The 57,223-nt window shown below is 72.8% G+C and carries 52 protein-coding genes (1 of these 52 cut by a window edge); 32 read left to right on the top strand and 20 right to left on the bottom strand.

What is annotated here, in order from left to right; genetic code table 11:
* From ABZX11_RS31155 to ABZX11_RS31165, 3 genes are all read right to left on the bottom strand, one after another.
* Positions 1–271, bottom strand: a 271-nt coding sequence (locus ABZX11_RS31155; protein WP_354919602.1) for a YdeI/OmpD-associated family protein, incomplete at its 3' end; no start/stop codon positions are given.
* Positions 268–549 carry an Lrp/AsnC ligand binding domain-containing protein gene (locus ABZX11_RS31160; protein WP_354919605.1) on the bottom strand — a complete coding sequence of 94 codons (282 nt, stop codon included), beginning with the start codon at positions 547–549 and terminating at the stop codon, positions 268–270. The genes ABZX11_RS31160 and ABZX11_RS31155, both read right to left, overlap by 4 nt.
* Before the next feature lie 426 nt (positions 550–975).
* Positions 976–2,679 carry a DEDD exonuclease domain-containing protein gene (locus ABZX11_RS31165; RefSeq protein ID WP_354919608.1) on the bottom strand — a complete coding sequence of 568 codons (1,704 nt, stop codon included), beginning with the start codon at positions 2,677–2,679 and terminating at the stop codon, positions 976–978.
* Between the two features lie 97 nt (positions 2,680–2,776).
* On the opposite strand from ABZX11_RS31165, the gene ABZX11_RS31170 reads away from it, so the two are divergent.
* The 4 genes from ABZX11_RS31170 (at position 2,777) to ABZX11_RS31185 (ending at position 7,223) form a co-directional block, all read left to right on the top strand.
* Entirely contained in the window at positions 2,777–4,174 is a 1,398-nt protein-coding gene (locus ABZX11_RS31170; RefSeq protein WP_176175752.1) for an NYN domain-containing protein, read from the top strand.
* Between the two features lie 66 nt (positions 4,175–4,240).
* Positions 4,241–4,501: a hypothetical protein gene (locus tag ABZX11_RS31175; protein WP_176175753.1), complete on the top strand. Its 261-nt coding sequence runs from the start codon at positions 4,241–4,243 to the stop codon at positions 4,499–4,501.
* A gap of 444 nt (positions 4,502–4,945) precedes the next feature.
* Positions 4,946–6,001: a C40 family peptidase gene (locus ABZX11_RS31180; RefSeq protein WP_176175754.1), complete on the top strand. Its 1,056-nt coding sequence runs from the start codon at positions 4,946–4,948 to the stop codon at positions 5,999–6,001.
* Between the two features lie 64 nt (positions 6,002–6,065).
* Positions 6,066–7,223: a glycosyltransferase family 4 protein gene (locus ABZX11_RS31185; protein WP_354919613.1), complete on the top strand. Its 1,158-nt coding sequence runs from the start codon at positions 6,066–6,068 to the stop codon at positions 7,221–7,223.
* A gap of 86 nt (positions 7,224–7,309) precedes the next feature.
* Here ABZX11_RS31185 and ABZX11_RS31190 read toward each other — a convergent pair whose 3' ends face one another.
* Positions 7,310–7,924 carry a uridine kinase gene (locus ABZX11_RS31190; protein WP_354919616.1) on the bottom strand — a complete coding sequence of 205 codons (615 nt, stop codon included), beginning with the start codon at positions 7,922–7,924 and terminating at the stop codon, positions 7,310–7,312.
* 64 nt (positions 7,925–7,988) lie between these two features.
* Here ABZX11_RS31190 and ABZX11_RS31195 point away from each other — a divergent pair, with 64 nt between their 5' ends.
* From ABZX11_RS31195 to ABZX11_RS31240, 10 genes are all read left to right on the top strand, one after another.
* On the top strand, positions 7,989–8,402 hold the full coding sequence (locus ABZX11_RS31195) for an SRPBCC domain-containing protein (RefSeq protein ID WP_176175756.1): 414 nt from the start codon (positions 7,989–7,991) through the stop codon (positions 8,400–8,402).
* Positions 8,403–8,426: 24 nt separating this feature from the next.
* Positions 8,427–9,638, top strand: coding sequence for a cytochrome P450 (locus ABZX11_RS31200; RefSeq protein ID WP_176175757.1), 1,212 nt, complete (start codon positions 8,427–8,429; stop codon positions 9,636–9,638).
* Between the two features lie 117 nt (positions 9,639–9,755).
* On the top strand, positions 9,756–11,036 hold the full coding sequence (locus tag ABZX11_RS31205) for an adenosylmethionine--8-amino-7-oxononanoate transaminase (RefSeq protein ID WP_354919619.1): 1,281 nt from the start codon (positions 9,756–9,758) through the stop codon (positions 11,034–11,036).
* Positions 11,037–11,244: 208 nt separating this feature from the next.
* Positions 11,245–13,476: a SulP family inorganic anion transporter gene (locus tag ABZX11_RS31210; protein WP_354919622.1), complete on the top strand. Its 2,232-nt coding sequence runs from the start codon at positions 11,245–11,247 to the stop codon at positions 13,474–13,476.
* Positions 13,477–13,695: 219 nt separating this feature from the next.
* Positions 13,696–15,879: a bifunctional SulP family inorganic anion transporter/carbonic anhydrase gene (locus ABZX11_RS31215; protein ID WP_176175760.1), complete on the top strand. Its 2,184-nt coding sequence runs from the start codon at positions 13,696–13,698 to the stop codon at positions 15,877–15,879.
* 102 nt (positions 15,880–15,981) lie between these two features.
* Entirely contained in the window at positions 15,982–16,707 is a 726-nt protein-coding gene (gene bioD / locus ABZX11_RS31220; protein ID WP_254897219.1) for a dethiobiotin synthase, read from the top strand.
* A gap of 79 nt (positions 16,708–16,786) precedes the next feature.
* Positions 16,787–17,863, top strand: a complete 1,077-nt coding sequence (gene bioB, locus ABZX11_RS31225) for a biotin synthase BioB (RefSeq protein WP_354919627.1) — start codon at positions 16,787–16,789, stop codon at positions 17,861–17,863.
* Entirely contained in the window at positions 17,850–18,053 is a 204-nt protein-coding gene (locus ABZX11_RS31230; protein ID WP_354919630.1) for a hypothetical protein, read from the top strand. The genes bioB and ABZX11_RS31230 overlap by 14 nt, the downstream gene beginning before the upstream one ends.
* A gap of 284 nt (positions 18,054–18,337) precedes the next feature.
* Complete coding sequence (locus ABZX11_RS31235) at positions 18,338–18,934, top strand: DUF2567 domain-containing protein (protein ID WP_176175762.1); 597 nt, start codon at positions 18,338–18,340, stop codon at positions 18,932–18,934.
* A gap of 48 nt (positions 18,935–18,982) precedes the next feature.
* Complete coding sequence (locus ABZX11_RS31240) at positions 18,983–20,005, top strand: M48 family metallopeptidase (protein WP_176175763.1); 1,023 nt, start codon at positions 18,983–18,985, stop codon at positions 20,003–20,005.
* A gap of 370 nt (positions 20,006–20,375) precedes the next feature.
* Here the strand turns inward: ABZX11_RS31240 and ABZX11_RS31245 are convergent, their stop codons facing one another.
* Positions 20,376–21,092 (bottom strand): LON peptidase substrate-binding domain-containing protein, encoded by a 717-nt coding sequence (locus ABZX11_RS31245; RefSeq protein WP_354919633.1) that lies wholly within the window; start codon positions 21,090–21,092, stop codon positions 20,376–20,378.
* 40 nt (positions 21,093–21,132) lie between these two features.
* A complete protein-coding gene (locus ABZX11_RS31250; protein WP_354919636.1) occupies positions 21,133–21,765 on the bottom strand; it encodes an NUDIX domain-containing protein in 633 nt (210 codons plus the stop codon).
* Between the two features lie 113 nt (positions 21,766–21,878).
* On the opposite strand from ABZX11_RS31250, the gene nadA reads away from it, so the two are divergent.
* From nadA to ABZX11_RS31270, 4 genes are all read left to right on the top strand, one after another.
* Positions 21,879–22,889: a quinolinate synthase NadA gene (gene nadA / locus ABZX11_RS31255; RefSeq protein WP_176175766.1), complete on the top strand. Its 1,011-nt coding sequence runs from the start codon at positions 21,879–21,881 to the stop codon at positions 22,887–22,889.
* Positions 22,886–24,529, top strand: coding sequence for an L-aspartate oxidase (locus ABZX11_RS31260; RefSeq protein WP_354919639.1), 1,644 nt, complete (start codon positions 22,886–22,888; stop codon positions 24,527–24,529). Before nadA ends, ABZX11_RS31260 begins: the two co-directional genes overlap by 4 nt.
* Complete coding sequence (gene nadC / locus ABZX11_RS31265) at positions 24,526–25,419, top strand: carboxylating nicotinate-nucleotide diphosphorylase (RefSeq protein WP_354919642.1); 894 nt, start codon at positions 24,526–24,528, stop codon at positions 25,417–25,419. Before ABZX11_RS31260 ends, nadC begins: the two co-directional genes overlap by 4 nt.
* An 88-nt stretch (positions 25,420–25,507) precedes the next feature.
* Positions 25,508–26,644: a S8 family serine peptidase gene (locus tag ABZX11_RS31270; protein ID WP_354919645.1), complete on the top strand. Its 1,137-nt coding sequence runs from the start codon at positions 25,508–25,510 to the stop codon at positions 26,642–26,644.
* A 220-nt stretch (positions 26,645–26,864) separates the two neighbouring features.
* On the opposite strand, the gene ABZX11_RS31275 is transcribed toward ABZX11_RS31270, so the two are convergent.
* The 6 genes from ABZX11_RS31275 to ABZX11_RS31300 all read right to left on the bottom strand — a co-directional run bounded on the left by ABZX11_RS31275 (position 26,865) and on the right by ABZX11_RS31300 (position 30,950).
* Positions 26,865–27,218: a hypothetical protein gene (locus ABZX11_RS31275; RefSeq protein WP_354919648.1), complete on the bottom strand. Its 354-nt coding sequence runs from the start codon at positions 27,216–27,218 to the stop codon at positions 26,865–26,867.
* The gene (locus ABZX11_RS31280) at positions 27,215–28,483 is read right to left on the bottom strand and encodes an alpha/beta hydrolase (protein WP_354919651.1); all 1,269 of its coding nucleotides are present in this window, start codon (positions 28,481–28,483) and stop codon (positions 27,215–27,217) included. The genes ABZX11_RS31275 and ABZX11_RS31280 overlap by 4 nt, the downstream gene beginning before the upstream one ends.
* Before the next feature lie 16 nt (positions 28,484–28,499).
* Positions 28,500–29,798 (bottom strand): WXG100 family type VII secretion target, encoded by a 1,299-nt coding sequence (locus ABZX11_RS31285; RefSeq protein WP_354919654.1) that lies wholly within the window; start codon positions 29,796–29,798, stop codon positions 28,500–28,502.
* Positions 29,795–30,181, bottom strand: a complete 387-nt coding sequence (locus tag ABZX11_RS31290) for a hypothetical protein (protein ID WP_176175773.1) — start codon at positions 30,179–30,181, stop codon at positions 29,795–29,797. Before ABZX11_RS31290 ends, ABZX11_RS31285 begins: the two co-directional genes overlap by 4 nt.
* A 103-nt stretch (positions 30,182–30,284) precedes the next feature.
* Entirely contained in the window at positions 30,285–30,587 is a 303-nt protein-coding gene (locus ABZX11_RS31295) for a hypothetical protein (RefSeq protein WP_003057455.1), read from the bottom strand.
* An 18-nt stretch (positions 30,588–30,605) separates the two neighbouring features.
* Complete coding sequence (locus ABZX11_RS31300; protein ID WP_152603733.1) at positions 30,606–30,950, bottom strand: WXG100 family type VII secretion target; 345 nt, start codon at positions 30,948–30,950, stop codon at positions 30,606–30,608.
* Positions 30,951–31,167: 217 nt separating this feature from the next.
* Here ABZX11_RS31300 and ABZX11_RS31305 point away from each other — a divergent pair, with 217 nt between their 5' ends.
* Positions 31,168–32,157 carry a hypothetical protein gene (locus ABZX11_RS31305; protein ID WP_354919658.1) on the top strand — a complete coding sequence of 330 codons (990 nt, stop codon included), beginning with the start codon at positions 31,168–31,170 and terminating at the stop codon, positions 32,155–32,157.
* Between the two features lie 31 nt (positions 32,158–32,188).
* The gene (locus ABZX11_RS31310) at positions 32,189–33,604 is read left to right on the top strand and encodes a long-chain fatty acid--CoA ligase (RefSeq protein WP_354919661.1); all 1,416 of its coding nucleotides are present in this window, start codon (positions 32,189–32,191) and stop codon (positions 33,602–33,604) included.
* A 28-nt stretch (positions 33,605–33,632) separates the two neighbouring features.
* On the opposite strand, the gene ABZX11_RS31315 is transcribed toward ABZX11_RS31310, so the two are convergent.
* From ABZX11_RS31315 to ABZX11_RS31335, 5 genes are all read right to left on the bottom strand, one after another.
* Positions 33,633–34,076 (bottom strand): YdeI/OmpD-associated family protein, encoded by a 444-nt coding sequence (locus tag ABZX11_RS31315; protein ID WP_176175776.1) that lies wholly within the window; start codon positions 34,074–34,076, stop codon positions 33,633–33,635.
* Positions 34,077–34,132: 56 nt separating this feature from the next.
* Entirely contained in the window at positions 34,133–34,831 is a 699-nt protein-coding gene (locus tag ABZX11_RS31320) for a trypsin-like serine protease (RefSeq protein ID WP_176175777.1), read from the bottom strand.
* A 146-nt stretch (positions 34,832–34,977) separates the two neighbouring features.
* The gene (locus tag ABZX11_RS31325; protein WP_354919665.1) at positions 34,978–36,852 is read right to left on the bottom strand and encodes an FG-GAP-like repeat-containing protein; all 1,875 of its coding nucleotides are present in this window, start codon (positions 36,850–36,852) and stop codon (positions 34,978–34,980) included.
* 17 nt (positions 36,853–36,869) lie between these two features.
* Entirely contained in the window at positions 36,870–38,420 is a 1,551-nt protein-coding gene (locus ABZX11_RS31330; RefSeq protein WP_354919668.1) for a tachylectin-related carbohydrate-binding protein, read from the bottom strand.
* A gap of 58 nt (positions 38,421–38,478) precedes the next feature.
* Positions 38,479–40,488, bottom strand: coding sequence for an FG-GAP-like repeat-containing protein (locus ABZX11_RS31335; RefSeq protein ID WP_354919671.1), 2,010 nt, complete (start codon positions 40,486–40,488; stop codon positions 38,479–38,481).
* Between the two features lie 607 nt (positions 40,489–41,095).
* Between ABZX11_RS31335 and ABZX11_RS31340 the strand changes: the two genes are divergently transcribed.
* Complete coding sequence (locus ABZX11_RS31340) at positions 41,096–41,362, top strand: hypothetical protein (protein WP_354919674.1); 267 nt, start codon at positions 41,096–41,098, stop codon at positions 41,360–41,362.
* Here ABZX11_RS31340 and eccCa read toward each other — a convergent pair.
* Positions 41,359–45,285: a type VII secretion protein EccCa gene (eccCa, locus tag ABZX11_RS31345; RefSeq protein WP_354919677.1), complete on the bottom strand. Its 3,927-nt coding sequence runs from the start codon at positions 45,283–45,285 to the stop codon at positions 41,359–41,361. The two genes, ABZX11_RS31340 and eccCa, sit on opposite strands and share 4 nt — an antisense overlap.
* A gap of 145 nt (positions 45,286–45,430) precedes the next feature.
* Between eccCa and ABZX11_RS31350 the strand changes: the two genes are divergently transcribed.
* From ABZX11_RS31350 to ABZX11_RS31380, 7 genes are all read left to right on the top strand, one after another.
* A complete protein-coding gene (locus tag ABZX11_RS31350; RefSeq protein ID WP_354919680.1) occupies positions 45,431–46,201 on the top strand; it encodes a WXG100 family type VII secretion target in 771 nt (256 codons plus the stop codon).
* 31 nt (positions 46,202–46,232) lie between these two features.
* On the top strand, positions 46,233–47,261 hold the full coding sequence (locus ABZX11_RS31355) for a hypothetical protein (protein ID WP_354919683.1): 1,029 nt from the start codon (positions 46,233–46,235) through the stop codon (positions 47,259–47,261).
* Positions 47,262–47,264: 3 nt separating this feature from the next.
* Positions 47,265–48,626 carry a WXG100 family type VII secretion target gene (locus ABZX11_RS31360; protein ID WP_354919685.1) on the top strand — a complete coding sequence of 454 codons (1,362 nt, stop codon included), beginning with the start codon at positions 47,265–47,267 and terminating at the stop codon, positions 48,624–48,626.
* Entirely contained in the window at positions 48,626–49,096 is a 471-nt protein-coding gene (locus ABZX11_RS31365; protein ID WP_354919688.1) for a hypothetical protein, read from the top strand. The genes ABZX11_RS31360 and ABZX11_RS31365 overlap by 1 nt, the downstream gene beginning before the upstream one ends.
* Entirely contained in the window at positions 49,093–49,413 is a 321-nt protein-coding gene (locus ABZX11_RS31370; protein ID WP_013224119.1) for a YbaB/EbfC family nucleoid-associated protein, read from the top strand. The genes ABZX11_RS31365 and ABZX11_RS31370 overlap by 4 nt, the downstream gene beginning before the upstream one ends.
* Positions 49,413–50,783: a type VII secretion integral membrane protein EccD gene (gene eccD, locus ABZX11_RS31375; RefSeq protein ID WP_354919691.1), complete on the top strand. Its 1,371-nt coding sequence runs from the start codon at positions 49,413–49,415 to the stop codon at positions 50,781–50,783. Before ABZX11_RS31370 ends, eccD begins: the two co-directional genes overlap by 1 nt.
* A 90-nt stretch (positions 50,784–50,873) precedes the next feature.
* A complete protein-coding gene (locus ABZX11_RS31380; protein WP_354919694.1) occupies positions 50,874–52,133 on the top strand; it encodes a glucuronoxylanase in 1,260 nt (419 codons plus the stop codon).
* Between the two features lie 2 nt (positions 52,134–52,135).
* On the opposite strand, the gene ABZX11_RS31385 is transcribed toward ABZX11_RS31380, so the two are convergent.
* Positions 52,136–53,176 (bottom strand): type VII secretion protein EccE, encoded by a 1,041-nt coding sequence (locus tag ABZX11_RS31385; RefSeq protein ID WP_354919697.1) that lies wholly within the window; start codon positions 53,174–53,176, stop codon positions 52,136–52,138.
* 140 nt (positions 53,177–53,316) lie between these two features.
* Here ABZX11_RS31385 and eccB point away from each other — a divergent pair, with 140 nt between their 5' ends.
* The 3 genes from eccB to ABZX11_RS31400 are packed head-to-tail and all read left to right on the top strand — an operon-like array spanning position 53,317 to position 56,089.
* On the top strand, positions 53,317–54,738 hold the full coding sequence (gene eccB, locus ABZX11_RS31390) for a type VII secretion protein EccB (protein WP_176175789.1): 1,422 nt from the start codon (positions 53,317–53,319) through the stop codon (positions 54,736–54,738).
* A gap of 11 nt (positions 54,739–54,749) precedes the next feature.
* A complete protein-coding gene (locus ABZX11_RS31395; RefSeq protein ID WP_354919700.1) occupies positions 54,750–55,445 on the top strand; it encodes a response regulator transcription factor in 696 nt (231 codons plus the stop codon).
* The gene (locus tag ABZX11_RS31400) at positions 55,442–56,089 is read left to right on the top strand and encodes a response regulator transcription factor (RefSeq protein WP_176175791.1); all 648 of its coding nucleotides are present in this window, start codon (positions 55,442–55,444) and stop codon (positions 56,087–56,089) included. Before ABZX11_RS31395 ends, ABZX11_RS31400 begins: the two co-directional genes overlap by 4 nt.
* On the opposite strand, the gene ABZX11_RS31405 is transcribed toward ABZX11_RS31400, so the two are convergent.
* Positions 56,086–56,880, bottom strand: coding sequence for a carbon-nitrogen hydrolase family protein (locus ABZX11_RS31405; RefSeq protein WP_354919703.1), 795 nt, complete (start codon positions 56,878–56,880; stop codon positions 56,086–56,088). The two genes, ABZX11_RS31400 and ABZX11_RS31405, sit on opposite strands and share 4 nt — an antisense overlap.
* Before the next feature lie 84 nt (positions 56,881–56,964).
* Here ABZX11_RS31405 and hisD point away from each other — a divergent pair, with 84 nt between their 5' ends.
* Positions 56,965–57,223: the 5' portion of a histidinol dehydrogenase gene (hisD, locus tag ABZX11_RS31410; RefSeq protein ID WP_354919706.1), read on the top strand. The gene runs 1,067 nt beyond the window's last position; the window shows 259 of its 1,326 coding nt (coding positions 1–259); its start codon is at positions 56,965–56,967; its stop codon lies off the right edge, out of view.

The following is a 57,223-nucleotide window of genomic DNA, read 5'->3' on the forward strand; positions in this document are numbered from 1 at the left end:
CCGCTACCGGCCCGACGGGCCGCACGACACGTCCTTCGGCGTGCTCGAACTGCGTCGCGACGACGGCACGCCGGCCGCGCTGCTTGCCGGCGCTATCGCGGAGCCGGGTGATGGCCTTCCCGGCCCTGGAGACGCGGGTCTCGGGCTTCTTGGCCTCCGCGACCCACTGGGCGTACTCACGCCGGTGGGAGGGCGGCAGGGCCTCGAACAGGACCGCCGCGTCCGGGGCGGCCGCGAGGGCGTCGGCCAGCTCCGCGGGGAGCTCGCTCAATCCTCGACGCCGATCGAGAAGGCCGATTCGGTGTCGGCGCGGCTGTAGGACCGGAACGCGATGTGCGTGACGGTGTTCAGCACGCCGGGCACCTTCCCGATCTTGCCGGGGATCAGGTCGGCCAGCCCCTCGTGCGTGGACACCTTGACGGTGGCGATGAGGTCGACGTCCCCGGCGCACGAGTAGACCTCGCCGACACCGTCGATGTCGGCGATCGCCTGCGCCGCGTCCGGGATGGCATCCGCCTCTGCCTGGATCAACACGATCGCGGTGATCACCTGGGTCCTCCAAGACTCGTCTGCGGGGTCGCCCGCGATCCTAGCTACGCCACGTGGTGGCCCGCCCGGAGCGCGGCTCACGCACCCAGAGGGTCGGCCCGCGTACCCGGGTGGTCGGTCGGCGTACCCCAACGGTCGGTCGGCGTACCCGGAGGGTCGGCTGGGGTGGCAGGAACGGCCGGCCTCGACCCGACCCTCCGGGTACGCGCTCCGACCTTCCAGGTACGACGGCCGACTCTCCCGGCACGCGGGCCGACCTTCCAGGTACGCGGGCCGACTCTCCGGGTACGCGGGCCGACTCTCCGGGTACGCGGGCCGACTCTCCGGGTACGCGGGCCGACTCTCCGGGTACGCGGGCCGACCTTCCGGGTACGCGGGCCGACTCTCCGGGTACCCGGGCCGACTGTTCCGGGGCTGGGGCTGGGGTCAGTGGATGTGTTCGAGGGAGTGGGCGTCGGCGACCAGGTCGAGCCAGCTCCGCCAGCCCGCGACCGCCGCGGGCTCGGCCCACGGGCGGGTGGTGCGGACCAGCCGCACCCCCGGGCGGGCCAGCCAGCGCAGCAGGACCCCCACCTCCTCCGGCGGGGCTCCGTGCAACGGCCCCGGCTCCGGCAGCACCGTCTCCGCCGACGCCACCAGTGCCTCCACCACCGGCATCGGCGGCACCCCCCGCCGGGCCACGCCCGCCGAAGCCAGGCGGCCGTACCGGATCACCGACAGCTCCCAGCCGCCCGCGCCGTCCGGGGCGGCCGCGATCAGCTCGCCGATCGACGCCAGCGATGACTGCCGGTGCGCCCGGCCCAACGCCCGGATCAGCCCGGCCAGTTCGTCGCGGTGGCGGGCCGCCTGCTCGTAGTGCCTGCCCTCCGCCAGGCGCTCCAGGTGCGCCGCCGCCGTGTGGAGCGGGGTGCCGTCCCGGCCCGCGATCAGGCCCGACACCGACTCGACCGCCGGGCCGTACGCCTCCACGCTCTGGCGCCCCGCACACGGTGCTCCGCATCGCCCCAGCTCCGCCAGCACGCACGGGGTGCCGTTTGCCGACCTCGGCGAGATCCGCTGGGTGCACGTCCGCAGCCCCGACGCCCCGGCCAGGGTGTCGGCCGTCGTGCGGGCGTCCGCCTGGTTGCGGAACGGGCCCAGCACCCCCGGCCGCGGCAGCCGGACGACCGACAGCCGGGGGAACGCCTCGTCCGTCAGGCCGATCCACCAGCCCTGGTGCCGGTTCTTCGACCGCCGGTTGTACGCCGGCCGGTGCGCCGCGATCAGCCGCAGCTCGCGCACCTCCGCCTCCAGCGCGTGCGCGCACACCACGTGGTCGACGCGCTCGGCCAGCGCGACCATCTCCCGGATCCGGCTGCGGTTCTCCGAACCCGTGAAGTACGTGCGCACCCGCCGCCGCAGGTCCTTCGCCGTGCCGACGTACAGGACCTCGTCCTTCGGCCCCTTGAACAGGTAGACGCCCGGTGCCGACGGCAGGTCCGCCGCCAGGTGCCGCTTCGCCCGCTGGGCGACGGTCACCTCTGGCAGGTACCCCATCAGCTCCTCGAGCGAGTGCACGCCCAGGTTGCCGACCCGCTCCAGCAGGCCGTGCAGGACGTCGACCGTCGCCCGCGCGTCGTCCAGCGCCCGGTGGGTCGGGCGCGTGCGCGCGCCGAACAGCAGCGCCAGCGCCGTCAGGTTGTACCGCCCGACCTCGTCGCGCGGCACCACCCGCCGGGCCAGCCGGACCGTGCACACCACCGTCAGCTTCGGCCAGACGTACCCGTGGCCCTCGCACGCCGCCCGCATGTGCGAGGTGTCGAACCCGGAGTTGTGCGCCACCAGCACCGCACCCCCGACGAACTCGAGGAACGCCGGCAGCACCTCCTCGATCGGCGGCGCGTCGTAGACCATGGCCTGCGTGATCCCGGTCAGTGAGACGATCTGGGGCGGGATCGGCGTGCCCGGGTTCACCAGCGTCGCGAACTCGCCGAGCACCTCGCCCCCGCGCACCTTCACCGCGCCGATCTCGGTGATCCCGGACGGCCCCGGCGGGGCCCCGGTCGTTTCGAGGTCGAAGACGACGAAAGTGGTGTCCCGCAAGGGAGTTCCGAGCTCGTCGAACGCGAGCTGAGCCTGGACCGAACGCATGTGCGGGACTTTAGGGGCGACCACCGACAGTTTCCGCGCGTGGCCGGTCCGTGTGGTGCGCGGGGCGGGATGCGGGGGCGGGGCCTACCCTGGACCAATGCACCCGCAGCCGCTCGTGCCGGAGCCGCCGGAGGACCCCGTGGGTCCCTCGGGCGTCGTGTCGCGCCCCGAGCCGGCCGAGGAGCCCGCTGACCAGGCCGGACACCCCGACCCCGCCACCTGGCCCGCCCTGCCCGAACCGGTCCGCGACCGCATCGCCGAGCTCGCCGCGGCCGCCGTCGCCAAGCTGCCGGCCACCGACGTGCCCCGCCAGCTGCGGCCGGTCGCCAAGTTCGCCCCGGCCAAGCGCGCCAAGCTCGGCGGCGCCGCCCTGCTCGCGGCCCTGGGCGACTCGTCGCAGTTCCGGACCGCGGTCATCGAGTGGCTGCGCGAGCACCGCACCGACGCGCTGGACCCCAACGCCACCGACTCCGTCGCCGCGGCGGCCGCCGCCGTCCTGCTCGGCGAGTCCGGGGCCACCGGGCGCGTCCGGCTGGTCGCCCGCAACGCCGAGGAAAACGCCCTGCGCGCCGAGCGCGACGCCGCGCTGGCCCGCAACCAGCGGCTCGAAGCCGAGCTCGCCCAGGTCCGCGCCGAACTCGCCGAAGCGAAACAGGCCGCCGAAAACGTCCGCGGCGAGCGCGAGGGCGAAGTCGAGAAGCTCCTGAAGCGCCTGCGCGAACAAGGCGTCCAGCTGCGCCAGGCCCGTGACGCGGCCGAAGCGGCAGCCGCCGACGCCGAGCGCGGGTCCTCGGCCCACCACGACGAGATCGCCGCGCTGACCAGCCAGCTGGAGCGCGAACGCCAGCGCGTCGCCGGGGAACGCGCCCGTGCCGAGCGCGCGGTCGCCGACGCCGAGATCGCCCGCCAGTCCGCGCGCGAGGCCCGGCAGGCCGACGAGGTGCGGCTCGCCCTGCTCATCGACACCATCGACGGCGCCGTCACCGGCCTCCGCCGCGAGCTCGCCCTCGGCGCGCGCGGCGCCCGCCCGGCGGACATGGTGCGGGGCGCCAGCTCCGGCACCGGCCAGGGCGGCAAGATCGCCGACGTGTCCACCCTGGACCGCTACCTGGCGCTGCCCAACGTGCACCTGATCGTCGACGGCTACAACGTCACCAAGACCGGCTACCCGGAACTCGCGCTGGCCGACCAGCGCGACCGGCTGATCCACCAGCTCCAGGCCCTCGCCGCGCGCACGTCCGCCGAGGTCACCGTGGTGTTCGACGGGGCGGGCGTGCTGTCGGTGCCCGCCTCGGTGCCGCGCGGGGTGCGGGTGCTGTTCTCCGACCGCGGGGTGCTGGCCGACGACGTCATCCGCAACCTCGTCGCCGCCGAGCCCGCCGGGCGGCCGATGGTCGTCGCGACGTCCGACCGCGCGGTCGCGGACTCGGTGCGGGGCCGCGGCGCCCACCCGACGCCGTCATCGGTGCTGGTCAGCCGCCTGTCGAGGGTCTGACACCCGAAATTGTCGGTGGTGGCGCCTACCGTTCTCCCCAGTCAGTTCCGACGTGAGGAGGACCACATGGGCGACACCCCCGAGCTGTCCGAAGTGGACGTCTCGCACATCGCCGTATCGGACATCGAGAACCTGGTGGTCGATTGCGACCGCTGCGTCGTGCGCGGTATCTCCTGCCACGACTGCGTGGTGAGCGTGCTGCTCGGCGCGCCACCCGAGGTCGTGTGGGACGCGGACGAGCGGCGGGCGATCGACGCGCTGGCCGAAGCCGGCATGGTGCCGCATCTGAGGCTGGTCGAAGAACAACCGGTCCGGCGCACCGCCTGATTTCCACCGATTCGTGGCGGCGCGCCGAATGGTCGATTGAATCGGTGAACGGTCGGTAGTCGAAAAGCGCTCCGGAGAAACCCCAGCGTGTAACGCCCATCACATGGTGGCTCCCGCCCTGGTCCGATGGTGTTCAGCGGCGTCACTCAGCGTTTTTGGCGGCGAGGTGGTGGACGTGGTGGCGCTCTTTTCGTAACCTGTCCGAGATCTCGTGGCCCCCGGCCGTCTGCGGAGACGGCGACGCGGGATCGCCGCCGGACGCAGCTTTGTCGGGAAGCTGGGAACCGGAACCACCACCGCGTGCTTCACCTGTTGCGGCTCGTGCATGTCCAAAGCGCACGGATCGGGCGCGTGGTGGGTGGGACAGCGGTGAAGAGGAACTCCCCGGCCTCTTCGTGCCCCGGTCCCCGTCGGCGGCCGAGACCGAAGGAGACCCGCGCGACCGTGCAGTCGCATTCCCTCAGGCGCGTGGTTTCAGGTGCCCTCGCCGCGGCCTCGGTGATCACCCTCGTCACCGTGGCGCAGCCGTCGGCCACCGCCGCCCCCGTCCCCGTGCTCCAGACCCCGCCCACCGGCTCCGACGCCCTTGCCAAGTACCGCGACCTCGCGGCGCAGGCCGAGAAGCTCAACGAAGACCTGCTTTCGGCCCAGGACGACCTGAAGAAGAAGCAGGCCGAGCTCGACAAGGCCACCGGCGACGTCAACGCGGCGAAGCAGCAAGCCGCCACGGCGTCGGAGAGCCAGAAGAAGTACCAGACCGAGGTCGACAAGTTCGCCGGTGCGTCCTTCACCAGCGGTGTCCAGCTGAACAAGCTGTCGGCGCTGCTGGCGGGCACGTCCACGCAGGACTTCCTCGACCGTTCTTCGGCGCTGGAGATCATCGCGACCGGCAAGAACACCGCGATGGGCAACCTCACCGGCGCCGTCCAGCAGGCCACCGACGCGGCCGCCAAGGCCAGTGACGCCGCGAAGCGCGCTCAGGACGCGCGGGACGCCGCGGCCAAGCTGACCCAGGACATCGAGGCCAAGCAGAAGAACCTGCAGGACCAGATCGACCAGCTCGAGGCGGCCAACAAGAACCTCAGCACGGCGGACAAGGCCGCTCAGAAGGACCGCGGCGGGTCCGCGCCCACCAACATCAAGGCCCCGACCGCGGCCGCACAGGCGGCGGTGGACGCGGCGCTGAGCAAGCTCGGCAGCCCGTACGTGTACGGCGCCACCGGCCCGAACAAGTTCGACTGCTCGGGCCTGACGTCGTGGGCCTACGGCCAGGCCGGCATCACCCTGCCGCGGACCAGCCGCGAGCAGTCCACCTTCGGCGCCGCGGTGCCGCGGGACCAGCTCCAGCCCGGCGACCTGGTGTTCTTCTACTCGCCCGTTTCGCACGTCGGCATGTACATCGGCGACGGCAAGATGGTCCACGCGCCCGACACCGGTGACGTCGTGAAGATCTCGCCGCTGCAGAGCCAGTACTCGGGAGCGCGCCGCCCGACGGCGTAGCCCACCGGTCGGAGGGGCGGTACCGCACACGCGGTACCGCCCCTTCGCCGTTAGCCTCTGGGGCGTGCTCAAGACCCTGCTGGTGACCAACGACTTCCCGCCTCGGCCCGGGGGGATCCAGAACTACCTGAACTCCCTCGCCACCCGGCTGCCGTCGGACGACCTGGTCGTCTACGCGCCTGCGTGGGAGTCGCGGACGGGGTCGCACGAGCAGTTCGACGCCGAAGCGCCGTTCGAGGTCGTCCGGCACCCGACGTCGCTGATGCTGCCGACGCCGGACGTGCTCCGCCGGGCGAAGCAGATCATGCGGGCGCGGGACTGCGAAGCCGTCTGGTTCGGGGCGGCGGCGCCGCTGGCGCTGCTCGGGCACCCGCTGCGCCGGGCCGGGGCGCGCCGCGTCGTCGCCTCGACGCACGGCCACGAGGTCGGCTGGTCGATGCTGCCGGCTTCGCGGCAGGCGCTGCGGCGCATCGGCGACACCACCGACGTCGTCACCTACGTCAGCCGGTACACCCGCGCCCGCTTCGCCGCGGCGTTCGGGCCGATGGCGGGGCTGGAGCTGCTGCCGTCCGGGGTCGACACCGCGGTGTACCGGCCGGACCCGGCCGGGCGGGCGGAGATCCGCGCCCGGCACGGCCTCGGCGACCGGCCGACCGTCGTCTGCGTGTCCCGGCTTGTCCCGCGCAAGGGCCAGGACCAGCTGATCCGTGCCCTGCCCGCGATCCGCGAGCGCGTGCCGGACGCGGCCCTGCTGATCGTCGGCGGCGGCCCGTACCGCAAGAAGCTCACCGAGCTGGTCACCGGGCTGGGCCTGGACCGCGACGTCGTGCTCACCGGATCGGTGCCGTGGGCCGAGCTCCCCGCGCACTACGCGGCGGGCGACGTCTTCGCGATGCCCGCGCGCACCCGCGGCAAGGGCCTCGACGTCGAGGGGCTCGGCATCGTCTACCTGGAGGCCTCGGCGACCGGGCTGCCGGTGGTGGCGGGCAACTCCGGCGGGGCGCCGGAGGCGGTGCTCGACGAGGTCACCGGGCACGTGGTCGACGGCCGGGACGTGACCCAGCTCGCCGAGACGCTGGCCAGCCTGCTGGCCGACCCGGTGCGCGCCCGCCGGATGGGCCAAGCCGGCCGGGAGTGGGTGACGGCGAACTGGCGCTGGGACGTGATGGCGCAGCGGCTGTCCGGCCTGCTGGACGGCGATCCGGTGGCCGTCGTCCGCTAGGTGTGGAGCTTCGGCGGGAGTCCGGGCGAGCCGGAGCCGTCGCTCCTCTACCCGGGACCGCGTCCCCCCCCCCCCCGGCACCACGACTAGGGCGTGTAGAGCGCCGGGTGCCGCGGGTCGTCGACGCGCACGACGACGTCGGCGAGCGAGCTCGGGTCCGCCTCCTCCTCGTAGCGCTCGTAAGCCGGGATCGCCCAGGTGTCCGGCACGCGGCGGCGCAGGGCGGCGGGGGAGAGCCACAGGTGCACGGCCAGGTCGAAGGCCAGCCCGGCGCCCAGCAGCAGCTCGCCGTCGAGGAGCACGACCGCGCCTTCGGGCAGCGGCACCCGTTCAGCGCGGGTCGCGCGGTCGCGGTCGGCGTCCCACAGGGACGGCAGGACCTCGCCCGATCCCTTGAGCGGCTCCAGGACTTCGCGGCGGAGGGCGCCGAGGTCGAGCCAGTCGGTGTAGCGGGCGTCGGGGTTCGTGCGGCCGTGTTCGAAACGCAGGGACGCGGGGCGCAGGAAGTCGCCCGCCGACACGCGCAGGGTCGCGCGGCCGCGCAGGCGCAGCGGATCGACCAGGGCGTCGGCCAGTTCCGCGGTGGCGGTCGCGCCCGCCGCGCCGTCGACGGCCACCGCGAGCCGCGGCCCGGTGAGCGCGTCGATGCGGTCGGTGAGCTCCTCGGCGAGGACGGCGGGGGAGATCGGGCGGTAGCGCACGGGTTCCCATCCTCCACCCGGGCCACCCGCCGGTTTTGTCGTACCCCTTTGCGAGGATGCGCGCATGACTTCTTCAACGGGGAAGACGGCCGACGCCGGGTGGAACATCGGCGTTTCCCGGACCCTGCCGTACCCCGCCGGCGCGGTGTGGGACTTCCTGGTCAGCCGCGAGGGCGTGGCGATCTGGCTCGGTCCCGGTGTCGAGCTGCCGAAGGAAACGGGCGCGGAGTACGAAACGGCGAACGGCACGGTGGGCGAGATCCGCAGCTTCGTCGACGGCGACCGGGTGCGGCTCACCTGGCGGCCGAGCGACTGGGACCACGACTCGACCGTGCAGGTGCGGCTGAGCGGCTCGGGGGCGAAGACGACGCTGCGGTTCCACCAGGAATGGCTTGCGGGCGCGGAAGAACGCGAGGAACAGCGGGCATACTGGCAGGACGTGACCGAACGCGTCGTGACGGCACTCGCCGAGCGCTGACGCCGTGAGTGCCGGGGGCCGGAGATGACGACCGACGAGATCCTCGAGGTGAAGGACGACTTCGCCCAGGACGCGCACTTGTTCTCGGAAATGCTGCGCGGCGGCGGCCCGGTGCGCCGGGTGCGGCTGCCACCGCGTGGGCTGCCGGCCTACGTGGTGACCGGGTTCGCCGAGGCGCGGGCGCTGCTGTCGGATCCGCGGCTGCAGAAGAACAGCCAGGGCATCCGGGAGCTGTTCGAGGCGAAGCTGCCGCCGGAGTCCCTGCAGAACGGCCTGGGCCAGGACCTGAGCTGGCACATGCTCAACTCCGACCCGCCGGACCACACGCGGCTGCGGAAGCTGGTGAACAAGGCGTTCACCGCGCGGACCGTGGCCCGGCTGCGGCCGCGGGTGCAGGAGATCACCGACGAGCTGCTCGACGGGCTGGCCGGGCAGGAGCGGGCCGACCTGGTGACCTCGTTCGCCGCTCCGCTGCCGATCACGGTGATCTGCGAGCTGCTCGGCGTGCGCGAGGAGGACCGCGCGGAGTTCTCGGGCTGGTCCAAGACGTTGCTGAGCGCGGCGAGGAGCCCGGAGCAGATGCAGGCCGCGGCGGCGAGCATGTTCGCGTACCTGACGGACCTGATCGCCCAGAAGCGCGCCGAGCCGGCCGAGGACCTGCTCTCCGATCTGGTGCACGCCAGTGACGACGGCGATTCGCTGTCCGAGCCCGAGCTGGTGTCGATGGCGTTCCTGCTGCTGGTGGCCGGCCACGAGACGACGGTCAACCTGATCGCCAACGGCGTGCTGGCGCTGCTGCGCGAGCCGGAGCAGCTGGCCAGGCTGCGCGCGGAGCCGGCGCTGCTGCCGGGCGCGGTGGAGGAGTTCCTCCGCTTCGACGGCCCGATCCACCTGGCCACGCTGCGGTTCACCGCGGAGCCGGTGGAGGTGTCCGGGGTGACGATCCCGGCGGGCGAGTTCGTGCTGGTCTCGCTCCTGGGCGCGAACCGGGACGCGGAGCGGTACCCGGAGCCGGACAAGCTGGACGTCACCCGCGCGGCGGGCGGCCACCTGGCCTTCGGCCACGGCATCCACTACTGCGTGGGGGCGCCGCTGGCCCGGCTCGAGGCGGAGATCGCGATCGGCGGGCTGCTGGAGCGGTTCCCCGACCTGGCCTTGGCCGCGCAGCCGGAGGAGCTGGTGTACCGGACCAGCTCGCTGGTCCACGGGCTGGAGGCGCTGCCGGTCCGGTTGTGAGGCCGGGCCGTGTCGTGGGCCACCCTCAACGGAGGCGCTTCGCGCCACTGTTTATCCGCCTTCCTCCCCACCACCACCCTCAACCGAGGCGCTTCGCGCCACTGTTTTAATTCGAGGATGGACTCCGCCGACCTGCTCGCCCTCGACGCCCGGCACGTCTGGCACCCCTACGCGCCCATGCCCGCGAAGGTGCCGTCGTTGCTGGTCACCGAGGCGAGCGGCGTCCGGCTGACGCTGGCCGACGGGCGGGAGCTCGTCGACGGGATGTCCTCGTGGTGGTCCGCCGTCCACGGTTACCGGCACCCCGTGCTCGACGCCGCACTGGCCGCGCAGGCCGGGCGGATGAGCCACGTCATGTTCGGCGGCCTGACCCACGAACCGGCCATCACCCTGGCCAAGACCCTCGTCGACGTCAGTCCCGAGGGGCTCGAGCACGTCTTCCTCTGCGACTCCGGCTCGGTCTCCGTCGAGGTCGCCGTCAAGATGTGCCTGCAGTACCAGCGTTCCCGCGGGCGCACCGGGAAGCACAAGCTGCTCACCTGGCGCGGCGGCTACCACGGCGACACCTTCACCCCGATGAGCGTCTGCGACCCCGAAGGCGGCATGCACGCGCTGTGGCGCGGTGTCCTGCCCGAACAGGTCTTCGTGCCCGCGCCACCGTCCGGTTTCGACACCCCGCCCGATCCGTCCTATGTGGACATCCTGGCCGCCGGGATCGAGCGGCACCGGGACGAGCTCGCCGCCGTCATCGTCGAGCCCGTCGTGCAGGGCGCCGGGGGCATGCGGTTCCACCACCCCGGCTACCTGCGTGTCCTGCGGGAACTCACCGAGGCCCACGACGTCCTCCTCGTCTTCGACGAGATCGCCACCGGGTTCGGCCGCACCGGCGCCCTGTTCGCCGCCGAGCACGCCGGCGTCACCCCGGACGTCATGTGCGTCGGCAAGGCCCTCACCGGCGGCTACCTCAGCCTGGCCGCCGCGCTGTGCACCCCGGAGGTCGCCGCCGGGATCGCGCAGGGCGAGCTGCCGGTTCTCGCGCACGGCCCCACCTTCATGGGCAACCCGCTCGCGTCCGCCGTCGCCAACGCCTCCCTCGGCCTGCTCGCCGACGGCAGCTGGCGCAGCGACGTCGCCCGGATCGAGAAGGCCCTCCTCGACGGCCTGGCCCCCGCACGCGACCTGCCTTCGGTCGTCGACGTGCGGGTGCTGGGCGGGATCGGCGTGCTGCAGCTCGACCACCCCGTCGACATGGCGACCGCCACGGACGTCGTCACCGCGCAGGGGGCCTGGCTGCGGCCGTTCCGGGACCTCGTCTACGCCATGCCGCCCTACGTTTCGACGGCCGACGACCTCGCCGTGATCACCCGCGCGATGCTCGCGGTCGCCGAAAAGGCATGATTTCAGCACATCGGGTGTGACCACCGGCACACCGAGACCCGAAGTTCCCTCATCGTCGCACTGCGTGGCAGTGCCTGGTCGAAACCACGCGAACGGTCGAGGCGGTAAGTGTGAAGGAGCCGGGAAACCCGGTCCGCCCTGTACCCGGACGAACGCGAGAAATGCTTGCGTAGCGGACTTTTCGCCCGGTTTCGGCGATCCTGCCCCCATGATCGAGATCGTTCGTGGCGAGCACGACACCGGACCCCCCAAGCCCTCCGAGCACCTGGAGAACCTCAAGCACGACTTCCTAGCGTCGATCGTCGTCTTCCTCGTCGCCGTCCCCCTGTCCCTCGGCGTGGCCTTCGCCGCCGGGGCGCCGCTGCTGTCCGGCCTGATCTCCGCCGTCGTCGGCGGGCTGGTCGCGAGCCTCCTCGGCGGATCGCCGCTGCAGGTCAGCGGCCCGTCCGCCGCCCTTACCGTGGTGCTGGCCGACACGATCGCCACCCACGGCTGGCCCGTCACGTGCGCGATCACCGTCGCCGCGGGCCTGCTCCAGATCCTCTTCGGCCTGACGCGGCTGGCCCGCGCCGCGCTCGCCGTGTCGCCCGCCATCGTGCATGGGCTGCTCGCCGGCATCGGCGTCACGCTCGTGCTCGGCCAGCTGCACGTCGTCCTCGGCGGCTCGGCGCGGGGTTCCGCGCTGGCCAACGTCCTGGCGCTGCCGAAGCAGATCGCCGCGCACCACGACCAGGCCGTGCTGATCGGCGTCGTCACCCTCGGCGTCCTGCTGGCCTGGCCGCGGCTGCCGCAGGCCGTCCGCCGCGTGCCCGCGCCGCTGGCCGCCGTCGCGCTGGCGACCGGCCTGTCCCTCGTGACCGGGATGAGCCTGCCCCGCGTGGACCTCCCGGCCGGGCTGCCCGCACTGCACGTCGTGCCGCGGCTGCCGGACGGCGGCTGGGGCAGCTTCGCCACCGCCGCGCTCACCATCGCGCTCATCGCCGGCCTGGAGAGCCTGCTGTCCGCCGTGTCGGTGGACAAGCTCCGCGGCGGACGGCGCACCGACCTCGACCGCGAGCTGATCGGGCAGGGCGCGGCGAACGTCGCCGCCGGCGCGCTCGGCGGGTTCCCGGTCACCGGCGTCATCGTGCGCAGCATGACCAACTACGAGGCGGGCGCGCGCACCCGGACGTCGGCGATCCTGCACTGCGTCTGGATCCTCGCCGCGTGCCTGCTGCTCACCGGCGTGCTGCGGCTGATCCCGCTGGCGGCGCTGGCCGCGTTGCTGGTGTACGTCGGCACGAAGCTGGTGAACCTCAACGGGCTCAAGGAGGTCCGCCGGCACGGCGACCTGCCGGTCTACGTCGTCACGCTGGCCGGCGCGGTGGCGGTCAACCTGCTCACCGGGGTCGCGGCGGGGATCCTGCTGGCGCTGGCGCTGATGCTGCGGCGGATGATCTTCTCCGGCATCCACGTCGAACAGGACGGCGACCGCCACCGCGTCGTCATCGAAGGGGCGCTGACGTTCCTGTCCGTGCCGCGGCTGACCCGCGTGCTCGCCGGGGTGCCGCCACACGCCGAGGTCACCCTCGAACTGCTCGTCGACTACCTCGACCACGCCGCGTTCGACTGCCTGCGCGGCTGGCAGCAGGCGCACGCCGGCCCGGTCACCGTCGACGAGATCGGGCACCCGTGGTTCGGACGCGGCCGGGCGGGGGAGCCGACCGTGCGCCGCAGCGTCGCCGCGCGGGTCGTGCCGCGGTGGCTCGCGCCGTGGTCGCAGTGGCAGGCCGAGCACGTCGTGCTGCCCGCCCAGCGCACGGCCAGCTCGCTGCTGTGCCGCGGCGCTTCGGAGTTCCAGCGCCGCACCGCGCCGCTGCTGCGCGAGACCTGGGACGGCCTGGCGCACGGCCAGCAGCCGCACACGCTGTTCATCACCTGCGGCGACGCGCGGATCGTGCCGAACCTCATCACCACCAGCGGGCCGGGTGACCTGTTCACCGTGCGGAACATCGGGAACCTGGTGCCGCCGTCCGACGGCACCGACTCGTCGGTCGGCGCGGCGATCGAGTACGCCGTCGGGGTACTCGGAGTCGCCGAAATCGTGGTGTGCGGGCACTCCTCCTGCGGCGCGATGAAGGCGCTGCTCGGCCAGGCCCCGGCCGGGCTCGACCAGCTCGGCAGCTGGCTGCGCCACGGCCAGGCGACGCTCCGGCGCCGCAGCCGCGAGGCCCCGCTGCTGCTCGACGGCGAACGCCCGGCCGCCGAGGCCGACCAGCTGGCGCTGCAGAACGTCGTGCAGCAGCTGGAAACCCTGCGCGGCTACCCGGTGGTCGCGGCGGCCCTGGAGCGGGGCGCGCTGCGGCTCACCGGGATGTACTTCGACGTCGGCGCGGCCCAGGTGTCCCTTTTGGACGATGCGGCGCGCGGGTTCGTCCCCGCGGGTGCGCTGGAGCACTGATCCGCCCGAAGGCCGCCTCCGGGTCCCCGGAGGCGGCCTTCGCCGTGTCCGGCGCCGGAAACCCTTGTACAGGCACGGTTTTATCTGTCACGCGACAGGCGGATGGGCGTTACCGTCGCGTTAACACGATGTCCGATTTGTGACAAAAGGGTGAATTAACGCCAGTTATTCACTCGATCGGGTGGTGCATAGCGGACATTTCACTCGATTTCCGGTTGCATGGCGATCATGAGACCCCTCGCCGTGCTCCGCCACGACCTGCCGGCCTCACTGGTCGTCTTCCTCGTAGCCGTCCCCCTGTCCCTCGGCATCGCCCTCGCCTCGGGTGCCCCGGTCGCCGCCGGGCTCGTCGCCGCCGTCGTCGGCGGCATCGTGGCCGGAGCGCTCGGCGGCTCCGCGCTCCAGGTGAGCGGGCCCGCCGCCGGCCTGACCGTGGTCATGGCCGAAACCATCCAGACGTTCGGGTGGGCCGTCACCTGCGCGATCACCGTCGCCGCCGGCGCCTGCCAGATCCTGCTGGGGCTGAGCCGCATCGCGCGCGCCGCGCTGGCCATCTCGCCGGCGATCGTGCACGGCATGCTGGCCGGCATCGGCGTCACGATCGTGCTCGGCCAGCTGCACGTCATCCTCGGCGGCAAGGCCCAGAGCTCGGCGATCGAGAACATCGCCGAGCTGCCCGCCCAGATCGTCGCCCACCACGACTCCGCCGCCATCGTCGGCCTGCTCACCATCGCGATCCTGCTCGTCTGGCCGAAACTGCCGGCCGCCGTCCGCAAGGTGCCGGGGCCGCTCGCCGCGATCGCGGCGGCCACGGTGGTGTCGGTCGCGTTCGGGATGACGCTCCCGCGCGTCGACCTGCCCGGCGACCTGCTGAACGTCCACCTCGTCCCACAGCTGCCCGACGGCGGCTGGGGCGGGTTCGCGCTCGCCGTCGTCACCATCGCGCTGATCGCCAGCGTGGAGAGCCTGCTCTCGGCGGTCGCGGTCGACAAGATGCACACCGGGCCGCGGGCCAACCTCGACCGCGAACTGGTCGGCCAGGGCGCGGCCAACATGCTCTCCGGCGCGCTGGGCGGCCTGCCCGTCACCGGCGTCATCGTCCGCAGCTCCACGAACGTCGCCTCCGGGGCGAAGTCCCGCGTGTCGGCGGTGCTGCACGGCGTCTGGGTGCTGCTGTTCGTCGTCCTGCTCGCCGGGCTGATCGAGAGCATCCCGCTGGCCGCGCTGGCCGGGCTGCTGGTGCACGTCGGCGCGAAGCTGGTCAACCCCGGGCACATGAAGACCGTGCTGGCCCACGGCGACCTGCCGGTGTACCTGCTGACCCTCGGCGGCGTCGTGGTGTTCGACCTGCTCACCGGCGTGCTGGCCGGCATCGGCCTGGCGGTGGTGCTGATGCTGCGCCGCACGGTCTGGTCGGGCATCCACGTCGAGAGGGAGGGTGACGACTGGCGCGTCGTGGTCGAAGGCGTCCTGACGTTCCTGTCGGTGCCGCGGCTGTCGAAGGTGCTCGGGACCGTCCCGAGCGGGGTCACCGTCCGGCTGGAGCTGGTCGTCGACTACCTGGACCACGCCGCGTTCGAGAGCCTGCACACCTGGCAGCAGGCGCACGAGCGGGCCGGCGGCACGGTGGAGGTCGACGAGGTCGGCCACCCGTGGTTCGGCGAGGGCAAGGCGGGCCGCCCGACGCGGTCCCGGATCGCCGCGAGCCGGGCCGTGCCGCGCTGGCTGGCGCCGTGGTCGGAGTGGCAGGCCGCGGAGGGCGTCGAGATCCCGGCCCAGCAGACCCGCCGCGGCGCCACGGAATTCCACCGCCGGGCCGCGCCGCTGCTGAAGGACACCCTGTCCGGGCTGGCCGACGGCCAGCGCCCGCGCACGCTGTTCATCACCTGCGGCGACTCCCGGATCGTGCCGAACCTGATCACCACCAGCGGGCCCGGTGACCTGTTCACCATCCGCAACATCGGCAACCTGGTGCCGCCGGGGCAGGCCGACGCGTCGATGAACGCGTCGATCGAGTACGCGGTGGGCGTCCTCGGCGTCGAGGAGATCGTGGTGTGCGGCCACTCGAGCTGCGGCGCGATGGCGGCACTGGCCGACGGCCCGCCGCCGGGGCCGCTGTCGGCCTGGCTGCGGTACGCGGAGCCGAGCGCCCACCGGCTGGGCTCGGCGACGCTCGACGGCGCGGTCCCGGACCGCGAGGGTGACCGGCTGGCGCTGCACAACGTCCTGCAGCAGCTGGAACACCTGCGCGAGTACCCGGCGGTGGCGGCGGCCGAGTCGGCCGGGAAACTGCAGCTGACCGGCATGTACTTCCACGTCGGCGACGCCCAGGTGTACCTGTTCGACGCGGCGGAGCGCACGTTCCGCCCGGCCGGGGCACCGGTGGCGGTGCCGGGCGCCTGACACCGGCGGAGGTCCGAGCCGGGTCCGCCACCGCGGGCCCGGCTCGCCTCCGATCACGGGCCGCGTGCGCGACCGGGCCCGGAGTCACTAAGTTGATAGTCCGTGACGATGCTGGTGATGACGGGGACCGGGACCGGGGTCGGCAAGACGATCACCACGGCGGCGATCGCGGCCCTGGCGGTGGCCGGGGGACAGCGGGTGGCCGTGCTGAAGCCGGCCCAGACCGGGGTGCGCCCCGACGAGCCGGGTGACCTCCAGGACGTCGTCCGCCTCGCCGGGCCGGACGTCACCACCCGCGAGCTGCGGCGGTACCCCGATCCGCTCTCGCCGGAGGCCGCCGCCCGGCGCAGCGGCCTGCCGACGCTCGACCCCGGCGAGATCGCCCGGGCCGCGTCCGACCTCGACACCGCGCACGACCTCACCCTCATCGAGGGCGCGGGCGGGCTGCTGGTGCGCTTCGACAGCGCCGGGGCGAGCCTCGCCGACGTCGCCTGGTCGCTCGGCTCGCTCGTGATCATCGTGGCCGAGGCCGGCCTCGGCACGCTCAACGCCACCGCGCTCACCGCCGAGGTCGCCACCAAGCGGGGGCTGACCGTCGCCGGCGTCATCATCGGTGCCTGGCCTGCCGAACCCGACCTCGCGGCGCTGTCCAACCTCGAAGACCTGCCGGTCGCGGCGGGCGCGCCCCTGTTGGGCGTGCTGCCCGCCGACATCGGCCAGGCCTCCCGGGAGGACTTCCTGGCCGCGGCGCGGGCCGGGCTCTCGCCGTGGTTCGGCGGCGAATTCGACCCCGAGCTCTTCGCCGGGTGCGCGTCCGCCGGGAAGTGACCTGCATCGCTGTCCCCTCGACGCCGCTTCGTGCACGATGAGGGACGTTTGCCGCACCACCTCGATCAAGGAGCCCGCCGTGACCGCAGTCCCGGACACCGACGTCAGTGACAGCCGGGGCTCCGCCCCGGGCCGGGGGCTCCGCCACCCGGAGCCCCCGGAAAGCCTGCTGGCCCTCGCGCGCGAGCAGGTCCTGGAAAACGGCGTCGGCCTGAACGAACAGCAGGTCCTCGACGTGCTGCGGCTGCCGGACGACCGCCTGCCCGACCTCCTCGCACTGGCGCACGAGGTGCGGATGCGCTGGTGCGGGCCCGAGGTCGAGGTCGAGGGCATCATCAGCCTCAAGACCGGCGGCTGCCCCGAGGACTGCCACTTCTGCTCCCAGTCCGGCCGCTTCCCGACGCCGGTGCGCTCGGCGTGGCTCGACATCCCGAACCTGGTCAAGGCCGCCCGCCAGACCGCCGAGACCGGCGCGACGGAGTTCTGCATCGTGGCCGCCGTCCGCGGCCCGGACAAGCGGCTGCTCTCGCAGGTCCGCGAAGGCGTCCGCGCGATCCGGGAGGACGGCAACGACATCCAGATCGCCTGCTCCCTGGGCATGCTGACGCAGGAGCAGGTCGACGAGCTCGTCGACATGGGCGTGCACCGCTACAACCACAACCTCGAGACGGCGCGGTCGCACTTCCCGTCGGTGGTCACGACGCACACGTGGGAAGAGCGCTGGGACACGCTGCGGATGGTCGCCGACGCGGGCATGGAGGTCTGCTGCGGCGGCATCATCGGCATGGGGGAGACGGTCGAGCAGCGCGCCGAGTTCGCCGTGCAGCTGGCGGAGCTGAACCCGCACGAGGTGCCGATGAACTTCCTCATCCCGCAGCCGGGCACGCCGTACGAGCACTACGAGATCGTCGAGGGCCGCGACGCGCTGCGGACGGTGGCGGCGTTCCGGCTCGCGATGCCGCGCACGATGCTGCGTTTCGCCGGCGGCCGCGAGCTGACCCTGGGCGACCTGGGCGCGGAGCAGGGCATGCTGGGCGGGATCAACGCGATCATCGTCGGCAACTACCTGACCAACCTCGGCCGGCCTGCTTCGGCGGACCTGGAGATGCTGGACGAGCTCAAGATGCCGATCAAGGCGCTCAGTGACAGCCTCTGAGAGTGCCTTCTGCGTCCACTGTGGACAGGAATCGCCGGGTGGGGCGGACCACCCGGCGTGCCACAACCCGCGGACGGCTTTGGAGCCGCCGCGGTATTGCACGTTCTGCGCGCGCCGGCTGGTGGTCCAGGTGAGCCCGCTCGGCTGGACCGCCCGGTGCAGCCGCCACGGCGAGACGGCGAGCGGCTGACGGGGTAACGGACCGGATCGTTCATTGCGCGGGCGTGCTGGCCGTGGCTGGACGAACTGGATCGTTCATTGCGCGGTGGGGCTGGCCGTGGCTGGACGAACCGGATTGTTCATTGCGCGGGTGTGGCGGCCGTGGACGGACCGGATCGTTCATTGCGTGGGCGCTGGCCGCAGCTGGACTAACCAGATCGTTCATCCGGCGGCCGGCGCGACACGGGCGAGCGGCTCACGTCGCTCCCGCGTCGACCGGTTACGCTCGGTGGGCACGTTCAGGAAGGAGTCCGGGTGAGTGAGTCGTCGGGGCCGGCGCACCGGCCGTCGGCCGTGGCCGGGCCGTGGTCGGTGCCCGTGCTGTTCCGGGAACGGCGGCCGCGCGTGGTCGTCAAGGCCGATCTGCTGCCCGCCGTCAGCGTGCTCGGCGTCCTCACCCTGCTGAGCTTCCCGCTCGCCTTCGCGTGGTCGCGGCTTGCGCCGCCGGAGCGGGTGCGCATCGTCGCCGCCGACGGCACCCAGGGCGCGCTGGAGCTGGAGAGCTGGCACCGCTTCGACGACCTGGCCGTGTTCGGGTTCCTCCTGCTCGGCATCGGGATCGTCAGCGGCGTCGTCGTCTGGCTGCTGCGCGAACGCCGCGGGCCGGTGGTGTTCCTCGCCGCGGTGCTCGGCGTCGCCCTCGCCGGCGCGCTGGCCATGCTGCTCGGCGTCGGCTGGGCCAACAGCCACTACGCCATCGACTCCCCGCCCGCGCTGGGCGCGGTGATCGAGCTGGCGCCGCGGCTGGAGTCGTGGTGGGTGCTGCTGACCGGCCCGCTCGGCGTCTCGATCGCGTACACCCTGCTCACCACCTGGAACGGCCGCGACGACCTGGGCCGCCGCCTCGGCTGATCGCTTTCCCCTAAAGTGGTGCCCGTCACCTACAGGGGGGATCCAGAAGTGACCGAGGACATCGAAGTTTCGCGGCACAACGCCGTCCGTTTTCCCGGCATCAGCCCGCGCGCGTACGAGCACCCGGTGGACCGCGGCGCGCTCGCCACGCTGCGCGCGGTGCCGGGCTTCGCCCAGGTCGTCAAGGCCGTGTCGGGCTTCTACAACGAGCGCGGCGAGCGGCTGATGGCGCTGGCGTCGTCGATCCGCGTCGGGCCGAAGCAGTACCCGGAGCTCGACCGGCTGCGCCACGAGTGCGCCGAGACGCTGGACCTGCCCGCGGTGCCGAACCTGTTCGTCTTCCAGAACGCGCAGATCCAGGCGCAGACGGTCGGCATGGACGAGCCGTTCATCGCGATCAGCACCGGGCTCGTCGAGCTGATGAACCTGGAGTCACTGCGGTTCGTGATCGGGCACGAAATGGGGCACGTGCTGTCCGGGCACGCGGTGTACCGCACGATCATGGTGCGCCTGATCAGCCTGCAGCTGGCGATGTCGTGGACACCGGTCAGCGCGCTCGGCATCCGCGCGATCGTCGCGGCGCTGCGCGAGTGGTTCCGCAAGGCGGAGCTGTCGTGCGACCGCGCGGGCCTGCTGTGCAGCCAGAACCCGACGGCGGCGCTGCGCGCCCAGATCCAGGTGGCGGGCGGCATCGACCCGGCCCGCATCGACGTCCCGTCGTTCCTGCAGCAGGCCGCGGAGTACGAGTCGGTCGAGGACATCCGCGACAGCTTTCTCAAGCTCAAGTCGGTCGAGACGGAGTCCCACCCGTTCGCGGTGGTCCGCGCGGCCCAGCTGCAGAAGTGGGCGGCTTCGGAGGACTACCGGGCGATCCTGGCGGGCGACTACGCGCGGCGGGATTCGGACACGCCTTCGTCGGACTGGAAGGACGACCTGAAGTCGGCGGCCCAGGCGTACAAGGAATCGTGGAACTCGTCGACGGACCCGCTGACGAAGGTGTTCAGCGACGTCGGGGAGGCGGTTTCGGGCGCGGCGGGCAAGGTGTGGAACAAGTTCGGCAACGGTTCCTGACGCGGTTCGGGGGCGGTCGTCCCAGGGTTCGGGGCGGTTGTCCTCAAGGTCCAGGGCGATTGTCCTCAAGGTCCGGGGCGGTTGTCCCCAAGCCGGCCCGGGTGTGGACAACCGGGCCGGCTTGGGCCTTTTCCGCCGGTTGCGTCGGGGGTGGGCGATAGACTGGACCGGGGTCAGCCCCCAGGGATGGGTGGGGTATCTCCAGTGGGGCCTCGGCCTCGCACAAGGGGCGAGATCGAGCGCTTCCACCGGGCCGCCTGCCCTTCTACGCTCACCATCGACCCCACAGCGCAACCGGCGTCAAGCCGCCGGCCACCCTGCTGACCAACTTCCCCGGACATCGCACCCCGGGAATCTCCAGTGGCTCGGGTCAGTTCAAGCTGGCCGGCCGGCTCAGGTCCGTCAGTTCGCCCGGCGGCAGCGGCACCGCACCCAGCGTGTTCAAGAACCCCGCCTCCCGCGTCAGCAGCCGGCAGGCGATCCGCAGCCGGCGCAGCGGGTGGCGTTCCTCCAGCAGCCTCTGGCGGTCCTCCAGCGGCAGCAGGCAGTCCGCCGCCAGCACGTACGCCAGCTCGGCCATGTCCGTCTCCGGGGGTGGGGCGTGCCAGTCGTCGCTGCGCCAGGCCGTTTCGCAGTAGCGCTGGTGGGCCGCGCGGGCGACCGTCGCCAAGCGCTCCGCCATGTTGCCGGACGGGGCCGGTGGGGCGTCGTCGACCCACTCCACCGAGGCGATCAGGTACGGGGCCGACACGCAGTCGAGGTCGTGCAGGCGGAAGCGGCGCTTGGCCTCCGTCACCACGTCGAACCGGCCGTCCGGCAGGCGCTTGGCCTCGCGCAACACCGTGCTGCAGCCCACTTCGTACAACTGGTCCAGACCACGTACTTCGCGGGTCAGCGACGACCGCAGTGCGACCACGCCGAACTCGCGGCCCGGCACCGTGCCGCTCACCAGGTCCGCCGTCAGCTGCCGGTACCGCGGTTCGAAGATGTGCAGCGGAAGCTTGGTGCCCGGCAGCAGCACGGTCTGTAGCGGGAACAACGGCAGGATCGTCGTCGTCGCGTCACTATCCGGTTCCGGCTCGGTCACGCGTCCACGGTAAAGGGAGAACGCCGTTGGCGCAGCACGGTCACCTCGATGGCGGCTTGAACACCGCGAACGGATCCGTGATCTGCATGCCCTTGCCGGCGAAGGAGAACAGTGCCGCCGGACGCCCACCCGAGCGGCCCGGCGGCGCCGTGTGCCCCGTCGGCACCAGCAGCCCGCGCCGCGACAGCACCCGCTGCAGGTTGGTCGCCGAGACCCGGTAACCCAACGCTGCCGAATACAGCCCGCGCAACGCGGAAATCGTGAACTCGTCGGGTGCCAGCGCGAACCCCAGGTTGGTGTAGGACAGCTTCGACCGCAGCCGGTCGCGGGCGCGCAGCACGATCGCCTCGTGGTCGAACGCCGTCCGCGGCAGCGAAGCGACGTCGTGCCACTCCGTGTCCTCCGGCACCTCCGGGTCGACGTCGGACGGCACCAGGCCGAGGAACGCCGTCGCCACCACCCGCGGCCCCGGGACGCGGTCCGGCGCGCTGAACACCGCGAGCTGCTCGACGTGCTTGAGCTGGCGGACGTCCACCTTCTCGGCGAGCTGGCGCCGGATCGACGTCTCGACGTCCTCGTCGAGCCGCAGCCGGCCGCCCGGCAGCGACCAGCGGCCCAGGTGCGGGTCGAGCGCGCGGCGCCACAGCAGCACCCGCAGTGTGTCCGAGCGCACTTGAAGGACCGCGCCCAAAACCTCGTGGACCAAGGGGGCCTGGGTGTTAAGATGACTTCGCACGGTTTTCGATTGTAAGGCGAAAACCGGAGATCGGTCCAGGAGGGCCAACCATGACTTCGACGCTCGATCAGGACCTCACCCCCTACGGCGGGGTCGAGGCGAACGCGGCCTGGGCGGAGGAGGTGCGGCGCCTGGCGAAGCAGCGCGACGCGGTCCTGCTCGCGCACAACTACCAGGTCCCGGAGATCCAGGACATCGCCGACCACACCGGCGACTCCCTCGCGCTCAGCCGCATCGCGGCGAGCAGCGACGCGTCCACCATCGTCTTCTGCGGCGTGCACTTCATGGCCGAGACCGCGAAGATCCTCGCCCCGGAGAAGACCGTCCTGATCCCGGACGCGCGGGCGGGCTGCTCGCTGGCCGACTCCATCACCGGCGCCGAGCTGCGTGCCTGGAAGGCCGAGCACCCGGGCGCGGTGGTCGTCTCCTACGTCAACACCACGGCCGAGGTGAAGGCCGAAACCGACATCTGCTGCACGTCCTCGAACGCCGTGGACGTCGTCGCCTCCATCCCCGCTGACCAGGAAGTTCTCTTCCTGCCCGACCAGTTCCTCGGCGCCCACGTCAAGCGCGTCACCGGCCGGGAGAACATGCACATCTGGGCCGGGGAGTGCCACGTCCACGCCGGCATCAACGGCGCCGAGCTGGCCGCGCGCGCGGCCGAGGAACCGGACGCCGACCTGTTCATCCACCCCGAGTGCGGCTGCGCGACCTCGGCGCTCTACCTGGCCGGCGAGGGTGCCGTGGCGCCCGACCGGGTCAAGATCCTGTCCACCGGGGACATGGTCCACGAGGCCCGCGACACGCGCGCCAAGACCGTGCTGGTGGCCACCGAGATCGGCATGATCCACCAGCTCCGCAAGGCCGCGCCGGGCATCGACTTCCGCGCGGTGAACGACCGGGCGTCCTGCCGGTACATGAAGATGATCACGCCCGCGGCGCTGCTGCGCTGCCTGCGCGACGGCCTCGACGAGGTCCACGTCGACCTCGAGACGGCCGCCCGCGCGAAGGCCTCGGTGCAGCGGATGATCGAAATCGGGCAGCCCGGCGGCGGCGAATGACCACGCCGGTTAATGACCCACGGGCGAAAACCCCGGTCTGGGAAGCACGCGCCGACCTGGTCGTGATCGGCAGCGGCGTCGCGGGGCTGACCGCGGCGCTGCGGGCGCAGGCCCTCGGGCTGCACGTCCTGGTGATCACCAAGGCCGCCGTCGCGGACGGCAACACGCGCTGGGCCCAGGGCGGCGTCGCCGTGGTCATGGAGAACGAGCACGACCTCGACGACTCGGTCGCCAGGCACGCGGAAGACACGTTCACCGCCGGCGCCGGCCTGTGCGACGAGGCGGCGGTGCGCTCGATCCTCGACGGCGGGCCGGCCGCGGTCGCCCGGCTGCGGGCCGACGGCGCGCGCTTCGACGCCGCGGCGTCCGGCCTGCTCGCGCGGGCCCGCGAAGGCGGGCACAGCGCCTTCCGCGTCATCCACGCCGGTGGCGACGCGACCGGCGCCGAGGTCGAACGCGCGCTGGTCGCGCAGGCCGGGCAGACGGGGGTGCCGGTGCTGGAGCACCACATCGCCGTCGACGCGCTGCGCACGCCCGGCGGCCGGGTCGCCGGCGTCACGGTGCTGGACCACCACGGCGTACCCGGCGTCGTCCGCGCGCCGGCCGTGCTGGTGGCCAGCGGCGGCCTCGGGCAGCTCTACCAGGCGACGTCGAACCCGGAGATCGCCACCGGCGACGGCATCGCCCTCGCGCTGCGGGCCGGTGCGACGGTGGCGGACATCGAGTTCGTCCAGTTCCACCCGACCGTGCTCTACACGCCGGGCGCCCGCGGCCGCTGCCCGCTGGTCACCGAAGCGGTGCGCGGCGAGGGGGCGACGCTGGTCGACGGCGCCGGCCTGCCGGTGATGCGGGGTGTGCACCCGCTCGGCGACCTCGCCCCGCGTGACGTCGTCTCGGCGGCGATCACGCGGCGGATGCTCACCGCGCCGGGCGGCATCGACGACCACGTCTTCCTGGACGCGACCGGCATCGAGGGGTTCGCGCAGCGGTTCCCTACGGTGTTCGGGGCGTGCGCGGCGCTGGGTCTCGACCCGGCCGTCGACCCGATTCCGGTGACCCCGGCGGCGCACTTCTCGTGCGGGGGCATCGTGACCACTGTGGACGGTCGCTCGTCCGTGGCCGGGCTGTACGCGGCCGGCGAGGTCGCGCGCACCGGGCTGCACGGCGCGAACCGGCTGGCGTCCAACAGCCTGCTCGAAGGGCTGGTCGTCGGGCAGCGCGTGGCGGAGGCCGTCGCGGCGGACCTCGCGGCCGGGCTGCTGGCCGACCCGGCGCGCGGGCGCCTGCCGTCGTGGACCACCGCGCCCGCGGCGGAACGCGACTCGCTGCAGCGCGTGATGAGCCGGTACGCGGCCATCGGCCGGGACGCCGACGGGCTGGCGGCCGCCGGTTCGGTGCTCGATCTCTCCCTTTCGGACACTCCGTTGTGGACGCACGCGGCGGTCGAGGACGCGGCGCTGACCGTGGTGGCGCAGGCGATGCTCGCCGCGGCCGTCCGGCGCACCGAGTCGCGGGGCTGCCACGTGCGGACCGACTTCCCGGACCGTGACGACGCTTGGCGGCGCAGCCAGCTGATCCGGCTCAGCCCCTCCGGCCAGCCCGTGCTGGCCGACCCGATCCCCCTGGAGGGCGTGGCATGACGTTCCCGATCTCCGACACCGTCCGCCGGCTGGTCGCGGCCGCCGGGCTGGACGTCGACGACGTCGAGCGCGTGGTCACCACGGCGCTGGGCGAGGACCTGCGGTACGGGCCGGACGCGACGACGGCCTCGACGGTGCCCGCGGCCGCGGCCGCGGTCGCCGAGCTGACCCCGCGCGTCGACGGCGTCGTCGCCGGGCTGCCGGTGGCGCTCGCGGTGTTCGACATGGTCCTCGGCGACGGGTACGAGGTGCTGGCCCGGCGCGAAGACGGTGACCGGCTGGTCGCCGGGGAACCGGCGCTGGTGCTGGCCGGTCCGGTGCGCGGGCTGCTCACCGCCGAGCGCACGGCGCTGAACCTGCTGTGCCACCTCTCCGGCGTCGCCACCGCGACCGCCGCCTGGGTGTCCGAAGTGGACGGTACCGGGTGCGCGATCCGCGACTCCCGCAAGACGTTGCCGGGGCTGCGGCTGCTGCAGAAGTACGCCGTCCGCTGCGGCGGCGGGGTCAACCACCGGCTGGGACTCGGTGACGCGGTGCTGATCAAGGACAACCACGTCGTCGCGGCGGGTTCGGTGACCGCGGCGCTGGCCGCGGCCCGTGCGCACGCGCCGGAACTGGCCTGCGAGGTCGAGGTCGACACGCTCGACCAGCTGGACGAAGCGCTGGCCGCCGGGGCGGACGAGGTGCTGCTGGACAACTTCACGCCCGAGCAGTGCCGCCGGGCGGTGGCGCGCCGCGACGAGGTTTCGCCGAAGACGCGGCTGGAATCCTCTGGTGGGCTCACCCTGGACCGTGGTAGGGCGTACGCACTGTCCGGTGTGGACTACCTGTCGGTGGGCGGGCTGACCCACTCCTCGCCGGCGTTGGACCTCGGCATGGACCTGCGCTGAGGCGTGCCGGGCGGCTAGACTGGCGGTGGCGGAATTCCTTGTCCGCCACCGTCTTTCGGCTTCGGGGGTTCGGGTGCGGTTACCGGCGGTGCTCGCGGTGGCAGGCCTTCTGACGGCGTCGGGCGTGCTGGGGGCTCCGGCCGCTTCGGCGGAGGGCTGCGCGAACCCGTCCGGCACCTACACCGGCGAGGTCCCGTGGGGCCAGCGCCTGGTCGACCCGGCGCGGCTGTGGCCGCTGACCCGCGGCGACGGCCAGCTGGTGGCCGTGCTCGGCACCGGCGTCGACGCGCAGAACGCGCAGTTCGCGCCCGGCCAGCTCGAAGGCGGCGCCGGCACCGAGCGCACGGACTGCGACGGCCGCGGCACGATCGCGGCCGGGATCGTCGGCGCGCAGCCGGATCCGGCGACGACGTTCGCCGGCGTCGCGCCCGGCGTGCGGCTGCTGCCGATCCGGTACACGGCGGGCGACGGCGGTGACCCGGGCCAGCTGGCCGACGCGATCGACCGGGCCGTGGACCGGCGCGCGAGCGTGATCCTGATCGCCGTGCCCGCGGCGGCCGACAGCCCGGCGCTGTCCGGTGCGGTGGCGCGGGCGCGGTCCGCCGGTGCGGTGGTCGTCTCGGCGGCGTCGGCGACCCAGCAGGGCGCGCGGACTTATCCGACGGCGACGTCCGGGGTACTGGCCGTGGGGTCGGTGAACCAGGCGGGCGAGCCGGTGCAGACGGAAGCGGGGGACTACGTCGGGGTCGCGGCACCGGGCGCGGACCTGGTGAGCACGTCGGCGGGCGCGGGCGGCGCGGCGGCGCACCGCTGGCCGGTGACCGATCCGAGCCTCGCGGCGGGGTACGTCGCCGGGGTCGCGGCGCTGGTGCGGGCCTACCACCCGGAGCTGTCCGGCGACCAGGTCGTCACCCGCCTGACGTTGACGGCCCACCGCCCGCCGTCCGGGGCACACGACCCGCGGCTGGGCTGGGGAGTCCTGGACGCGTACGCGGCGGTGTCCTCGACGCTGCCCGCCGACGTCCCGCCGCCCGGTGCGGTTCCGCCGTCGGCCTCGGCCCCGGCGGTGGTCCCGGCCGCCGCTCCCGCACCGCCCCCGTCGGACGTCCCGGCGGGCACGATCGCCCTGGCCGGGGTCGCCCTGGCCGCGGCCGCCGGCGTGACGGTGGCCGCGGTCCGCCGCGCCCGCCGCCGAGGCTGGCGCCCCACCCGCTTCACCCCGTAACCCGTGTCGACCCTCCAAACACGTGTGATGCCCCTTCAATCACGAGTGATGCCCGCTCGAGCACGCGAGATACCCCTTCCGGCACACGAGCTCCGGTGATCGGGGACGGGATTCGCGTGATTGAGGGCGGATCTCGCGTGATTGGCGGGCGAACTCGCGTGACTGGAGGGGCATCACGTGTGACTGGAGGGGCATCACTCGTGATTGGCGGGACGACACGTCAGGCGGGGACGGGGCGGGTGGAGCCGATGATGGTCACCGCGCCGGCGACGTGGATCGTGAAGTCGGCTCCCTCGCGGGTGAAGCGGGTGATCTGCTCGCGGGGGGTGCTGCGGTCGTGGGATGCCCAGCCGGCCTCGTGGAGGGCCGGGATGAGGGACGCCAGGTGACTTTCCGGCGCGGCCGGGTGGTCGACGCGGACGCCGTACTGCCAGCACAGCAGGTGGCCCGGGCTGGTCGGGTCGCAGTCCAGCTCGCCGGACAGGGTCGGGTCCGCCGGGCCGCCGAAGGCGGCCGCGACGTCGTCGATCACCGTGGTCAGCTCGGCCGCCAGGCGGGTCAGTTCCGGGGTCATCGGAGGTCACCGCCCGAGGTGAGCACGCGGTAGATGTTCGTCCACGAGTCGGAACCCGGCTTCAGCACGTCGTTGTGCGACGACACGCCCCACAGCGCCGAACCGGAAGCGTCGTTGCCGGTCGGCAGCTCGGTCACGCCGGGGAAGACGTCCGGGTCCGCGCCGTGGCCGATGCCGGTCCACTCCAGGCCCCACGCGTTGCCCTGCGCGAGCACGATCGGGTCCAGCGGGGCCGTCATCGAGAACCGCTGGACGCCCGCCTGGCTCGCCGGCAGATCGGACGGCGACCACACGCCGTGGCCCATGCCCGCCGACTCCACGTGCAGGACGCGGTCGACGTCGAGGCCGTGGGCCTCGGCCAGCCCGACCGTCGCCCCGCCGTAGCTGTGCCCGATCGCGGTCAGCGAGACGCCGGAGCCCGCGTGGCTCGTGATCTCGCCGCGCAGGTCGTCGGCGAAGTGCTTGAGGTCCGGCGCCATCGCCTGCGCGTACCCCGCGTCCGGCCCCTGCGCCACCGGGCCCTGCGGGAACACCCCGTCGGCCCAGACGACGACCGCCGTGCGCCCGGACGGGTCCGCGGCCACCAGGCTGCGCCCGAGGCCGGCGTAGGCGTCGAAGTTCGACATCTGCGTGTTGACGCCCGGCACGAACAGCCCGACGTTCCGCGTCCCCGGCTCGATGTGCCCGACCAGCTCGACGATCCGCCCGTTGCCGGACGGATCGAACCGCAGGATCTGCCGGTCGTGCGCGAGGATGTCCTCGTACAGCTTGATCCGCGCCTGTGACCGCGCGACCTCGTCGGGATCGGTCAACGCGGCCAGCCGCAACCGCTCGGCGGTCAACGCGTCGGCGACCTTGCCGCGGTTGTCCGCGATCGCGTGCGCCCACGCCCCGGTGTCGGCCGAACCGCCGATCCCGGCCGGGTTTCCCGCGCGGGGCAACGGATCCTCGGGCAGCAGCGCCCGGTACATCGCCGCGACCTGCGCGTCCGCCCGCCGGTAGCCGGCCGCGCAGGCCGTCAGTCCACTTTGGAGTGTCCGGAGCCGGGACACGCTCGATTCGAGCTTCGCGCCCAGCTCCGTCATCGTCTTCTCGAAGGTCTTGGCCGCGGCCGCGGACTCGCTGACCTGGCCGAAGGCGGCGGCGGGCAGCTTCTCGCCCGCCACCGCCGACTGCGCCGTGCCCAAGCTTTCGGCCCGCGAGCCGAACTCGCCCGCCACGGTGTCCAGGCGCGCCGGGGCGACGCGGTAGCCCGCCGCCGTCATCAAACGCTGCCTTTCATCAAACGCTGTCTTCGCCGATGACCGGGGGCGCGACCGGGGCCGACTGGCCCCAGACGTTCTCGGTCTCCACCAGCCACGCCGGGATCCGCCGTCCGGAGCCCATGTCCCCGCCGCCGCCCATGCCCATCGGCATCATGGGCATCATCGGCATCGCGCTCTTGGCCGCCGCCGCGCCCACGGCGCCCGCCGCCCCGCCCGCGAGCCCGCTCAGCGCGTTGCCCGCGCCGCCGTCCCCGGCCAGGCCGGAGTGCGCCGCCGGGACCTCGCCCGGGCCGGTGAGCCCACCGCCGACCGGGACACCGCCGCCGCCGAGCGAAGGTGCGTCACCGCCGCCGATCGGGATGCCGCCGCCGGTGCCGCCTTCGACACCGGCGCCGCCCCCGCCGAGCTTCGTGCCGGGAGGCTGTTCCTTGTCGTCCTTGGGGTCCTTGCCGGTCGCCCACGACGGCACCTTCGGCATGATCGAGCCGAACCGGCCGAACGCGGCGGCCGAAGCCGCGGCGAGCCCGGCGGTGAACATGTCGCCGAACAGCGGGTTCGACGTCGGCACGGTCGTCCCCGGCTGGGTCGTCGTCCCGCCACCGGGCAGCGGGTGCCCGTCGGTGGGGGTGACGACGACACCGGGACCGCCGGTCATGCCGTTGCCGACGAGGCCCGGTGAGCCGGTGCTGCCCGCGCCACCGCCCGCGGGCGGCGTCGCCGGTGTCTGGACGGCGTTCGGCGAAGCCGGGATCGACTCCTCCGCGACGGTGTACTCGCCGGCGAGCTGGGTCATCACGACGATCGCTTTGCCGTGCGCCGACCCGGCGGCGTTCGCGGCGGCCTGCTGCGCTTCGACGTTCGCGATGGCCTGCTGGCGCTGCTGCGCCGCGGCCTGGATAACAGCCGGGGAGGCGTCCGGCGGCAGCAGCGGCGGGTTCACCGCGAGCGCGACGTCGGCCGGGGCGACGTCCGGCACCGAGACCGGCGGCGGCATCTCCTTCTTGGCCTTGACCAGCGCGTCGGCGGCGTCGTCGAGCATCACGTTCATCGCCTCCGCGGTCTGCGCCACCTTCGAGATGCCGTTCGCGAGGTCGATGATCATCCGCTGGTACTGGTCGGCCGCGCCACCTGTCCACTGGCCGGAGAACTCGGTCAGCTCGGCATTGAGGTTGTGGGCCTGCTCGTGCAGGTGCAGCGCGGCGGACTTCCACTTGTCGGCGGCGTGCCGCGCGCTGTTCGGGTCGCCGGCCTGCAGCATCGCATACAGCTGCTGGTGGCTGTAGGCGGCGAAGTTCGTGTGCGCGGTGTTCGTCATCCCTTGCGGCTCCCGTTCGTGTCACCCGCGCCGAGCAGGCCGAGCACCGGGTCGAGCAGGCCGGTGACGGCGCCCGAAGCGTGCAGGTCCCCGGCCACCGACTGGTCCGCGTGCTGGTAGCCGTCGGCGACCGTGGTGGTGACGTCCTGGGCGAACCCGATCGCGCTGCGAACCTGGTCGAGCAGGCCCTGCATCTCCGAGACGGCGGCGCGGTGGGCGTCGGCCAGCGACCCGGCCTCGCCGAACTCGCCGAACAGCAGCGGCTCCTCGCCGAGGGTGAGCAGGAAGTCGTTCGGTTTCGACATCGCGTGGATCTGGGTCTCCAGCTCCCGCACGAAGTCCTTCAGCGATTCCAGGTGGACGTAGTACGACTGGTCTGGCATCGGTCCCGGCTCTCTGGCGCGATGAGGCTGACAGGGGGAAAGCCGGTCGGCCGGTGCGAGCGGGGGGTTTCCCGCACCGGCCGACCGACGTCTGGGGCGCGGGTCAGCCCGCGAACAGTCCCTGGTTGCGGTTCTCCAGCGACTGCTGGAGGTCGTGCGCCTCGCCGACCTTCCCGCCGAACTGCGCGATGATCGCGACGATGTCCGCGGTGGCCTGGCGCAGGCGCGTCTCCGCCTGGCGGGCGGCGTCACCGGCGGAGCTGCCGGAGGCGTACCAGGTCGCGGTGATCGGCTGCAGGTTCTGGTGCAGCTGCTCCAGCTGCGAGGTGAGCGCCTTGGCCTTGGCGGCCAGGGATGCCGAGCTGTGCTGCAGCGCGGCGAAGTTGATTTCGACGACGTCGGCCATGGTGGGCGTCCTCTCGGGTCAGGGGTTGAGGCGGGGGAGCACGCCCGAGCCCTCGAGGGTGTTGCCGACCCCCTGGAAGCTCTGGTGGACGTCGGCGTCACCGCGGCCGTAGTTCGCGTGGCTGGTGTGCACGAGCTGCGACATCGTGTCGAGCTCCTTCACCGCGGCGGACATCTTCTCCTGCAGCCGCCGCTGGAGGTCCCAGAAGGCCACGGCCTGGTCGCCCTTGTAGTTGCGCAGCGCCTCGGTCAGCTCGGACTCCAAGCTGGCCATCGTGGACTTGGCGTTCGTCGCGGTTTCCTCGAAACCCTGGACGGCGCGCGTCATGGCAGCGGAATCTGCCTGGAATCCCGGACTGGACATCGACGGGCCACCTCCTTCCTGAAGCGAATTCCCCTGGCGCGGTGGTCCGCGCGGTGTGAAAGTCACGCTAGAAAAGAGGCCAGTGTGGTCAAACGGCACAACTGCCGGTCGCGCTGACGGCACTATTACCCACGCGAGCGGGGGTAGGGCGGTCCCCACCCGCCGACGGTGGTCCGCTCCAGTGACCGCGAGCCGCCCGGACGCCACGCTTGAGACCATGGCAGACAAGGGAAATCCGCTGGTCACGGTCCAGTCGTGGCACCGCCCGCTGGTGCTGCTCGCCGGGGTGATGGGGGTGCTGTGCGCGGTCTCGCTGCTCGGGCTCCTCTTCGATGATCGCACGCTGGTCAACGCGCCGATCTGGCTCAAGCCGTTCAAGTTCTCCGTGTCGATCGGGCTGTACGCGCTGACGCTGGCGTGGCTGCTGACGCACGTGCGCCGCGGCCGCCGGGCCGGCTGGTGGTTCGGCACGCTGTTCGCCGTCGGCATCGGCCTGGACTTCGTGCTGCTCGTCTGGCAGATCGTCGTCCGCGGCCGCACGCTGCACTTCAACCAGTCCACGCCGATGGACACCGCGATCAACAACGTCGTCGCGGGCGGCGCGTACACCGCGTGGTCGATGACCGCCGCCGTCGCCGTCCTGCTGCTGTTCCAGCGCATCCCGGACCGCGCCCTGCGGTCGGCCCTGCGCTGGGGCGCCGCGCTCGCCGTGGTGGGGATGTACGTGGCGACGCTGATGTTCTCGCCGACACCGGGGCAGCAGGCGGTGCTGGAGGCGAACGGCAAGTACTCGACGTTCGGTGCGCACTCGGTCGGCGTCGAGGACGGCGGCCCCGGGCTGCCGGTGCTCGGCTGGAGCACGGTCGGCGGGGACCTGCGGATCCCGCACTTCGTCGGCATCCACGCCCTGCAGGTGCTGCCGCTGGTCGCGTTCGGGCTGCTCCTGCTGGCCCGCCGCTACCGCGTGCTCGAATCCGACGTCGTCCGCCGCCGGCTGGTCCGGACCGCGGGTGCGGGCTACGGCGGGCTGATCGCGCTGCTCACCTGGCAGGCCGAGCGCGGCCAGTCGATCGTGCACCCGGACTTCTGGACGCTGCTCGCCGCCACCGGGCTGCTCGCGGCCGTCGCCCTCGCGGGCACGCTGTCGCTGCGGTCGCTCCCGCGTCCGCAGGTCGTCTCTGCCGAAATTCTGAGATCCGCACGGTAGACCGGGACGCCCCAGGCGAGAGGCGGTCGCGATGGTCCACCCGCAGGCACTGCTGGACGAGCTGGAACGCGCTCCGGAGGTCCCGGCGTTCGAACACGGTTCGCGGGTGACCACCCGCGGCGAGCTGCGGGAGCTGATCGGCCGGTGCGCCGCGGGCCTGCGGGCGGCCGGCCTCGGCCCCGGCGACGGCATCGGGCTGGCCACCGCCGTCACACCGGAGGGGTTCGCCGCCCTGGTCGCGGTGCACGTGCTCGGCGCCCGCGCGGTCGCGGTGCGGCCCGGGCTGCCGGAGGCCCAGCTGCGGCACATCCTCGGCGACGTCACGGCGGTGGTCGCGGACGGCACGCTGCCGGTGGAGGCGGCGGTGCCGGTGCTGCGGCTGGAGCGGCTGCTGACCGCCCACGCCCACGCCGAGCCGGTGCCGCAGGGGCAGCCGGACGACATCGCGACGGTCGTGTTCACCAGCGGCAGCACCGGCGTCCCGAAGGGGGTGGCCTACAGCTACCGCGCGCTGACCGAAGGCCGCGTGTGGCGCCCGCCGGTGCCGGGTTCGGCGCACGAGCGGCTGGGGGCGGGGTTCGGGCGGTACCTGCTGTTCGGGTCGCTGGCCAGCGCGGTGATGGTGGAGCAGCTGGGGGTGTGCCTGTTCGCCGGCGGCACGGCGGTGATCCCTCGGGAGCTGCCGGACTTCCCGTTCGTGCTGCCGCGGCTGGGCATCACGGCGGCTCTGACGACGGTGCCGCGGCTGCACCGCATGCTGGACGTGCTGCGCGCCGAAGACGTCGACCTGAGCGCGTTGCGGAGGCTGATCGTGGCCGGCTCGCCGGTGCCGCCGCACAAGCTCGCCGAGGCGGCCGAGCGGATCGGGCCCGCGATGCACCACGCGTACGGCCAGACGGAGACGGGGATGCTGACGATCTGCCGGGCCGACGAGGGGCCCGGTTCGGTCGGGAAGCCCTGCGACACGGTGGAAATCGCGATCCGCGATGGCGAGGTGTGGGTGCGGACGCCGTCGGCCTTCGCGGGCTACTGGCGCGACCCGGCCGGGACCGCGGCCGTGCTGAGCGACGGCTGGGTGCGCACGCAGGACCTGGGTTCCGTGGACGCCGAGGGGTACCTGCACCTGTCCGGGCGGGCCCGGGACGTGGTGATCGTGAACGCGATCATCCACTACACCGGCCCGATCGAGCGGGCGATCGCGGCCTGCCCGGACGTCGACCAGGCGTACGTGGTGGCGGTCCCGGATGCGGAGACGGGTGAAGCGGCGCACGCGTTCGTGGTGCCGGCGCCGGGCCGGTCGCCGGACCTGGACGAGGTCCGCAAGGCGGTGGCGGCGGAGCTGGGGGAGGCGGCGGTGCCGGCGCGGTTCAGCTTCGTGGGTGCGGTTCCGGTGGCACCGTCGGGAAAACCGGACAAGGCGGCGCTGCGGGCGTCCGTTCTGGAGTGAACACTGTGGAGTGAACACTGTGGAGTGACTAGCTCCCGGCGCGCAGGTCGGTGATCACCTTGGCGACGCGCCGCTGCCGGGTCTCCGCGGTCTTCGCCTGGCCGATCGGCAGCACGAACCGCTGTTTCGCGCTGTAGGACAGGGTTTCGAACCGGGCCCGGGCGGTGTCGTCGGCGGCGAGCGCCTCCGCGAGATCGGCGGGGATCTCGAGTTCGCGGGGCGCGGTGTCGAGGGCGATCTCGACTTCGACGTCGTCCCCGGCGGCGACTCCGGCCTGCGCTCGGTTCTCCGCGCTGAGCGGGACCAGGAACTGCCCGCCGCGGCTGCCGACCGTGGTGCGGTAGGTGTGGCCGCCGAGCGTCACGGTGACCGCGGGCTTCTTGCCGGCGCCGAGCGCCTCGACCACGTCGGCGGGAACCGGCAGGCCGGTCGCGGTCTTGCCGCCGAGCAGGACCTGGGTGCGGAACTTCATGCCGCGAGTATGCCGCGTTCCGCACCGCCCGGCGGTGCGGAACGCGGTCCGGTGCGTCAGACGCCCGCCGTGGAGCGGATCCAGCTGCGGCTCGACGCGATGCTCGCGTAGTTCTGCGTGCCCTGCGTGTTCGAACCCGAGTTGCTGCCCGTCGAGCAGACCCCGACCTGGACGCCGTTGTACAGCTGGGGGCCGCCCGAGTCGCCGTGCCAGGCCGAGCCGTTGATGCCCTGGCTGGCGATCGCCGTGCCGCCGTAGGCGTCCGAGCTCAGGCCCGTCACGCGGACGTTGGCCGTCTTCAGCGTGCTCGACGGCGGGTTGCTGCCCTGGGTGCGGCCCCAGCCGTAGATCTGGTTGGTCGACCCGGTCGGCGGGTTGCCGGTGCCGAGCTTCATGTACGTCGTGGAGACCGCGGTCGTCAGGTGCAGCAGGGCGATGTCCCCGTTCGGTGACGCCTTCTGCTGGTCGACGGTGGCGTTCGTGCCCTGCTGCAGGGTCACGTTGCCGACCTTGACGTGCATGCCCGGCGAGTTCAGGCAGTGCTGCGCGGTGAGCACCCACTGCGGGGCGATGATCGTCCCCGAGCACTCGAAACCGCCGTACGTCGTCACGTTGTTCCAGTAGATCTGGGCGCCCCACGGCGCGGAGGAGACCGTGCTCCCGCCGATGATGTCCTGCTGGGCGCCCGCCGCTCCCGCTGAGACCAGGCTCAGCGCCACGGCGGCCGCACCGACCACGCCCACAGCCCTCGACATTCGCATGAAAATGCCCTTCGGCCCAGGTGATCCGGATATCCGCCCCCGCTCGGGACGACCAGCTCAACGTAAGAGCCGTGAAGGATTTTCGGAACCTACCGAAGTCGGTAACCCGCCCCCGGACGACCGGGGGCGGGTCCGCCGTGTCAGAGGATCGTGATCGCCCGCGGAACGGGCACTTCGCTGTTGTAGGCGAAGTTGTCGTGCCACTTCACGCTGATCCCGAGGAACTTGGTGCCGTCGGACAGCGAGACGAACACGTCGGCCGCGGTACCGCGGGTGTACGTCACGACATCCGCTTTGCCGTCGCCGTTGAAGTCGCCGACGGCGGGGATTTCGTCGTTGAAGGCGAAGTTGTCGTGCCACTTGACGCTGGTACCGGTGAACTTGGTGCCGTCCGAAAGCGCGACGAACACGTCACCCGCGGTACCGCGGGTGAAGACGGCGATGTCGTCCTTGCCGTCGCCGTTGAAATCGCCGACGGCCGCGATTTCGTCGTTGAAGGCGAAGTTGTCGTGCCACTTGACGCTGGTACCGCTGAACTTCGTGCCGTCCGAAAGCGCGACGAACACGTCACCGGCCGTGCCGCGGGTGAAGACGGCGATGTCGTCCCTGCCGTCGCCGTTGAAGTCCCCGACGTACGGTTGTTCGTTGTTGATCCCGAAGAAGTCGTGCCACAGGGCGGCGGCGCCGAACTTGGTGCCGTCGGAAAGGGCCACGAACACGTCGGCGGTGCTGCCGCGCTTGAAGATGGCGATGTCGTCCTTGCCGTCGCCGTTGAAGTCGCCGACGGCCGGGATTTCGTCGTTGATGCCGAAGAAGTCGTGCCACAGCGCGGGGGTGCCGTACTTGGTGCCGTCGGAAAGGGCGACCACGACGTCACCGCTCGTGCCGCGCTTGAAGACGACCGCGTCCACCTTGCCGTCGCCGTTGAAGTCGCCGCTCAGCGGGATTTCACTGCCGAACGCGAGGTTGTCGTTCCACTGCTGGGTGGTGCCGACGAACTTGGTCCCGTCCGAGGCGGCGGCGAAGGCGTCGCCGGTGGTGCCGCGGGTGAAGGTGGCGATGTCGTCCTTGCCGTCGCCGGTGAAGTCGCCGGCCGAGCGGCCGCCGGTGGTGGCCGTCAACTGCGGGCTGAACGCCCCCACCGAGGCGTAGACCAGGTAGTGCCAGGTCTTGTGGGACGTGGCCGAGTGCAGGAACGTGGTCGCCTTCGTGCTGCCGACGAACAGCTCCGCACTGGGGGAGGCGTCCCCGTTCGGGCTGGCGTAGACGGAGTAGGTCGCGTCCTCGGAGGCGGCGAGCGGGGTCCAGGTCAGCGTGACGCCGTGGCCGACCGCCTTGGCGGTGCCGGTGATCGCCTGGCCGCGGATCCAGTCGCGCAGATCGTCGGCCCGGGCGGCGGTCGTGCCCTGGCGGGTCTCGGTCTCGCCGAAGCAACCGTGCTGCCAGGACGCGCCGGCCACCGCGGCGAGCGTGCCGTCCGCGCGGAAGACCGGCGCCCCGGCGTCGCCCTTGCACGCGTCGGCCGCCCCGGTCAGCGACAGGGTCGTCGCACTGGACGCCGAGGCGGTGAACTTGCCGACGTGGGCCTCGTTCGGCACCCACTCGGTCGCCGTCCGGCCCCAGCCGGCGAGGGACAGCTCCTCCGACGCGCCGGGCACGCCGGTGGCCGCCGGGAGCTTCAGCGTGGTGACGTCGGTGATCGTGGTGTCGATCCGGACCAGCGCGGCGTCGCGGTCGGTGCGGGGGAGCACCGCCGTCACCTTCGCGACGTGCGACCCGACGGTGACGCTGACCGGCTTCGACGGCGGGTTCTCGGGAAAGCAGCTCGCGGCGGTGAGGACGAGCGTCGGCTCGACGAGCGCGCCGCTGCACGCCCGGCCCTCGGTGGTGATCTTGGCCGCGAAGCCGAGGTTCACCGCGGCCGGGCCGGGAACGGCCGCCGCGGGGACGACGCCGGCCGCGGTCGCGGCCAGCACGGCGGCGGAGATCGCCGTCAGTTTCGAGCGAGTGTGCATCAGGGGTTCCCCTCGGGTCAGCCGGTGAGCTTGCAGGAGTCGGGTGCGGCGGTCACGTGGATCTCGGTGTTCCAGCCCGAGCCGATCGTGACGCCCATGCGGTCCGGACCCGACGGGGCCCAGGTGTCGGTGTTGTCGGAGTAGCGGTACCAGCGCAGCACCGGGCCGGTCTGGCCGTTGAACGGGCTGGTGCCGGTGCTGCCGCGGCCGTAGAGGATGTCGCCGCCCGGCGAGAAGATCTCGCTGAACATCTGCCAGCCGACGCCGACCGGCTTGTCCCGCTGGGTCCACGCCGAAGCGGCGAAGTCGTACTTGAAGCGGAACAGCTCGCCGCCCGGCTTGCGCGCGTACAGCACGCCGTCGCCGGCCGCGGTGATCGAGTCGAAGCGGGACCAGCCGGTGTCGAGGACGGCGCCGGCACCGTCGACCCACCAGCCCGTCGCGTCGTCCCAGAGGTAGAACTTCAGCTGCCCCTGGTCGTCGATCATGAAGATGCGGTTCTTCTCGTCGACGGTGATCCGGTTCGCGTACTCGGCGGTGAGGTAGCGCGTCCAGCCGCTGCCGACCTGGCCACCGCCGCTCCAGCCGCTGGAGGTCGAGTAGACCCAGCGCTTGAGGCTGCCGTTCGGGTACGGGTCGCTCGCGCTGTTGTTGCGGTGGATGTCCCAGATCACGCCGCCCTTGCCGGCCAGCACACGGCCGGTCCAGCCGGACCCGATCGCGCTGCCCGGCTGGGACCAGCTGACCGCGCCGTCGGCCGGGCCGAGGTGGACGTAGCGCCAGAGGCCGCCGTCGGTGCGGGCGGCCCAGATCGGCGCTCCGGCCGGGCACGAAACCGGTGTCGGCACGATCTGCTTGCGGATCCAGTCGCCGAGGTCGTCGACGCGGGCTTCGGTGCCGCCGGAACGGGTTTCGGTGACGTCGAGGCAGCCGTGCTGCCACGACGCGCTGCTCAGGGCCACCAGCTGCGCGGTGCCGCCGGACAGGCGGAACGCGGGACCGCCGGCGTCGCCCTTGCAGGCGTCGGTGCCGTCGGCGGCGGAGACCGACACGGTCGAGCCGGTGACGGCCGAGACGGTGAACGGCGCGACCCGCGGCCGCGCGGGCACCCACTCGGTGGCGGTCCGGCCGAACCCGGCCACCTGCAGGGTGTCCCCGGCCTGCGGCGCGGTGGTGCTCAGCGCGACCGGCGCGATGCCGGTCGCCGGCTTTTCCAGCTTCGCCAGGACGACGTCCCGGTCGGTGCGGCGCACGACCTTCGTCAGCTTCGCGCCGAAGCCGGCGCCGGTGCCGAGGTCGACGTCGCCGACGAGGACGGTCGCGGCCTCGCTCGGCGCGCCGGTGCCGGTGGCCGTCAGGCAGGTCGCGGAGGTGAGGACCCAGGACGGGTCGATCAGGGCGCCCGAGCACGACTTCGTCGGCGTCGCGATCCGGGCGAGGAACGGGTGGGTGCCGACCGGCACCACGGTGCCGCCGGAGATGGCCTCGGCGGGGGTGGCGGTCAGCAGACCGCAGGCGAGCAGGGTGGCGGAAAGCGCGGCGAACCGGGTCCGGGCGCGTGTGTGCATCGGGTTCCCCTCGGGTGGAGCGGTGGCGGCGCCCCGGCGGGACGCCGCCACCGCGGTGCTACAGGAGCTTCGAGCGGCCGGCGTCGAACGTGCCGTTGCTGCTCCACTTGACGCCTTCGGCGTCGAACCCGCCGGCGGCGTTGGCGTGCCAGCGGAACAGGTTCGTGTTCGCGCTGCCGTAGTCGTAGGAGGCGAGCAGGTCCGTGCGGCCGTCCCCGTCGTAGTCGCCGGCGGTCCACTGGGACTGGCCGAGGTTCCAGCCGCCCGCTCCGGTCGTCCACTGCGTGACCGGCGCGTCGACGCCGGTGGCGGTGGCGTGCCAGGTGCGGAAGGTCAGGTTCGCGCTGCCCAGGTCGATCGCGGCGCCGAGGTCGGTGCGCCCGTCACCGTCGAAGTCGCCGGAGACGAACTTCGCCTTGCCGGACGGGATCCCGCCGTTCCACTTGACGTTCTGCGCGTCGAACCCGCCGGAAGCGTTGCCGTACCAGAGGAACAGGTTCGCGGTGTTGTCCCGGTAGTCGTAGAACGCGGCCAGGTCGGCGCGGCCGTCGCCGTTGAAGTCGCCGGCCCGCCAGTCGGACTGGGCGAGGTTCCAGTTGCCGGGCCCGGTGCGCCACTGCGTGACCGGGGCGTCGAAGCCGGTCGCCGTCGCGTGCCAGGTCAGCACGCTCAGGTCGGCGTTGCCGTTGTCGTAGGCGGCGGCGAGGTCCGTGCGGCCGTCACCGTCGAAGTCGCCCGTGGTGAACCGGGCGTTCAGCGGCCGGAAGGCGCCGCTCCACTTGATGCCCTGGCTGTCGAAGCCGCCGGAGGCGTTGGCGTACCAGAGGAACAGGTTCGAGCCGCCATCGAGGTAGTCGTAGAAGGCGCCGAAGTCGGTGCGGCCGTCGCCGTTGAAGTCACCGGTGACCCAGCGGGCCTTGGCGGCCTCCCAGCCGTCGGTGTTCCACTTCAGCGCCGGGGCGCCCACCCCGGTCGCGGTCGTCGGCCAGACGTACAGGCCGACGCGGGCGTTCTGGAGGTCGTAGGCCGCGCCGGCCTCGTCCTTGCCGTCGCCGTTGAAGTCGTTGCCCGCCGCGACCGGGGTGGTCGCCGAAACGACGTCGGTGGGCGGGGCCGTCCAGCCGTCGGTCGTCGGGACGACGATGCGGTAGTAGCGGGTCTGCTTGGCGGGCAGGCCGGTGTGCGTGTACGACGTGCCGCCGAAGCTGCCCAGCAGGTGCGCGCTGTCGACCGGCACGTCCGGGGTGGTGGCGGCGTAGATGTGGTAGCCGGTGGCGCCGGTCACCGCGTGCCAGGTCAGCGTGATCGCGTGGCCGACGGCCTTCGCCGAGGGGGCGAGCGTCTGCTGGCGGATCCAGCCGGCGATGTCGTCGACGCGGGCGGCGACGGTGCCCTGTTTGGTCGTGGTTTCCCCGAAGCAGCCGTGCTGCCAGGAGGTGCTGGACACCCCGACGACGTCGGTGCGGCCACCGGCGTCGCGGAAGATCGGCGCACCGGCGTCGCCCTTGCAGGCGTCGGTGCCGTTCGTGCCGGTGAGGGCCAGGGTGGTCGCCGTCGACGACGGCGCCTTGAAGGTGCCGACGTGCAGCGTGTCCGGCACCCATTCGCTCTCGGTGCGGCCGTAGCCGGCCAGGGTGAGCGTCTCGTCACCGCTGGGGTAGTTGACCGGGATGGTGCTGAGCGGCAGCGGCGCGATGTCGGTGACCGGCGTGGCGAGCCGGGCCAGCGCGACGTCCCGGTCGGTGCGGACGACGACGTTCGTGACTCCCACGACGTGCCCGCCGGTGCCGCTGAGGCTGGTCCGCCCGATGGTGGCGGTGGTCGCCTTGGCGGGCACGCCGCCCTGCGGCGTCTCGGGGAAGCAGCTCGCGGCGGTGAGCACGAGGTCGGGCTCGACGAGAGCCCCACCGCAGGCCCGCCCGTCGGCGGTGAGTTTCGCGGCGTACGGGTAGGCGCCCGCGGTGGCGGCGGTCCCGCCGGACACGGCATCGGCGGGCACTGCGGTCAGCAGCCCGGCGGCCAGCAGGGCCGTGGTGGTCGCCACGACCCTGGTGGGACGGATGGACATGCGGAATTCTCCCCTTCGTTCTGCGTGTTCGCGCGCGACGGCAGACCCCTTGGCGAATGCGTTCGCGAAATGGCGATTCGGTGTTTTGCCGACGCGTGACACACCGATGAGCGGTGCGCCGCTCATCGGGAAATGGCGCGTCCGGGAATGGTTCCCGCGCGCAGACCGGCCCCCCGACCGGTGTTTCCTCCCCCTGGTAGTTCCCTCCTCGGCCTGTCCAGCCGCCGAACGGCGCAACCGCCGTGACGGTGGTCGCAGTCGTGCTGGTCAGGTCCCCTCGTGGGGGAATGGCCGGTTTCCGCGAGAGCCGGAAACCGTCATTCACCCCGTGGTCCCATCGACAGGGAACACCGGATATTACCGGTATGGGCGGTGACTTACATCACATTCCGGCTCGACCAGGCGTTCGGTTAGTGTGTGAAAGCCTGTCGCTCCGGCGGCGGCGGAAGAGGGGGATTCGCATTCATTTCCGCACGCTCGATCCGGGGTACCCGCAATTCTTGTGCGGGCCGGCGGGATCGGTCACGGAGGAACGGCAAGCGGCGGCCGCGGACGTTTCCGGCCGCGCGACCTCGGCCGCCCGCTGCGGGATGTCGAGAGGATCCCGGTGGACATCGAGACCCTGATGACCAAGCTCGCACAAGCCGGCATCACGACCGTGATCAAGGCCGATGACGAACGCTGGGCCGAGGGGACCAGGGCCTGGACCGTGATCCTGTCCGGCGCGGCGCTCGGCGACCAAGGCGCCATCCGCACCGAGTCATCCGACTTGCCCTCAGGCCTCCGGAACGTCCTCGGCCGGCTCGCGGCGAGGCCCGGAAACTGGTCCTGGCTGACCGAGTTCACGAGCCCCCGAAGGGCGGAAAGCCGCTAGGACTCCGCCGGTTTCGTCCACGCCACCTGGACCAGCCCGGTCCCGTGCCGCCGCGAAACCAGCGTCCCGCGCCCCGGCGGCTGCGGTGACGGCTTCACGTCCGCCAGCAGCGCTCCCTCGTCCTTCGTCCCCGACATGATCAGGCCCGGCGTCCCCAGCTCCCGCAGCCGCTGCAGGACCGGCTCGAACAGCGCGCGGCCCGCGCCACCCGACCCGCGGACGATCAGCAGGTGCAGGCCGATGTCCCGGGCCTGCGGCAGGAACTCCAGCAACGGCTGCAACGGGTTCCGGCCCACCGTGGCCACCAGCTCGTAGTCGTCCACCAGGACGAACAGCTCCGGCCCGCGCCACCACGAGCGGTTGCGCAGCTGGTCCGGGGTCACCGACGGCCCCGGGAGGCGGTTGCGCATCGCGGTGGCGCACTCCGCGATCAGGTCCGTCAGCTTGCCCTCCGCGCCCGCGTACCCCAGCAGGTGTGGCTCCGACACCGCGCCCAGCAGGCCCCGGCGGTAGTCCGCCACGATGATCGCCGCCTCGTCCGGGGTGTAGGCCGTCGTGATCCCCGAAGCAATGGCACGCAGCAGCGAGCTCTTGCCGGACTCCACGTCGCCGAACGCGATGAAGTGCGGGTCCGCCGCGAAGTCCAGGTACACCGGGCGCAACGTCGATTCCGCGATCCCCAGCGTGACCTGGCGCGACGGCGCCGGGGGCAGCCCGTCGAGGGGCACCTCCGGCGGCAGCAGCCGGACCTGCGGGGCGCGCGGCCCCTGCCACGCCTCGGAAATCCGCCGGACCAGGTCGACGCCGCCCGCGCCGACCGTCTCCGGGCGCTGGTCCGCGTCGATGCGGGGCAGCGCCGCCAGGAAGTGCAGCTTCTCCGCCGTGATGCCGCGGCCCGGGCGGTCGGCCGGCACGTTGGCCGCCACCTTGCGGTCGATCGACGAGTCCATCGGGTCGCCGAGACGCAGCTCGAACCGCGTCCCGATCGCGTCGCGCAGCTGGGCGCGGACGCCGATCCACTGGTTCACCGACACGATCACGTGGATGCCGAAGCCGAGCCCGCGCGCGGCCAGTCCGGTGATCTGCTCCTCCAGCTGCTCGTACTCCTGGCGGATCGTGGTCCAGTTGTCCACGAACAGGAACACGTCGCCGAACTCGCGGTCGTCGGTGCTCTCGGTGAACTCCGACCGGCGGGCGCGGAACGCCGCCATCGACTCGATGCCCTGCGCGGCGAAGAACTCCTCGCGCTGCTCCAGCAACGTCGTCAGCTCGGCGACGACCCGGCGGCAGCGCTGGGCGTCCCGGCGGGTCGCGTACCCCGACACGTGCGGCAGCCCGGCGATCGGCGCCAGCGCGCCACCACCCATGTCCAGCACGAACAGCTGGACCTCGGCCGGGGTGTGGGTCAGCGCGAGCATGCCCGCGATGTCCTTCATCAGCGTCGACTTCCCGCTCTGCGGCGCGCCGACGACCAGCGCGTGCCCGGCCGCGCCGGAGAAGTCGGCCCACAGCAGGTCGCGGCGCTGCTCGAACGGCTTGTCCACCAGCGCCACCGGGATCGTCAGCTTGCCGTTGCCGCCCCAGCCGAGCGGGCACAGGCCGCGGCCCGCGTCCTCGCCCAGCGGCGGGAGCAGCTGGTCCAGCGTCGGCGGTTCGGCCAGCGGCGGCAGCCAGATCTGGTGCGCGGCCGGCCCGCGGCCCTCCAGGCGGGACAGCATCGCGCCGATGATCGTCTCGCCGGTGCCCTCTTCCGAAGGCGCCGCGGACACCTCGGTCGTCACCGGGATCTCCACCGGAGCCAGGGAAAACGGCAGCACGCCCAGTTCCTGCCCGTCCTCGCGCACGACCGTGCTCCGCGGCGGGAGCTCCCCGGAGACGTAGGCGGCCTTGAGCCGGACCAGCGTTTCGGTGTCGGACTTCAGGTACGCCGAGCCGGGCACCGGCGGCAGGTGGTAGGCGTCGGCGACACCCAGCACGGCCCGGCTTTCCGCGGCGGAGAACGTCCGCAGCCCGATCCGGTACGACAGGTGGGAATCGAGCCCGCGCAGCCGGCCTTCCTCGAGCCGCTGCGAGGCGAGCAGCAGGTGGATGCCGAGGGAGCGCCCGAGCCTGCCGATCGCGACGAACAGGTCGATGAACTCCGGGCGCGAGGACAGCAGCTCGCTGAACTCGTCGATGATCACCAGCAGCGAGGGCAGCGGGTCCAGCGGCGCGCCGTCCGCGCGGGCCTTCTCGTAGTCGCGCACCGATGCGTAGTTCCCGGCCGCGTGCAGCAGTTCCTGCCGCCGCAGCAGCTCGCCGTTCAGCGCGTCCGCCATCCGGTCGACCAGCGCGAGGTCGTCGGACAGGTTGGTGATGACGGCGCAGGTGTGCGGCAGCCCGGTCATCCCGGCGAAGGTCGCGCCGCCCTTGAAGTCGATGAGGGCCAGGTTGAGCGTCTCCGACGAGTGCATCACGGCCAGCGCCGTCACCAGCGTCCGCAGCAGCTCGCTCTTGCCGGACCCGGTCGCGCCGATGACCAGGCCGTGCGGGCCCATCCCGCCTTCGGCCGACTCCTTGAGGTCCAGCTCGACCGGACGGCCTTCGGGGTTGACGCCCAGCGGGATCCGCAGCCGGTCCCGCGCCGCCCGCGGGGCCCACGTCACCGTCGTGTCGGTGTCGCGCGGGTCACCGATGCCGAGCAGCCCGGCCAGCCCGAACGTCGCGGACATCGGCTTCTCGCCGACGACCGCGGCGGGCGTGTGCAACGGCGTCAGCATCCGGGCGAGGGCTTCGGCGGCGCCGCGGTCGAGCACATCCGGGCGGCCGAGGAAGCCGAGCCGCTGCTCGCCGCCGTCGCCGACGACCATGCCGAGGGAGTCCGGCGCGGTGTGCAGGCTGAGCAGCTTCTCGGACGACGACGTCCGCGGGTGCTCCTGGCCGACCTCGAGCACGGTGACGCCGAGCCGGCCGTCCGCGCCGATCAGCCGGGGCTCGCCGTGGGCGTTGCCGCCGTCGACGAGGACGACGAGGTGGGGCAGGTCGAGTTCGGCCGCCGCGCGGCGGCTGAACGCGGGCCGTTCGCCGAGGTCGGCGCCCAGCAGCTCGGCCAGCCCGGCGGCGGTGTCCGCGGCCAGCCGCCGCGGCCCGACGGCGTCGCCCGCGCCGGCCGCGGCGGCGTGCGGAAGCCACTTCACCCACTCCCAGTCGTGCCGGCGGTCCGGCGACACGCAGACGGCGATCCGCAGGTCCGCGGGGGAGTGGAAGGTGACGAGCTGGCACAGCAGGGCCCGCACCAGGCCGAGCACGGCCGGCCGCCGCCCGGCCACGGTGACCGCGGCGAACGACCGCAGCGACAGCGCGACCGGCAGCCCGTCCACCGTCGAGTAGGTGCGGATGAAGTGCTTGAGGCTGGTGGAGGACACCGGGTCCAGGTCTTCCAGCGGCACGGTCTGCGGCGCCTTCAGGGGCGTCGCGAGCCGTTGCGGCCCGGTGCCCGCGCGCACCTGCGCGAACTGCGGCTCGGTGCGCCGCCGGTCCCACAGCTTCCCGGCCTCGACGTAGGCCCACAGGTCGGCCGGGTCGGGCTGGACGGCGACCATGGCCGCGCGCTGCCCGTCGGCGATGTCGCGGACCTGGGCGCGCAGCCCGGAGAGGTACCGCTGGTAGTCCCGGCGCTCGTCGTTGATCTGCGCCTTCTTCGCCATGCCGCCGCGGCCGAGCGACATCACCACCATGCCGCCCATCGCGCAGAGGAACAGCGCGCCGAAGACGTAGGTCATCACGCCGCCGTCGCGTCCGATGTAGACGAACGACATCGCGCCCATGCCGAGCATCATCGGCAGGAACATCATCAGCTGCACCATGCCGCCGGACGAGCTCTTCGGGAGCATCGGCGGCGACTGCAGCACGATCTCGGTCGGACGCTCGGGCGTGAGGCTCATGTAGCAATGCTCCAGCGGATCGGGGCGGCTCTGACCGGTATTTTGGCCACTTGCCGACCCGCTGCGGTGGGTACTTTTGCCGTCCGCCCGCTTCCGGGGCCGAACTTACGCTCGGGCCGAGCACCGCCACCCCGGAAGGAGACCGATGGCCGGCGAGTACCGGGCTGAGCCCGAGGCGATGCGCTCCGCCGTGGGCAACGTCGGGGGCATCATCGCCCACGGCATCAACGCCGTGGCCGACCTCGAACGGCTCGTCGTGCCGCCGATGTCGTTCGCCACCTTCGGCACCGCGGTCGCCTCCGCGAACGCGGCCCTGCACTCCGGCCAGATCACCGCCGTCCGCACGCTGCTGCAGCTGCTGCAGCAGATCAACGGGCTCGTCAAGGCCAGTGCCGACGCCTACCAGGCGGCCGACCGGGACGCGGCCGCCGGCTACGGCGGCGGGCACGCCCCGGCGAGCACCGCGTCGTCGATCTGGGGCAGCTCGCACGCTTCCGAGCTCGCCACCCTGGCCATCAACGACAGCGCGGGCGCCCACGGCGAGCCGTCGTCGGTCGGCAACGTGCTGCGCTACCTGGGGGACGCGCGGCTGGGCCGGCTCGGCGACCACCCGATCACCGACACCCGCTTCCACGGTGTCGCCGACTTCAACGACTGGCTCGCCGGCGACGCCGACAACCAGGCGCGGGTCGGGCTGATCGAGGTCTACGCGGGCACCGCGCGGACGTTCTCCGACGTGCCCGGCGGCGTGCACAGCGGTGACGTCGTGGTGGTCGAGCCGCTGCAGTTCTCCGACCGCCAGCCGGTCATCGGCGTCGCCGGCGACGGCGGCCGCCTCTACAACCACGGGCTGCTCGACGCCCGCACCGGCGGGCTGGCGAAGGTCAGCGTCTACCGGCCCGCGTCCGTCGTCTGATCGTCCGCCCCTCGAACCGATGTGAGGACCGATGCTGACTTTCCCGAACTCCAGCGCGATGGACGCGACCGCGTCTTCGGGCGGGCCGATCACGATCCTGCCGCAGATCGTCACGGGCCAGCCGGAGCAGATCGCGAAGCACGTGGTGGACCTGGTCCGCAAGGCCGAGCAGTTCCTGTCGATGTACAACGAGCTGACCAAGGCGGCCGACCAGCTGGGCAAGATCTGGTCCGGGGCGGCGAGCGAGTCGGCGCTGAAGAAGATCGGCGACTCGCTCGACCAGCTGACGAAGATCATCAACGTCGTCCAGAAGGGCGCCGAGCTGCTCGGGGTCTCCGGGACGCTGATCAAGACCGCGCAGGAGGCCTACCGCGCGGTCGTCTCCGCGGTGAACCCCACGGTCGCCGCGCTGATGTCGAACTGGTGGACCTACGGCGCGGCGGTCGCTTTGTCGACCGCGACCAGTGCGTCGCTGCGGGCGTTCATCACCGCGATCGGCGCGCTGCTCAAGGCGCTCGGCGCGGTCGACCTCGCCCAGCAGATCACTACGCTCGCGCAGGTCATCGGCGAGATCGAGAAGCTCTTCCACCACTCCTCCGGCAGCTCGGGCGCGACAGCACAGCCGTCGATCGGGAGCACCCCGGTCACCGCGCCGCAGACCCCGCCGCCGGTGGCGAGCCCGTCGGGGCAGCAGGCGGTGGCGGGCGGGAGCGGCGGGGGGATCCCGCAGCAGCCCTCGTTCACTGACTACACCCCGCCCGCGCTCGCCACCGGCGGCGGTTCCAGCGGCGGTGCCACACCCGCGAACAGCTGGATCCCCGTCGACCACCCGGTCACGACGCCGTCGGTGCCGGCACCCACGCCTGCGCCGGCCCCGGCGCCCACGATTCCCGCGCCTTCGGCCGGGCACGCCGACGAGGTCGTCATCCACACCAACCTGACCACCGGTGAGTCCACTGTGGAGGCTCCGGGCGGCCAGGACTTCGACCTCGACATCGATCTGGACTTCAACGGCAAGCACTTCAGCCAGCACGTCGGCTACGACGCGGCCGGGAACTAGCCGGTGGCGGGCTCGGGGGTGGTCGACGCGTCCGGGGTGGTCAGCTCGGTGCTGTCCGGCTACCGGCGCGTGCTCGTCGAGTGCCGGCGGCGCGTCACCGGCGATCCCGCCGCGCTGAGCGCCGCCTCGCAGCGGGTGGCCGACCGGGCGTCGGCGGTTTCGGGGCAGGCCGGGCAAATCGGCGAGTCCGCGAAGGCGCTGCACGCGGACTGGGACGGCGACGCCTACACCGCGTTCGCGACGGCCGCGGCCGAACTCGGCAAGGACCTCGGCGAAACGGCCGCGAAGCTCGGCGACCAGGCGAACCGGCTCGCCACCGCGGCCCGGCTCGTGCAGTCCGCGGAAGCCGCCGTGGATTCGGTGCTCGCGCAGTTCGACCAGTACGCCGCCCAGCTGACCGCCCAGGCCCGCGCGGTGAACTCCGCCTCGGTCGGCGCGTTCATCCAGGCCGCGCGGCAGCTCGGCGAACAGAGCGTCGCCGCGGCCCGGCAGGTCGTCGACGAGTTCTCCGACGCGCTCGCCGAGCTGTTCCCGCCCGAAGGCGTCGGACGGCTCGAGCACGAGCTCGGCAAGTGGGCGCGCGGGCCGTTGCACTGGCTCAACGGCGAGCCGCTGGACGGCCGGAAGCGGCCGCGGACCGTGCCGTCGTGGTTCGGCAACTCCGGCTGGAAGAAGCTCACCTGGGACGGCCTCGAAGGCACCCGCGCGCCGAAGAAGGCGGACACGCCGTTCGGGCAGCCGGAGCCCGAGGGCCTGAAGAACAAGCTCGGCCGCAACACCGAGATCACCTACTACAAGTTCCAGCACGAGCAGGACGGCTGGTCCCCGGAGTACGACGGGAAGATCACGTCGAAGGGCTGGGACGCGTCGGCGTCCGGGCACGCGGAACTCGCGGCCCTGCACGGCGAGGCCGAGCTGAAGAAGGAGTGGGGCGTCGCCGAAGCCCACGCCAAGGGCACGGTGTTCGCCGGCGGCGAGGCGAGCGCGTCCGGCACGATCGGCGCCCACGGCGTCGGCGCGCACGCGAACGCCTTCGTCGGCGGGAAGGTCGAAGGCGAGGTCGCCGCGGACGTCGCGGGCATCGGCGTCGGCGCGAACGGCACCCTGCAGTACGGGCTCGGCGCGCAGCTGGACGCCCAGGCCGTCTACGACGCCGGGCACCTCAAGGTGAACTTCAAGGCGGGGGCCGCGCTCGGCCTCGGCCTGGGTGTCGGCGCGAAGATCGACATCGACCTGCCGAAGCTCGGCCACACCATCGGCGAGTACGGCGGCGCGGCGGTCGACGCGGTGAGCCACGCGGCTTCGGACGCGGCCGACGCCGTGGGCGCGGCCTGGGACGACGCCGTCGCGTCCGTGGGGCTGTGATGACCCTTCCCCTCGACTTCGTCATCCCGGACGGCTGGACCGCGGTCGACCCGGGCGACTCGGGTGCGGTGTTCGTCGCCGTGCACGCCGCCACGCCGGGCGAGTTCGTCCCGAACATCACCGTGAGCGTCCAGCAGCGGCCGGACGAGGCCACGATCGACGCCATCGCCGCCGAAGCCGTCGAACGGCTTTCGCGGACGCTGGCCGGGCTCGACGTGCTGAGCCGCCGCGACGTCGGCGACGCGGCCGCTCCCGCCGTCATGCAGCTGCTGCGGCTGCGGACCGGCGAAGGCACCGAGCTGATCCAGACCCAGGTGCACCTGACGGTCCCCGGCGCCACGCCGGCGGAGCGGCTGGTGCTGGAGCTCGCCTGCACGGCCGCGCCCGCGACCGCCCGGCGGCTCTCACCCGGTTTCCAGCGGTTCGTGGCCAGCGTCCACGTCCGCCAGCACGAAGGGAAAGCACAGTGACCGATCCGTACGCGGTGCCCGACATGGACGAGCTGCTGGCGCAGGTGCGCAAGCAGACCGAAGAGGTCCAGCGGATCCAGCGCACGGTCGAGGCGATGGAGATCAAGGCGCACTCGCGGCAGAACGAGGTCACCGTCACCCTCCGCGGCGACGGCCGCTTCACCTCGATCGACATCGACCCGCGCGCGATCCGCGAGTACGACGCCCGCAACCTCTCGGAAATCGTGCTGGAAGCGGTGAACGCCGGGCTGCAGAAGCTGGCCGAGGCGTCCTCCGCCAAGTTCGCCCCGGTGATCGCGGCCGCGAAAGACGTGTGATGACGGCATCTTTGACCGGCACGACCCGGCGGGTCACGGTGGTCACGCCGCGGGCCCGCGTCGACGTCGCCCTGCCGCAGCAGTCGACGTTCGCCGAGTTGGTGCCCCAGCTGGTCCGCCTGGCGGGAGCGTCCGGGCAGGCGTCGGCCGAACATCCAGGCTGGGTGCTGTCCCGGCTGGGTGGCGCTCCGTTGGCGCTCGGCTTGAGCGTGGCGGCGGCCCAGATCCGGGACGGCGAAGTGCTGCACCTGACCCCGCGGGAGCGCCCGCGGGGTCCGCTGCTGTTCGACGACGTCGTGGATTCGATCGCCAGCGTCGCCGACACGTCCGGGGGGTGGGGCCCGTCGGTGGCGCGGCGCTCCGGCCTGGTGGCCGCGGTGGTGCTGTTGCTGGCGGGTGGCCTGCTGGTGCAGGCGGCGGCGTCCGGCAGCGTCCTGGCGCCGATCGGCACCGGGCTGCTGGCCCTGGTGCTCCTGCTGGGCGGAGGGGCGCTGAGCCGCGCTTACGGCGACGCCGAAGCGGGTGCGGCGGGCTCGTTGGCCGGTGTCGGCGTGGCGCTGCTGGCGGGGATGTCGGTGCTGCCACCGCACCCGCTGTTCTCGCTGTCGGCGGGCCCGCTCGCGGCGGGCTTGGCGGCGGTGACGGTGTACGGGGTGCTGGCGGCGGTCTCGGTGGCCGACCGCCTGCCGTGGTTCGTGGCGATCACCGGCGCGGCCGGGTTCGGCGCCCTGACGTGCGGGGTCATCCTGCTGGCCGGCGTCCCGGCGGGCGCGGCCGCGGCGGTGGTCGCGGTGCTCTGCACGGCCCTGGCGGCGGTGGCGCCGATGCTGGCGTTGCGCCTGGCCCGCTTGCCGCTGCCGCGGGTGCCGGACGACATGGAGGCGTTCCGCGCGGACGAGCAGCCGTCGCTGGGCACGGAGATGATCGGCCGGACGTCCCGGGCGCAGGCGGTCCTGACGGGGTTGCTGGTGGCCCTGGGCCTGGTGGTGCTGGCGGCGTCGATCGTGCTCGCGTCGGGCGGCCCTTGGGAAGCCGGGCTCGCGGCTTTGCTGGGCCTGGCGTGGATCCTGCGGTCGCGGTCGTACGCGGGCCGGGCGCAGCGGCTGGTGCTGGTGGGCTTCGGTGTGCCGGCGCTGGTGTGCGCCGGGGTGTGGCTGGTGGCGTCGGGCAACCGGACGGCGGTGTTCGCGGCGGGCTGCGCGGTCGTGGTCTCCGCGGTGATCTGCCTGGTGTACGCGACGCGGGTGGCGCGGGGACTGCGTTCGCCGTACTGGTCACGGTTGCTGGACGTGGCGGAGTTCCTGGTGCTGCTGTCGCTGGTGCCGGTGGTGGCGATGATCGCGGGGGTGTACGAGGCCGTCCGCGGCTGAACGTTTCATTGACGCTGTCGTGCGCCCGCTGTCAGGATCGTTGTCGGGAGCGCTCCCAGGCTGTTCGCCAGTCGACTCCAGGGAGATGCCATGTCACGTCGAGAGCAACCCGAGATCCCGCCCCTCCTGCGACGGCGGACCGTCCTGGCCGCAGGTGCCGCCCTGCCGGTGCTGGCGGCCGCGACCCCGGCCGCGGCCGCCACCGCGGTGGTCGTCGAGCCGTCGAACGTGCAGCAGACCATCCTCGGCTTCGGCGGGATGAACCACACCGTCTGGATCAGCGACCTCACCGCCGCCCAGCGCGAGACGGCGTTCGGCAACGGCACGAACCAGCTGGGCTTCACCGTGCTGCGCATCCCCGTCCACGAAGACCGCAACAACTGGAGCCGCGAGGTCGCCACGGCCCGGCGGGCGAGCGAGCTCGGCGCGAAGGTCATCGCTTCGCCGTGGAACCCGCCCGCTTCCCTGACCGAGACCTTCTCCGGCGGCAAGCGGCTGCGGTACAACGCCTACGCCGCCTATGCGCAGCACCTCAACGACTTCACCGCGTTCATGGCGGGCAACGGCGTGAACCTGTACGGGATCTCGGTCCAGAACGAGCCGGATTACGCGCACGACTGGACGGCGTGGACCGCCGCCGAGATCGTGAAGTTCCTGCGCGAGAACGCCGGCTCGCTCAGCACCCGGGTGATCGCGCCCGAGTCGTTCCAGTACCGCAAGGCCATGTCGGACCCGATCCTCGACGACGCCACCGCACTGACGAACGTCGACATCATCGGCACGCACCTCTACGGCACCTCGTTCGCGGACCTGCCCTACCCGCTCTTCCGGCAGAAGGGCGCCGGCAAGGAGCTGTGGATGACGGAGGTCTACTACCCCAACAGCACTGATTCGGCCGACCTCTGGCCGCAGGCGCTCGACGTCGGCGAGCACGTCCACCGCGCGCTGGTGGACGGCCGGTTCCAGACGTACGTGTGGTGGTACATCCGCCGTTCGTACGGCCCGCTCCGCGAGGACGGGCAAATCAGCAAGCGCGGCGCCTGCATGGCGCACTTCGCGAAGTGGGTCCGGCCGGGGTACTCGCGGATCACGGCGACCGCCAACCCGCAGGCGAACGTCTACATCTCGGCGTTCAAGAGCGGAGCCAGGATCGTCATCGTCGCCATCAACAAGAACACCGCGGCGGCCGACCTGGCGTTCACCCTCCGCGACACCGGATCGGCGACGGCCCAGACCTGGCTGACGAACGCGAGCGCGAACCTCGCGCGCTACTCCGACGTCACCGTGTCGAACGGGGCGTTCGCCGCTCAGCTTCCGGCGCGCAGCATCCGGACGTTCGTCGTGAACTGAGCTCAGCTGTCCAAAGCCAACGGCAATGTCTTGCGCACCCCGGCCTCGTGCCGCCCGTGCAGCGGGACCACCGCGGGCGGCACCGGGACCGGCGCGCCCGGCCGCGCTCCCACCCGGATCGTCACTTCCGCCTTCTCCTTGCCGCCCGCGGTGCGCGTCAGCGTGTACGACGTCGCCGTGAAAGCCGCTCCGGGCACCGCCAGGTCCAGCACCCGGGCCGACCGCGGTGCGAAGCACATCTGCGTGGAATCGCCCCACACCCAGGACTTCCACCGATCGGGACCCTCCGGAGAATTCCCCTGGACCCCCAACGCCACCCGCAGTTCCTTCGCCAGCTCCCCGGCCTCCAGCACCGTGCTCTGGTACCCGGCTTCGGCCAGCGTCCCCATCAGGCTCAACGCCGCCGACGCCGTGCTGCGCAAGGCTCCGAGGTCGCCGCCGCCGCGGGCCAGTGCCGCGATCGGGGCCAGGTCGGGGCGGTAGCGGACCGCCAGCCAGCGCACTCGCAGCACCTGGTCGCCGCGCGGGATCGCCCACGTCAGCAGCTGGGCCGACGCCAGCGGGATGTCCGCCCGCCGGTACGCCGAACGCAGCGCCTCGACCAGCGGCCCCGGCGCGCCCGGGCCCGGGGTCAGCCGGACCAGCGCGCTCCAGCCGCCGTCGATCTCCGCGACACCGAAGCGGTTGCCCGCGCGGTCGACGTGCTGGCGCACCTTCACCGGCCCCGCCACGCGCAGCAGCGGGTCCGGGCCGTCGCGGCGGGTGTCGTGGCGCCGCAGGCGGAACGCCGTCCACGTCAGCGCCCAGCCCGCCAGGTGCCGCCCGGCGAAGCGCACCGACGTCAGCAGCACCAGCACCCCCGCGGTGACGCCGACGCCGATCTTCACCGGTTGCGTGACGCCGTCGACCAGCCACGCGAGCAGCACGGCGATCGCGGCGAGCTCCCACAGCGCCGCCTGCAGCGGCCGGATCGGCAACAGCCACGGCAAGGGCGTGGCCGCGGGCCGGGACGGTGCCAGGTGGACGGCGGTATCGACGGACACGGGCTCCCCTTTCCCCGGCCCCGACGCTACTGCCTGTCCGGATACCGCGTGGGCGTAAAAATTACCCTCGCCGCACCCCGGTCCGGTGCCTAGCATCGGTTGCTCGGGAGGACGACGCACACAGCCGGGGGCACAGCAGCGTGTGGACGCAGCGGGACCAGATCCAGGCGTATCAGTTCCTCCGCCGCAGGCTCGTTTCCGCGCTCGTCGCCGCCGACGCCAACCACCCCGTCTCGCCCAGCAGGCGGCTCGTCCTGGGCACCGTGCTCGGCGTCGCGGCCGCCCTGCTGGTCACCGCCGTCTTCGGCATCATCGGCCTGCTGAACCCCTCCGGCGGCAAGGACTGGCTGGCCGGCGGCAAGGTGATCGTCGAGGAGGGCACCGGCGCGCGGTTCGTGCTCGGCGCCGACGGCGTGCTGCACCCGGTCCTCAACTACGCGTCCGCGCGGCTGCTGGCCGGCGGCAACGGCGACGCGACCGTGTCCGTCTCGCCGGAGAACCTCGGCAAGGCCGGCCGCGGCACCCAGATCGGCATTCCCGGCGCGCCCGACTCGCTGCCGTCGGCCAACGCGCTCGTGACCGTTCCCTGGACGAGCTGCAGCCGGACCACCCAGGACGCGCCCGCCTCGGCCGAGCCGCGCACCGCCGTGCTGCTGGCCGCGCCCGCGTCCGGAGTGGAGCTGCCGCGGGACCAGGGCGTGATCGTGCGGCTGCCGCAGGGGGACCGGTTCCTGCTCGCCGGCGGCCGTCGCTACAAGCTGAGCGACGAAGCCGCCACGGCGCTGCAGTTCGACAGCTACCCGACGATCGCGGTGTCGGCGCGGTGGATCGACACCGTCCCGGCCGGCCGGGACCTCACCGCGCTGCCGGTGGCCGGCGCCGGCGACCCGGGGCCCGCGGTGGGTGGCCGCGGCACCCGCGTGGGCGAGGTCCTCGCCGTCGTCGACGCGATGGCCGCGCCCGGCACGGCCACGTCGTACTACCTGGTCCGCCGCGACGGTCTCGAGCCGGTCGGGCAGACCGAGGCGAGCCTGCTGGTCACCACGGAAGCGAACGCCCCGGCCTACGAGGGGACGCCGAAACCGGCCGACGTGCGCGCGGCCGACGTCGCCGCCGTCCCGAAGGTCGCCGCGCCGCGCGCCGGCGGGGCCGACCCGGCCGCCTTCCCCGACCGCATCCCCGGGAAGGCGCCGATCACCGGGAACTCCGTGGCGCTGTGCGTTCAGGGCAGCCGGTTGCTCGTTTCGGCCGAATTCCCGCTTCCCGTTGGAGCCAAAGCCATCCAGGTCGCCACCCGGACCGAAGCAAGGGTGGCGGACGAGGTGTTCGTACCTCCCTCGGGAGGCGCCGTCGTCGTCGAGGCCGGCTCGGTCACCGCGTACCTGGTGACGGACACGGGCCGGAAGTACCCGGTGGTGAATGGGCAGGCGTTGGCCTCGCTCGGCTACGGAGGCGTCGCCAAACCGCCGGTCACGGGTAGTTTGCTGGCATTGGTGCCGACGGGCCCCGCGCTGGACCCGGCCACGGCCGGGCGGCCGGCTCCGTCGGGTGGAACGGGGTGAAAGTCGTGCACATGACAGAAGAGCGTCCGACCGAGGGTGAGCTGGACCAGGGGCGGGTCCGGGTCGCGGTCATCGAAGACCACCCGCTGTACCGCGTCTCCGTCGAACGTGTGCTGGCCGAAGCCGACTTCGTCGAGCTCGGTGCGGTCGTCGATTCGGTCGCCCGGTTCCACGTGCACCGGCAGCCGCCGGGCAGCGTGGTCCTGCTCGACCTGGGCCTGCCGGGTGTTGCGGGGGCGGCGGCGGTGCTGGAGGTGTGCGAGCTCGGGCACCACGTGCTCGTGGTCTCCGCGCAGGCGGAACCGGAAGTCGTGCTCGGGGCGATCGCGGCGGGGGCGCGCGGGTTCCTGTCGAAGGACGTCGACGCCGACGAGCTGCTGATCGCGATCAAGACGGTCGCGGGCGGCGGCGCGTACGTCTCGGCGGTGGTCGCCGGGATGATCATGAAGGACAACGCCGACCGGCCGGCGGTGTCGGCCGAAGCCGAGCTGTCCCCGCGCGAGGAGCAGGTGCTGCGGCTGGTGGCGGCGGGGGAGCGGGACGTCGACATCGCGCTGATCCTCGGCATCGGCGTCCGGACGGTCCGCGGCTACCTGGACCGCATCCGCGACAAGACCGGCGAACGGCGGCGGCCGGGCCTGGTCAAGGAGGCCATCCGGCGCGGTCTGATCGGGGACGCCGGCCCCCGGCGCGGCGGCCGCAAATGAGCGAGCCGGCGCCGTCCGCGCGCAGCATCCCGGTGGGCGTGATCGAGGACCACCCGCTCTACCGGTACGCGCTGACCCGCGTGCTGACCGAGGCCCCGGACATCGAGCTCGGCGCGGTCGCCGACTCGGTGGCCCGGTTCGCGGTCCAGGACCAGCCGGCGGGCAGCGTCGTCGTGCTGGATCTCAAGCTGCGCGGTGTCCAGGACGCGGCCGCGGTCCTGGAAGTCGGGCAGATGGGGCACAAGGTGCTGGTGGTGTCCGCGCACGCGGAACAGCCGGAGGTGCTGGGGGCGATGCAGGCGGGCGCGAAGGGCTTCCTGTCCAAGGACGTCGACAGCGACGAGCTCCTGCGCGCGATCCGCACGATCGCCGACGACAACGCGTACGTGTCACCGACGCTGGCCGGGATGATCATCCAGGACAGCGAAGAGCGCCACGCGGGGCCCAAGATCGTGCTGTCGGAGCGGGAGAAGCAGGTCCTCCGCCTGGTGGCGGCGGGGGAGCGGGACGTCGACGTGGCGGAGATCCTCAACATCAGCGTCCGCACGGTCCGGTCCTACCTGGACCGCATCCGCGACAAGACCGGCGAACGGCGACGGGCGGGCTTCGTGCGCGTCGCCATCCGCGAAGGCCTCCTCCGCTAGAGGCGCCGGTTGGCCAAGGCTCCCGTGGCGGCGCGGGCCTTGGCCGACACCGCGGCGTCCACGTCCACCAGCAGCGTCTCCGGGCCCGCGCCCGCGGCGGCGTGCACCCGGCCGAAGCCGTCCGCGGCCAGCGAGTACCCGATCCCGGTCGGGGCCTTTGGGTTCACCGCGAGGCCGGTCGCCGCCGGGTCGGCCTGGCCGCAGGCCAGCACCCAGCAGCCCGAATCCAGCGCCCGCGCCCGCACCAGGATCTCCCACTGCTCGCGCTTGCCCTCGCCCGCACCCCACGACGCCGGCAGCAGCACGACGTCGGCACCGTCGTCGGCCAGCGCGCGGAACAGCTCCGGGAACCGCACGTCGTAGCAGGTCGCGACGCCGTAGACGACGCCGTCCAGCTCGAACGTGGTCGCCGTGGAGCCGGGCGCGACCGTGTCGGACTCGGCGAACCCGAACGCGTCGTAGAGGTGGATCTTGTCGTAGCCGAGGTGGTGCCCGGCGCCGGTGGCCAGCAGCGTGTTGTGCACCCGCCCGCCGTCCGCCGGGGTGAACATCCCGGCGACGACGACCACGTCGTGCTCGGCGGCCACCGCGGCCACGGCCGACGCCCACGGCCCGTCGAGCGGCTCCGCGACCGGCTCCAGCGGCCGTCCGAACCGCGCCATCGCCGCTTCGGGGAACACGACGACCCGCGCGCCGTCCGCCGCCGCGGCCTCCACGCCGGAGCGAACGAGTTTCAGGTTCGCCTCCGGATCGTCACCCGAGTTGACCTGGCACAACGCGATTCGCGCCACCGCTGCCTCCTGCATGCTGGGATCGGCCGTCACCGGGGAGTATCGCTGAAAAGGCGCTGGGCGTGACCTCGTACCCTGGGAGACATGCTGAACCGCACCGACCTGCGCGGGCAGGTCCCGACCGCCGCCGAACTGCGCGCCGCCCTGCCGCGCGCCGAATACGACGTGGACGCGGCGCTGCACCACGTGCGCCCGGTGGTCGAGGCGGTCCGCGACCGCGGGGTCGAAGCCGTCCTCGAGTACACCGAGAAGTTCGACAAGGTCCGGCCCGGCGCGGTGCGTGTCCCGCGCCCCGAGCTGACGCGCGCCCTGGAGCAGCTGGACCCGGCCGTGCGCGCGGCGC

Source organism: Amycolatopsis sp. NPDC004169 (assembly GCF_040610315.1).
Lineage (GTDB): Bacteria > Actinomycetota > Actinomycetes > Mycobacteriales > Pseudonocardiaceae > Amycolatopsis.

Coding starts and splice junctions, on each gene's coding strand:
- ABZX11_RS31165 (WP_354919608.1), bottom strand. CDS start 2,679: ATGCGTTCGGTCCAGGCTCAGCTCGCGTTCGACGAGCTCGGAACTCCC.
- ABZX11_RS31170 (WP_176175752.1), top strand. CDS start 2,777: ATGCACCCGCAGCCGCTCGTGCCGGAGCCGCCGGAGGACCCCGTGGGT.
- ABZX11_RS31175 (WP_176175753.1), top strand. CDS start 4,241: ATGGGCGACACCCCCGAGCTGTCCGAAGTGGACGTCTCGCACATCGCC.
- ABZX11_RS31195 (WP_176175756.1), top strand. CDS start 7,989: ATGACTTCTTCAACGGGGAAGACGGCCGACGCCGGGTGGAACATCGGC.
- ABZX11_RS31200 (WP_176175757.1), top strand. CDS start 8,427: ATGACGACCGACGAGATCCTCGAGGTGAAGGACGACTTCGCCCAGGAC.
- ABZX11_RS31205 (WP_354919619.1), top strand. CDS start 9,756: ATGGACTCCGCCGACCTGCTCGCCCTCGACGCCCGGCACGTCTGGCAC.
- ABZX11_RS31210 (WP_354919622.1), top strand. CDS start 11,245: ATGATCGAGATCGTTCGTGGCGAGCACGACACCGGACCCCCCAAGCCC.
- ABZX11_RS31215 (WP_176175760.1), top strand. CDS start 13,696: ATGGCGATCATGAGACCCCTCGCCGTGCTCCGCCACGACCTGCCGGCC.
- nadA (WP_176175766.1), top strand. CDS start 21,879: ATGACTTCGACGCTCGATCAGGACCTCACCCCCTACGGCGGGGTCGAG.
- ABZX11_RS31260 (WP_354919639.1), top strand. CDS start 22,886: ATGACCACGCCGGTTAATGACCCACGGGCGAAAACCCCGGTCTGGGAA.
- nadC (WP_354919642.1), top strand. CDS start 24,526: ATGACGTTCCCGATCTCCGACACCGTCCGCCGGCTGGTCGCGGCCGCC.
- ABZX11_RS31275 (WP_354919648.1), bottom strand. CDS start 27,218: ATGACCCCGGAACTGACCCGCCTGGCGGCCGAGCTGACCACGGTGATC.
- ABZX11_RS31280 (WP_354919651.1), bottom strand. CDS start 28,483: ATGACGGCGGCGGGCTACCGCGTCGCCCCGGCGCGCCTGGACACCGTG.
- ABZX11_RS31285 (WP_354919654.1), bottom strand. CDS start 29,798: ATGACGAACACCGCGCACACGAACTTCGCCGCCTACAGCCACCAGCAG.
- ABZX11_RS31290 (WP_176175773.1), bottom strand. CDS start 30,181: ATGCCAGACCAGTCGTACTACGTCCACCTGGAATCGCTGAAGGACTTC.
- ABZX11_RS31295 (WP_003057455.1), bottom strand. CDS start 30,587: ATGGCCGACGTCGTCGAAATCAACTTCGCCGCGCTGCAGCACAGCTCG.
- ABZX11_RS31300 (WP_152603733.1), bottom strand. CDS start 30,950: ATGTCCAGTCCGGGATTCCAGGCAGATTCCGCTGCCATGACGCGCGCC.
- ABZX11_RS31305 (WP_354919658.1), top strand. CDS start 31,168: ATGGCAGACAAGGGAAATCCGCTGGTCACGGTCCAGTCGTGGCACCGC.
- ABZX11_RS31310 (WP_354919661.1), top strand. CDS start 32,189: ATGGTCCACCCGCAGGCACTGCTGGACGAGCTGGAACGCGCTCCGGAG.
- ABZX11_RS31315 (WP_176175776.1), bottom strand. CDS start 34,076: ATGAAGTTCCGCACCCAGGTCCTGCTCGGCGGCAAGACCGCGACCGGC.
- ABZX11_RS31320 (WP_176175777.1), bottom strand. CDS start 34,831: ATGTCGAGGGCTGTGGGCGTGGTCGGTGCGGCCGCCGTGGCGCTGAGC.
- ABZX11_RS31325 (WP_354919665.1), bottom strand. CDS start 36,852: ATGCACACTCGCTCGAAACTGACGGCGATCTCCGCCGCCGTGCTGGCC.
- ABZX11_RS31330 (WP_354919668.1), bottom strand. CDS start 38,420: ATGCACACACGCGCCCGGACCCGGTTCGCCGCGCTTTCCGCCACCCTG.
- ABZX11_RS31335 (WP_354919671.1), bottom strand. CDS start 40,488: ATGTCCATCCGTCCCACCAGGGTCGTGGCGACCACCACGGCCCTGCTG.
- eccCa (WP_354919677.1), bottom strand. CDS start 45,285: ATGAGCCTCACGCCCGAGCGTCCGACCGAGATCGTGCTGCAGTCGCCG.
- ABZX11_RS31350 (WP_354919680.1), top strand. CDS start 45,431: ATGGCCGGCGAGTACCGGGCTGAGCCCGAGGCGATGCGCTCCGCCGTG.
- ABZX11_RS31355 (WP_354919683.1), top strand. CDS start 46,233: ATGCTGACTTTCCCGAACTCCAGCGCGATGGACGCGACCGCGTCTTCG.
- ABZX11_RS31365 (WP_354919688.1), top strand. CDS start 48,626: ATGACCCTTCCCCTCGACTTCGTCATCCCGGACGGCTGGACCGCGGTC.
- eccD (WP_354919691.1), top strand. CDS start 49,413: ATGACGGCATCTTTGACCGGCACGACCCGGCGGGTCACGGTGGTCACG.
- ABZX11_RS31380 (WP_354919694.1), top strand. CDS start 50,874: ATGTCACGTCGAGAGCAACCCGAGATCCCGCCCCTCCTGCGACGGCGG.
- ABZX11_RS31395 (WP_354919700.1), top strand. CDS start 54,750: ATGACAGAAGAGCGTCCGACCGAGGGTGAGCTGGACCAGGGGCGGGTC.
- ABZX11_RS31400 (WP_176175791.1), top strand. CDS start 55,442: ATGAGCGAGCCGGCGCCGTCCGCGCGCAGCATCCCGGTGGGCGTGATC.